The 55,479-nt window shown below is 72.3% G+C and carries 53 protein-coding genes and 2 tRNA genes (2 of these 55 only partly in view); 23 read left to right on the top strand and 32 right to left on the bottom strand.

The annotated features are described in order from the left end of the window. The 3 genes from dnaE to J5Y09_RS03205 form a co-directional block, all read left to right on the top strand. Window positions 1-2,341: the 3' portion of a DNA polymerase III subunit alpha gene (gene dnaE, locus J5Y09_RS03195; RefSeq protein ID WP_209350297.1), read on the top strand. The gene continues 1,118 nt to the left of window position 1, outside the view; 2,341 of the gene's 3,459 nt are visible here — the last part of the coding sequence; its start codon lies off the left edge, out of view; its stop codon occupies window positions 2,339-2,341. Between the two features lie 84 nt (window positions 2,342-2,425). Further along, window positions 2,426-4,015: a ShlB/FhaC/HecB family hemolysin secretion/activation protein gene (locus J5Y09_RS03200; RefSeq protein ID WP_209350298.1), complete on the top strand. Its 1,590-nt coding sequence runs from the start codon at window positions 2,426-2,428 to the stop codon at window positions 4,013-4,015. A gap of 16 nt (window positions 4,016-4,031) precedes the next feature. Continuing rightward, window positions 4,032-5,795: a hypothetical protein gene (locus J5Y09_RS03205; RefSeq protein WP_209350299.1), complete on the top strand. Its 1,764-nt coding sequence runs from the start codon at window positions 4,032-4,034 to the stop codon at window positions 5,793-5,795. Between the two features lie 170 nt (window positions 5,796-5,965). Here J5Y09_RS03205 and J5Y09_RS03210 read toward each other — a convergent pair whose 3' ends face one another. Next, window positions 5,966-7,363 carry an amidase family protein gene (locus J5Y09_RS03210; RefSeq protein WP_209350300.1) on the bottom strand — a complete coding sequence of 466 codons (1,398 nt, stop codon included), beginning with the start codon at window positions 7,361-7,363 and terminating at the stop codon, window positions 5,966-5,968. Beyond that, entirely contained in the window at window positions 7,360-9,393 is a 2,034-nt protein-coding gene (locus J5Y09_RS03215) for a molybdopterin-containing oxidoreductase family protein (protein ID WP_209350301.1), read from the bottom strand. Before J5Y09_RS03215 ends, J5Y09_RS03210 begins: the two co-directional genes overlap by 4 nt. A gap of 117 nt (window positions 9,394-9,510) precedes the next feature. Between J5Y09_RS03215 and mazG the strand changes: the two genes are divergently transcribed. Together mazG and J5Y09_RS03225 are read left to right on the top strand one after the other, a co-directional pair. Continuing rightward, the gene (mazG, locus tag J5Y09_RS03220; RefSeq protein ID WP_209350302.1) at window positions 9,511-10,323 is read left to right on the top strand and encodes a nucleoside triphosphate pyrophosphohydrolase; all 813 of its coding nucleotides are present in this window, start codon (window positions 9,511-9,513) and stop codon (window positions 10,321-10,323) included. Between the two features lie 6 nt (window positions 10,324-10,329). Then, the gene (locus J5Y09_RS03225; RefSeq protein ID WP_209350303.1) at window positions 10,330-11,277 is read left to right on the top strand and encodes a hypothetical protein; all 948 of its coding nucleotides are present in this window, start codon (window positions 10,330-10,332) and stop codon (window positions 11,275-11,277) included. Window positions 11,278-11,284: 7 nt separating this feature from the next. Here the strand turns inward: J5Y09_RS03225 and J5Y09_RS03230 are convergent, their stop codons facing one another. The 13 genes from J5Y09_RS03230 to dusB all read right to left on the bottom strand — a co-directional run bounded on the left by J5Y09_RS03230 (window position 11,285) and on the right by dusB (window position 24,700). After that, window positions 11,285-12,235 (bottom strand): pirin family protein, encoded by a 951-nt coding sequence (locus tag J5Y09_RS03230; protein WP_209350304.1) that lies wholly within the window; start codon window positions 12,233-12,235, stop codon window positions 11,285-11,287. A 75-nt stretch (window positions 12,236-12,310) separates the two neighbouring features. After that, window positions 12,311-12,844, bottom strand: a complete 534-nt coding sequence (gene greB, locus J5Y09_RS03235) for a transcription elongation factor GreB (protein ID WP_342451397.1) — start codon at window positions 12,842-12,844, stop codon at window positions 12,311-12,313. After that, window positions 12,841-13,668, bottom strand: a complete 828-nt coding sequence (locus tag J5Y09_RS03240; RefSeq protein WP_209350305.1) for an inositol monophosphatase family protein — start codon at window positions 13,666-13,668, stop codon at window positions 12,841-12,843. The genes greB and J5Y09_RS03240 overlap by 4 nt, the downstream gene beginning before the upstream one ends. Continuing rightward, window positions 13,665-14,984, bottom strand: a complete 1,320-nt coding sequence (gene hflX / locus J5Y09_RS03245) for a GTPase HflX (protein ID WP_209350521.1) — start codon at window positions 14,982-14,984, stop codon at window positions 13,665-13,667. Before hflX ends, J5Y09_RS03240 begins: the two co-directional genes overlap by 4 nt. After that, the gene (gene hfq / locus J5Y09_RS03250; protein ID WP_209350306.1) at window positions 14,968-15,291 is read right to left on the bottom strand and encodes an RNA chaperone Hfq; all 324 of its coding nucleotides are present in this window, start codon (window positions 15,289-15,291) and stop codon (window positions 14,968-14,970) included. Before hfq ends, hflX begins: the two co-directional genes overlap by 17 nt. Before the next feature lie 91 nt (window positions 15,292-15,382). Then, window positions 15,383-16,033, bottom strand: a complete 651-nt coding sequence (locus J5Y09_RS03255; RefSeq protein WP_209350307.1) for an HAD family hydrolase — start codon at window positions 16,031-16,033, stop codon at window positions 15,383-15,385. Further along, window positions 16,030-16,437, bottom strand: coding sequence for an ester cyclase (locus J5Y09_RS03260; protein ID WP_209350308.1), 408 nt, complete (start codon window positions 16,435-16,437; stop codon window positions 16,030-16,032). Before J5Y09_RS03260 ends, J5Y09_RS03255 begins: the two co-directional genes overlap by 4 nt. Continuing rightward, window positions 16,434-17,306 (bottom strand): D-amino-acid transaminase, encoded by an 873-nt coding sequence (locus tag J5Y09_RS03265; protein WP_209350309.1) that lies wholly within the window; start codon window positions 17,304-17,306, stop codon window positions 16,434-16,436. Before J5Y09_RS03265 ends, J5Y09_RS03260 begins: the two co-directional genes overlap by 4 nt. Before the next feature lie 11 nt (window positions 17,307-17,317). Then, on the bottom strand, window positions 17,318-18,733 hold the full coding sequence (ntrX, locus tag J5Y09_RS03270) for a nitrogen assimilation response regulator NtrX (RefSeq protein WP_209350310.1): 1,416 nt from the start codon (window positions 18,731-18,733) through the stop codon (window positions 17,318-17,320). Further along, the gene (locus J5Y09_RS03275) at window positions 18,723-21,044 is read right to left on the bottom strand and encodes a sensor histidine kinase NtrY-like (RefSeq protein ID WP_209350311.1); all 2,322 of its coding nucleotides are present in this window, start codon (window positions 21,042-21,044) and stop codon (window positions 18,723-18,725) included. Before J5Y09_RS03275 ends, ntrX begins: the two co-directional genes overlap by 11 nt. 19 nt (window positions 21,045-21,063) lie before the next feature. Continuing rightward, on the bottom strand, window positions 21,064-22,509 hold the full coding sequence (gene ntrC / locus J5Y09_RS03280) for a nitrogen regulation protein NR(I) (protein WP_209350312.1): 1,446 nt from the start codon (window positions 22,507-22,509) through the stop codon (window positions 21,064-21,066). Then, window positions 22,506-23,642, bottom strand: a complete 1,137-nt coding sequence (locus tag J5Y09_RS03285) for a two-component system sensor histidine kinase NtrB (protein ID WP_209350313.1) — start codon at window positions 23,640-23,642, stop codon at window positions 22,506-22,508. The genes ntrC and J5Y09_RS03285 overlap by 4 nt, the downstream gene beginning before the upstream one ends. After that, complete coding sequence (dusB, locus tag J5Y09_RS03290; protein ID WP_209350314.1) at window positions 23,639-24,700, bottom strand: tRNA dihydrouridine synthase DusB; 1,062 nt, start codon at window positions 24,698-24,700, stop codon at window positions 23,639-23,641. Before dusB ends, J5Y09_RS03285 begins: the two co-directional genes overlap by 4 nt. Window positions 24,701-24,865: 165 nt before the next feature. Here dusB and J5Y09_RS03295 point away from each other — a divergent pair, with 165 nt between their 5' ends. Both J5Y09_RS03295 and J5Y09_RS03300 read left to right on the top strand, forming a co-directional pair. Next, a complete protein-coding gene (locus tag J5Y09_RS03295) occupies window positions 24,866-26,026 on the top strand; it encodes a bifunctional 2-C-methyl-D-erythritol 4-phosphate cytidylyltransferase/2-C-methyl-D-erythritol 2,4-cyclodiphosphate synthase (RefSeq protein WP_209350315.1) in 1,161 nt (386 codons plus the stop codon). An 87-nt stretch (window positions 26,027-26,113) separates the two neighbouring features. Beyond that, a complete protein-coding gene (locus J5Y09_RS03300; protein WP_209350316.1) occupies window positions 26,114-26,812 on the top strand; it encodes an HD-GYP domain-containing protein in 699 nt (232 codons plus the stop codon). Here the strand turns inward: J5Y09_RS03300 and J5Y09_RS03305 are convergent. The 9 genes from J5Y09_RS03305 to J5Y09_RS03345 form a co-directional block, all read right to left on the bottom strand. After that, window positions 26,801-28,477 carry a putative bifunctional diguanylate cyclase/phosphodiesterase gene (locus tag J5Y09_RS03305; RefSeq protein ID WP_209350317.1) on the bottom strand — a complete coding sequence of 559 codons (1,677 nt, stop codon included), beginning with the start codon at window positions 28,475-28,477 and terminating at the stop codon, window positions 26,801-26,803. The two genes, J5Y09_RS03300 and J5Y09_RS03305, sit on opposite strands and share 12 nt — an antisense overlap. Window positions 28,478-28,969: 492 nt before the next feature. Continuing rightward, window positions 28,970-30,070, bottom strand: a complete 1,101-nt coding sequence (locus tag J5Y09_RS03310) for a Hint domain-containing protein (protein ID WP_209350318.1) — start codon at window positions 30,068-30,070, stop codon at window positions 28,970-28,972. Window positions 30,071-30,197: 127 nt separating this feature from the next. Then, window positions 30,198-31,370 carry an acetyl-CoA acetyltransferase gene (locus J5Y09_RS03315; protein ID WP_209350319.1) on the bottom strand — a complete coding sequence of 391 codons (1,173 nt, stop codon included), beginning with the start codon at window positions 31,368-31,370 and terminating at the stop codon, window positions 30,198-30,200. Window positions 31,371-31,524: 154 nt separating this feature from the next. Continuing rightward, window positions 31,525-32,139 (bottom strand): Hint domain-containing protein, encoded by a 615-nt coding sequence (locus J5Y09_RS03320; RefSeq protein ID WP_209350320.1) that lies wholly within the window; start codon window positions 32,137-32,139, stop codon window positions 31,525-31,527. 69 nt (window positions 32,140-32,208) lie between these two features. Continuing rightward, window positions 32,209-32,285 (bottom strand) — tRNA-Arg (locus J5Y09_RS03325). Window positions 32,286-32,305: 20 nt separating this feature from the next. Next, complete coding sequence (locus J5Y09_RS03330; RefSeq protein ID WP_209350321.1) at window positions 32,306-32,629, bottom strand: ETC complex I subunit; 324 nt, start codon at window positions 32,627-32,629, stop codon at window positions 32,306-32,308. Window positions 32,630-32,652: 23 nt separating this feature from the next. Then, window positions 32,653-32,726 (bottom strand) — tRNA-Pro (locus tag J5Y09_RS03335). A 41-nt stretch (window positions 32,727-32,767) separates the two neighbouring features. After that, window positions 32,768-33,247 (bottom strand): DUF192 domain-containing protein, encoded by a 480-nt coding sequence (locus J5Y09_RS03340; protein WP_342451398.1) that lies wholly within the window; start codon window positions 33,245-33,247, stop codon window positions 32,768-32,770. Between the two features lie 7 nt (window positions 33,248-33,254). Further along, window positions 33,255-34,415: an acetoin utilization protein AcuC gene (locus tag J5Y09_RS03345; RefSeq protein ID WP_432761227.1), complete on the bottom strand. Its 1,161-nt coding sequence runs from the start codon at window positions 34,413-34,415 to the stop codon at window positions 33,255-33,257. A gap of 107 nt (window positions 34,416-34,522) precedes the next feature. Here J5Y09_RS03345 and J5Y09_RS03350 point away from each other — a divergent pair, with 107 nt between their 5' ends. After that, entirely contained in the window at window positions 34,523-35,935 is a 1,413-nt protein-coding gene (locus tag J5Y09_RS03350; protein WP_209350323.1) for a DUF8689 domain-containing protein, read from the top strand. 12 nt (window positions 35,936-35,947) lie between these two features. Here J5Y09_RS03350 and prpB read toward each other — a convergent pair whose 3' ends face one another. From prpB to J5Y09_RS03365, 3 genes are all read right to left on the bottom strand, one after another. Further along, a complete protein-coding gene (gene prpB / locus J5Y09_RS03355; protein ID WP_209350324.1) occupies window positions 35,948-36,868 on the bottom strand; it encodes a methylisocitrate lyase in 921 nt (306 codons plus the stop codon). 74 nt (window positions 36,869-36,942) lie between these two features. After that, entirely contained in the window at window positions 36,943-37,746 is an 804-nt protein-coding gene (locus J5Y09_RS03360) for a hypothetical protein (protein WP_209350325.1), read from the bottom strand. 199 nt (window positions 37,747-37,945) lie between these two features. Next, window positions 37,946-39,358 (bottom strand): sodium:proton antiporter, encoded by a 1,413-nt coding sequence (locus tag J5Y09_RS03365; protein ID WP_209350326.1) that lies wholly within the window; start codon window positions 39,356-39,358, stop codon window positions 37,946-37,948. A 157-nt stretch (window positions 39,359-39,515) separates the two neighbouring features. Here J5Y09_RS03365 and J5Y09_RS03370 point away from each other — a divergent pair, with 157 nt between their 5' ends. From J5Y09_RS03370 to J5Y09_RS03395, 6 genes are all read left to right on the top strand, one after another. Then, the gene (locus tag J5Y09_RS03370) at window positions 39,516-40,151 is read left to right on the top strand and encodes an SRPBCC family protein (protein ID WP_342451399.1); all 636 of its coding nucleotides are present in this window, start codon (window positions 39,516-39,518) and stop codon (window positions 40,149-40,151) included. A gap of 2 nt (window positions 40,152-40,153) precedes the next feature. After that, window positions 40,154-41,032, top strand: a complete 879-nt coding sequence (locus J5Y09_RS03375; protein WP_209350523.1) for an AAA family ATPase — start codon at window positions 40,154-40,156, stop codon at window positions 41,030-41,032. A 79-nt stretch (window positions 41,033-41,111) separates the two neighbouring features. After that, window positions 41,112-42,371 carry a vWA domain-containing protein gene (locus J5Y09_RS03380; RefSeq protein WP_209350328.1) on the top strand — a complete coding sequence of 420 codons (1,260 nt, stop codon included), beginning with the start codon at window positions 41,112-41,114 and terminating at the stop codon, window positions 42,369-42,371. After that, on the top strand, window positions 42,368-42,700 hold the full coding sequence (locus J5Y09_RS03385) for an XdhC family protein (RefSeq protein ID WP_209350329.1): 333 nt from the start codon (window positions 42,368-42,370) through the stop codon (window positions 42,698-42,700). Before J5Y09_RS03380 ends, J5Y09_RS03385 begins: the two co-directional genes overlap by 4 nt. Continuing rightward, the gene (locus J5Y09_RS03390) at window positions 42,697-43,437 is read left to right on the top strand and encodes an XdhC family protein (RefSeq protein ID WP_209350330.1); all 741 of its coding nucleotides are present in this window, start codon (window positions 42,697-42,699) and stop codon (window positions 43,435-43,437) included. Before J5Y09_RS03385 ends, J5Y09_RS03390 begins: the two co-directional genes overlap by 4 nt. After that, entirely contained in the window at window positions 43,434-45,077 is a 1,644-nt protein-coding gene (locus tag J5Y09_RS03395) for an NTP transferase domain-containing protein (RefSeq protein ID WP_209350331.1), read from the top strand. The genes J5Y09_RS03390 and J5Y09_RS03395 overlap by 4 nt, the downstream gene beginning before the upstream one ends. 15 nt (window positions 45,078-45,092) lie before the next feature. Here J5Y09_RS03395 and J5Y09_RS03400 read toward each other — a convergent pair whose 3' ends face one another. From J5Y09_RS03400 to J5Y09_RS03410, 3 genes are read right to left on the bottom strand one after another with little or no spacing between them, the layout of a single operon-like run. After that, the gene (locus tag J5Y09_RS03400; RefSeq protein WP_209350332.1) at window positions 45,093-46,028 is read right to left on the bottom strand and encodes a glycosyltransferase 61 family protein; all 936 of its coding nucleotides are present in this window, start codon (window positions 46,026-46,028) and stop codon (window positions 45,093-45,095) included. Continuing rightward, window positions 46,025-47,182 (bottom strand): glycosyltransferase family 61 protein, encoded by a 1,158-nt coding sequence (locus J5Y09_RS03405; RefSeq protein WP_209350333.1) that lies wholly within the window; start codon window positions 47,180-47,182, stop codon window positions 46,025-46,027. Before J5Y09_RS03405 ends, J5Y09_RS03400 begins: the two co-directional genes overlap by 4 nt. Continuing rightward, entirely contained in the window at window positions 47,175-48,443 is a 1,269-nt protein-coding gene (locus tag J5Y09_RS03410) for an amidase (RefSeq protein ID WP_209350334.1), read from the bottom strand. Before J5Y09_RS03410 ends, J5Y09_RS03405 begins: the two co-directional genes overlap by 8 nt. A gap of 136 nt (window positions 48,444-48,579) precedes the next feature. On the opposite strand from J5Y09_RS03410, the gene J5Y09_RS03415 reads away from it, so the two are divergent. Genes J5Y09_RS03415 through J5Y09_RS03425 form a run of 3 tightly spaced genes read left to right on the top strand, consistent with a single transcriptional unit; the run spans window position 48,580 to window position 50,709 of the window. Continuing rightward, the gene (locus J5Y09_RS03415) at window positions 48,580-49,074 is read left to right on the top strand and encodes a hypothetical protein (protein WP_245216791.1); all 495 of its coding nucleotides are present in this window, start codon (window positions 48,580-48,582) and stop codon (window positions 49,072-49,074) included. Continuing rightward, complete coding sequence (locus J5Y09_RS03420) at window positions 49,071-49,445, top strand: hypothetical protein (protein ID WP_209350335.1); 375 nt, start codon at window positions 49,071-49,073, stop codon at window positions 49,443-49,445. The genes J5Y09_RS03415 and J5Y09_RS03420 overlap by 4 nt, the downstream gene beginning before the upstream one ends. Window positions 49,446-49,464: 19 nt before the next feature. Further along, complete coding sequence (locus tag J5Y09_RS03425; protein WP_209350336.1) at window positions 49,465-50,709, top strand: MFS transporter; 1,245 nt, start codon at window positions 49,465-49,467, stop codon at window positions 50,707-50,709. Window positions 50,710-50,775: 66 nt separating this feature from the next. Here the strand turns inward: J5Y09_RS03425 and J5Y09_RS03430 are convergent, their stop codons facing one another. Beyond that, complete coding sequence (locus J5Y09_RS03430; protein WP_209350337.1) at window positions 50,776-51,384, bottom strand: hypothetical protein; 609 nt, start codon at window positions 51,382-51,384, stop codon at window positions 50,776-50,778. Window positions 51,385-51,485: 101 nt separating this feature from the next. On the opposite strand from J5Y09_RS03430, the gene J5Y09_RS03435 reads away from it, so the two are divergent. The 5 genes from J5Y09_RS03435 (at window position 51,486) to J5Y09_RS03455 (ending at window position 54,544) form a co-directional block, all read left to right on the top strand. Continuing rightward, window positions 51,486-52,463: a Gfo/Idh/MocA family protein gene (locus tag J5Y09_RS03435; RefSeq protein WP_209350338.1), complete on the top strand. Its 978-nt coding sequence runs from the start codon at window positions 51,486-51,488 to the stop codon at window positions 52,461-52,463. 86 nt (window positions 52,464-52,549) lie between these two features. After that, window positions 52,550-52,768 carry a hypothetical protein gene (locus J5Y09_RS03440; RefSeq protein ID WP_209350339.1) on the top strand — a complete coding sequence of 73 codons (219 nt, stop codon included), beginning with the start codon at window positions 52,550-52,552 and terminating at the stop codon, window positions 52,766-52,768. A gap of 44 nt (window positions 52,769-52,812) precedes the next feature. After that, window positions 52,813-53,019 carry a hypothetical protein gene (locus tag J5Y09_RS03445; protein ID WP_209350340.1) on the top strand — a complete coding sequence of 69 codons (207 nt, stop codon included), beginning with the start codon at window positions 52,813-52,815 and terminating at the stop codon, window positions 53,017-53,019. A gap of 79 nt (window positions 53,020-53,098) precedes the next feature. Then, window positions 53,099-53,449 (top strand): RidA family protein, encoded by a 351-nt coding sequence (locus tag J5Y09_RS03450; protein ID WP_198377652.1) that lies wholly within the window; start codon window positions 53,099-53,101, stop codon window positions 53,447-53,449. Window positions 53,450-53,746: 297 nt separating this feature from the next. Next, on the top strand, window positions 53,747-54,544 hold the full coding sequence (locus J5Y09_RS03455) for a CHAP domain-containing protein (protein WP_342451400.1): 798 nt from the start codon (window positions 53,747-53,749) through the stop codon (window positions 54,542-54,544). 58 nt (window positions 54,545-54,602) lie between these two features. On the opposite strand, the gene J5Y09_RS03460 is transcribed toward J5Y09_RS03455, so the two are convergent. Beyond that, on the bottom strand, window positions 54,603-55,193 hold the full coding sequence (locus J5Y09_RS03460) for a cysteine dioxygenase family protein (RefSeq protein WP_209350342.1): 591 nt from the start codon (window positions 55,191-55,193) through the stop codon (window positions 54,603-54,605). Window positions 55,194-55,261: 68 nt separating this feature from the next. Between J5Y09_RS03460 and J5Y09_RS03465 the strand changes: the two genes are divergently transcribed. Continuing rightward, window positions 55,262-55,479 carry the start of a cupin domain-containing protein gene (locus tag J5Y09_RS03465; RefSeq protein WP_209350343.1) on the top strand. 286 nt of this gene lie beyond the right edge of the window, so the window shows 218 of its 504 coding nt (coding positions 1-218); it begins with the start codon at window positions 55,262-55,264; the stop codon falls past the right edge of the window.

A 55,479-nucleotide genomic window follows, 5' to 3' on the forward strand; every position in this document is an offset into this window, starting at 1 on the left:
TTCGGGCGCGGGGTCGGTTGCCGCCTGGGCGCTGCTGATCACCGACCTCGACCCGCTGCGCTTCGGTTTGCTGTTCGAGCGCTTCCTCAACCCCGAGCGCGTGTCGATGCCCGACTTCGACATCGACTTCTGCCAGGACCGCCGGGACGAGGTGATCCGCTACGTCGTCAACGAATACGGCGCCGACCGCGTCGCGCAGATCATCACCTTCGGCAAGCTGCAGGCGAAGGCGGCGGTGCGCGACGTGGGCCGCGTGCTCGGCATGCCCTATGGCCAGGTGGACAAGATCGCCTCCCTGATCCCGTTCAACCCGGCCAAGCCCGTCGGACTCGCCGAGGCGATCGCGGGCGAGCCGCGGCTGCAGGAGATGCGCGATTCCGACGAGCAGGTGGCGCGCCTGCTCGACATCGCCCAGCAGGTCGAAGGGCTGTACCGCAACGCCTCCACCCATGCGGCCGGCGTGGTCATCGGGCGCAAGCCGCTGGTCGAGATCGTGCCGCTCTATCGCGACCCGCGCTCCGAGATGCTCGTGACGCAGTACTCGATGAAGTACGCGGAAGCCGCGTCGCTCGTGAAGTTCGACTTCCTCGGGCTCAAGACCCTGACGGTGATCGAGCGCGCGCTCGCGATCCTGAAGTCCCAGGGGATCGAGGTCGACATCGCGGCGATCCCGCTCGATGACCCCAAGACCTACGCCATGCTCGCCAAGGGCGACGCGGCGGGGGTGTTCCAGTTCGAAGGGCAGGGGATGCGCGACTGCCTCCGGCAGATGCGCGCGAGCCGGTTCGAGGACCTAGTCGCGGCGGTGGCGCTCTATCGCCCCGGCCCGATGGCGAACATTCCGGCCTATTGCCAGCGCAAGCTGGGCGAGCCCTGGGAATCCCCGCATCCGGCGATCCACCACATCCTGGCCGAGACCTACGGCATCATGGTCTACCAGGAACAGGTGATGCAGATCGCGCAGGACCTGGCCGGCTATTCGCTGGGCGCGGCCGACCTGCTGCGCCGCGCGATGGGCAAGAAGATCCGCGCCGAGATGGAGAAGCAGCGCGCCATCTTCTGCGACGGCGCGACCGCCCGCGGCGTCGAGGCCGCCAAGGCCGGCGAGATCTTCGACCTGATGGAGCGCTTCGCCGACTACGGCTTCAACAAGAGCCACGCGGCGGCCTATGCGCTGGTGTCCTACCAGACGGCCTGGCTCAAGGCGAACCATCCGGTCGCCTTCCTCGCGGCGTCGATGACGCTCGACCTGTCGAACACCGACAAGCTCGCGGGCCACATGCAGGAGGCCGCGCGCGTCGGCATCCCCGTGCTGCCGCCGGACATCAACCGCTCCGGTGCCGATTTCCGGGTGGAGGAGACGGCCGAGGGCAAGCCCGCCATCCGCTTCGCGCTGGCCGCGGTGAAGCGGGTGGGGGAGGCGGCGATGAAGGACCTGGTCGCCGCCCGCGGCGGGCAGGCCTTCGCCTCGCTGGCCGAATTCGCCGCCCGCGTGGAGCCGCGGCTGCTCAACAAGATGCAGATCGAGAACCTGGCCCGCGCCGGCGCCTTCGAGTGCCTGGAGAAGAACCGCGCCAAGGTGATGGCCGGGGCCGAGACGATCCTGCGCCGCGCGCAGGCCAGCGCGGAGGAGCGCGGCAGCAACCAGATCGGCCTGTTCGGGGCGGATGCCCAGCGCAACGAGCCGCTGCGCCTGCCCGACGTTCCGGACTGGCCGCTGCTGGAGCGGCTGACGCATGAGGCCGAGGCGGTCGGCTTCCACCTCTCGGCCCATCCGCTGGACACCTACCGGAGGGCGCTTCAGCGCCTGGGCGTCACCCCATCCGCGCAGATCGCGGATCGCGCGCGGTCGGGCTCGGCGCGGCTCAAGCTCGCCGGCACGGTGGTGAACGCGAAGGAACGCACGACCAAGACCGGCAGCCGGATGGCCTGGGTGCGGCTGTCGGACACCCAGGGGTCATACGAGGTGACCTGCTTCTCCGAAGTGCTGAACCGGTCGCGCGACCTGCTGGTGGAAGGCAAGGCCGTGCTGGTGACGGCCGAGGCGCGGATGGAAGGCGAGGCGCTGCGCCTGACCGCGAACGACGTCGAGAGCCTGGAGAAGGCCGCGTCCGGCGTCGCGGGCGGCATCCGGCTCTGGCTCGAGGAGATCGCCGCGATCGACCCGATCCGCGTGCTGCTGGAACGCGAAGGCCGCGGGCGCGGCCGCGTGGTGCTGGTGCCGCGCACCGGGCCGGGGCAGGAGGTCGAACTCGCCCTGCCGGGCGGCTTCAATGTCGGCCCGCGGCTAATGCAGGCGATGAAGGTGGTCCCGGGGGTATCGCAGGTGGAGGAGATCTGACCTCGCGCGGCAGTTGCATCGGCATGGGGAAGCGTTGATCCTCACGTTTCGGTGTTGTGCTGTTCCCGGGAGTTGAGCGCCTCGATGCGCGGTCTTGTCTTCGCCTGTCTCGCCTGCTTTCCCGTTCTTCTCCCCGCCCAGGCGGAGGCGCAGGCGAGGCCGCGCGCCGGCCAGCCCGCCGCTGCTGCCGCCGGCTTCCCGGTGCGGGCGATCGAGGTGCAAGGGAACACGATCTACGGGACGGAGGAGCTGCTCGCCTACGCCACGGGCTTCGTGCAGCAGCAGCAGGGGGATGTGACCCTGCCCGCGATCGCCGCGGCGATCGAACGGCTCTATCGCGAGGACGACTATTTCCTCGCCAGCGTCACGCCGCTGTACGACCCCGCGACCGGCGCCGCCCGTCTGGTCGTCGACGAAGGCGGCGTCCAGTACCTGGAGGTTCTCGGCGTCGAGGAAGCGATCGGCGCGCGCATCGCCGGTTATATCCGCCCCGTGCTGACCGGCGCGCCCCTGCGCATGGCGGAATTCGAGCGGGCGCTGATGCTCGCCGGCGACCTTTCCGGCGTGCAGGTGCGGGCCGAATTCCGGCGCGACCCGGCGACGGGGGCGAACCAGCTGATCATCCACGCCAGCGCCAGGCGCTACCGCATCAGCGCGCTGATCGACAACACGCCGCGGCAATCGGCGGGCAACGCCTTCGTCAGCCTCGAACTCTATTCCGCGCTGACGGCGGGCGACATGGTGCGGCTCGTGGTCGGGGCGAGCGGCCGCACGGACTGGTCGGATGGCGGCGGCAACATCGCGGGCTTCTACCGCGCGCCGATCGGCACCGCGGGCACCTATGTCGAGGTGTTCGCCGCGAACACCGTCTACGGCCGGGATTCCGGCGGGCAGCTGACCGATTGGCGCCAGCAGCGCGGCGCCAACGCGATCGCGCTGGTCGGCCATCCCGTGCTGCGGGATCTCGACGAGTTCCTCTACGTCATGGCCGAGTACGACTATGCCGAGATCGATTTCGGCGGCGGCGGGGCAGGGCGCGACCGTTCGAACACCGGGCGGCTGATGGCCTACTACACGCGCATCGGCAGCGGCGGCGTGACCTTCCGGGCCGGGTTCACCGCCTCGGCCGGCGCGGCGGACAGCACGCGCGACCCGAACGTCGAGCCGAATTTCTGGCACCTGCGCGGCGTGCTCGGCGTGGTGGTGCCGCTGACCGACATCGCCGAGGGCCTCGCGCTGCGCATGGAGGGCTATGCGCAATTCAGCCCCTATACGCTGCCCGAGACGGAGCGCTTCTACCTCGGCGACCGCGACCGCATGCGGGGCTACGAGATCGGCGACCTGACGGGCGACAGCGGGGTGATCGGAACCTTCGAGCTCAGCCGCCACTTCGCGGTCGATGCGCGGTACCTGCAGGCCGTCGCGCCGTCGCTGTTCTTCGACATCGGCATGATCCAGCGGAACAACGACTTCCCGGCGGTGCCGCGGCTGGGGCCGGACGGGGCACGGGTGGGCTATTCGAGCGCGGTGCTGGCCTCGACCGGCATCGCGGCGCGGGCCTTCCTACCGGATGGCTTCGTGCTGTCGGGCTGGGCCGCGCTGCCGTTGTCGGAGGATGGCCGCGGGTCGTATCTGAGCCCGACCTTCTACGCGCGACTGACCAAGACCTGGTGACGAAGGGGATGCGGCGATGAAGAGGCTGCTGTTGGCGACGGTCTCCGCGCTGCTCGCGCTGGGTCCCCAGGCGGCGCAGGCGGCCGGCGGCAGCAACGGCCAGGGCAACCGCTTCGGCTGGTGCCAGGGGGTGGGCAATCCGCATGGCGGCACCTGCGGCGGGTCGCGCCCGGGGATGATTCCGGATGCCGGGCAGACGCACCAGCCGGTCCCGACGACGACGCAGCAGCCTCGGCCGCCACAGGTCCAGCCGCCGCCCCTGCATGTTCAATTGCCGCCGACGAGCGTGCCGGGCGTGGTCAGCGGCGGGGCGCGGCCGCCGATGCAGGTGCCGCCGGTGGTGCAGCAGACCCCGGTGCTGCAGCGCGTGCCTGTGCCGCCCGGCGGCGCGCAGACGCCGCCGCAGCCGATCGTCGCGCCACCCCTTCCGGGGGGCGGCACCGGCCAGCCAACGCCGGGTGTGATCGTGCCGGGGGGAGGGACCCCGCCCATGGTCGGCTCGCAACCCCAGGTGCCGCCCCTGCCGGGGCGGACGCCGCCGCAGCCGCCCGCCCAGTTTCCGCCGCCGCGCCAGCCGCCCAACCAAGTGCCGCCGCTGGCGGTGGTGGTCGCGCCCGTGCCGCAGCAGCCGATCGTCTCGGGCGGTGGCGGCGGCGTGCCGATGCCGCAATCCGTGCCCGTGATCGTTCCCGTTCTCGTGCCGCCGGTGCCAGGCGGTGGAGTCCCGATGCCACAGGGCCAGCCGCCGGGGCGCCAGCCGCCGCAGGTGGCGACGCCGTATCTGGTGCCACCGGTGCCCGGTGGTGGTGGAGTCCCGGTTCCACAGGGGCAGCCGCAGGGGCGGCAGCCGCCGCAGGTTGCGACACCGAATCTCGTGCCGTCGGTACCGGGCGGTGGTGGTCCGGTTCCACAGGGTCAGCCGCCGGGGCGCCAGCCGCCGCAGGTCGCGACGCCGTATCTGGTGCCGTCGGTGCCGGGTGGTGGTGGTGGCCCGGTGCCGCAGGGCCAGCCGCCGGGGCGCCAGCCGCCGCAGGTCGCGACGCCGTATCTGGTGCCGTCGGTGCCGGGTGGTGGTGGAGGCCCGGTTCCGCAGGGTCAGCCCCCTGGGCGCCAGCCGCCGCAGGTCGCGACGCCGTATCTGGTGCCATCGGTGCCGGGTGGTGGTGGTCCGGTGCCGCAGGGCCAGCCGCCGGGGCGCCAGCCGCCGCAGATCGCGACACCTTATCTTGTGCCAACGGTGCCGGGTGGCGGTGATCCGCCGAGGCCGCCCTATGCCATTCCGGTGCCCATGCTTGTCGGGCCGACGATCGTGCGCGGAGAGCCGCTCGATCCGCCGCCGATCCGGTCTGGCGGCCCCGGTCCGGTCCTGCTGCAGACGCCGCCGACGACGGTGAACCAGGCGATCGCGCCGCGGCCGCGGCCCAATCCGCAGGGCGGCGGCGTGCTCGTCCCGGGCGAGCCGACGATTCGCATCGGGCGGGAGCCCGCGGCGGATGGTGCCGTGGCGCCGCGCTTGATCACCCGGGCGCCGGGGCGGCAGCCGTCCCATGACGTGCCGCATTTCGAGGCGGGGCCGGAAGGCGGGGCGTGGAACTGCCTTGCGAGCGGCCACAGCATGCGGCGGCACATCGATGAGCGTGGCTTGGAGTCCGTCAGCGGCACGATGCCTGCGATGGTCGTGGCGACGATGATGTTCCGCGACGTGCCTGCGCTTCACGAGAGCCACACGGAGTGCCTGGTGAGCGTCCATCGCCGGCCAAGGACGGTGGTGAACCGGTAGCCAGGCGCCTCGGCAATGATTTATTTTCCATAATATACCTTATGCGGCAATCATCCATGACCCCGCGCCACCCTTCGCCTTCGGCGCGGTGATGGTGTCCAGAGGCCTTTCGGCCTCTGGCGGGGTGGTTCGGAGGGGCAGCGCCCCTCCGGTCCCAATGCCAGGATCCCTCACGCCGCGAAGTGCGGGATGAACGGCCGTTCCTCGAGGAACGCCGCCGCCGCCCGCAGCACCAGCGCATCCGCGCAGCGCGGCCCGGCGATCTGCAGCCCGATCGGCAACCCCTGCCCGTCCCGCCCGCAAGGGACCGAGACCGCGGCGCCGTGCGACAGGTCGAAGGGATAGGAGAACTCCGCCCAGACCAGCCAATCCCAGGCGTGGTCCGGCCAATGGGCCGGGCGCTGGCGCCCGACCTCGAAGGCGGTGACCGAGGCGGCGGGCGTGACCAGCAGGTCCCAGCCCGAGGCGAACCACTGGCCGATCTCGGCCGCGTAGGCGATGCGCTGGCCCTGGGCGGCGATCGCCTCCCGCAGGGTCATGCCCTCGTATTCGGCGAGGCAGGCCGCCAGGCCCGGGTCCTGCAGGGCCCGGCGCTCGGGATCGGTCTCGAGGAAGGGCAGCATGGCGATGCCCCAGAGCCCCCGTTCCAGCCCCGGCCCCTTCGGGCCCCAGGGCGGCGTCACCTCCTCGACCATGGCGCCGGCGGCCTCGAAGGCCGGCAGGGCGGCGCGCACCGCGGCCGCCACATCCGGATCGACGCGGGCATGGCCGAGGTCCGGGCTGTAGGCGATGCGCAGCCCGCGCAGGTCCGGCGCGCCGACCTCCGCCGCCCGGAACCCGCCCGGCAATGTCGTATGATCAGCGGGATGCAGCCCGGCCATCACTTCGAGCATGAGCGCGGCATCGGCGACGGACCGGGTGATCGGCCCGGCATGGGACAGCGACTGGTTGTTGGTGACCGGCGCATAGGGCACCAGGCCGAAGGTCGGCTTGTGCCCGACCGCGCCGCAGAAATGCGCCGGCAGGCGCACCGAGCCCGCCCCGTCCGTGCCCAGGTGCAGCGCCCCGCACCCCGCGCCGGCCAGCGCGGCCGCGCCGGAGGATGAACCGCCGGCCGTAACCCCATGTTTCCACGGATTATGCGTGTGCCCGGTCAGCGGGCTGCTGCTGACGGCCGTCCAGCCATATTCGGTCGAGGTGGTCTTGCCGAGGATGATCGCCCCGGCCGCCTTCAGCCGCGCGACCAGCGGCGCGTCATGCCCGAGCGGCGCGGGGTCGCTCAGGCGCGACCCGCGCCGCGTCGGCAGGCCCGCGACGGCCGTGATGTCCTTGATGGTGGCCGGCACGCCGTGCAGCGGGCCGAGCGGCAGTCCGGCCATCACCGCCGCCTCCGCCTTCCGCGCGGCGGCCATGGCGCCATCGGCATCGAGCGCGGCGAAGGCGTTCAGCCGCGGTTCCCAGGCCTCGATCCGGGCCAGCACGGCGCGCGTCACCTCGACCGGGGAGGCACGGCGCGTGCGGACCAGCTCGGCCTGGGCGGTGGCGGGCAGGGTCGCGAGGTCGGTCATGCCGCGCGCTCCTCGCCCCAGGCGGCGATGTCGAGGAAGGTGGACTGGTAGCAGGCGCCCTCCCCCATGTCGGTCCTGCGCATGTCGCAGAGCATGTTGACCGTGCCCGACACCGCCTCGGCATCCGGCCGCTGGCCGGGCACCAGGCAGACGCCCGGCTGGACCTCGTCGCTCACCTTCAGCACCAGCCCCACCTCCCCGAGATCGTTGAACAACCGCACCTTCTGCCCGTCGGCCAGGCCGCGCTTCGCGGCCTCGTCAGGGTGGAGGATCGCGCAGGGCGCCCCTTCCCGCTTCCGCAGGAAGGGGGAGGCCGCATAGGCCGTGTGCGCCTGGAAATAGCCCGGCGCCGTCAGCAGCCGCAGCGGCCAGCGGGCGGCGTCCGCGGCCTCGACCGGGTCTTCCTGCCAGACCGGCATGGGCGGGACGCCCTGCTTGGCCAGGGTCTCGGAATAGATCTCGAGCCGCCCGGAGGGGGTGCGGAACTCCTGCGCCGCCGGCGCCTTGAACTTGAAGGGGCCTTCGAAGACGCGGGCGGGATCGACTTCGCCCACCATCCCGGTCGCGCCTTTGAACAGAAGGGGCACGATCTCCTTGGGCTGCAACGAAAAGACCGCGTCGGTCAGCCCCATCCGCCGGCCCAGGTCCTGCGCCAGGTGGAAGTTCGACCGCGCCTGGTGCTGCGGCGGGATGGCGGCTTCCGCGTACTGCATCCGGTAGGTGCCGTAGGAACGGTAAAAGTCCTCGGTCTCGAGGTAGGTGGTGGCGGGCAGCACGATGTCGGCGAAGCGCGCCGTGTCGGTCATGAAGGGGTCGTGGACCACGGTGAACAGGTCCTCCCGCGCCAGGGCCCGGCGCAGACGGGCGACATCCGGGTTGGTCACGGCAGGGTTGTTGGCGGCGATGAACAGGGCGCGGATCGGCGGGTCGCGCATCTCCTCCAGTGCCTCCCCCAGCGCCAGATGGTTCACCATGCGCGCGGCGGCGGGGCCGGAGGGCTTGCCCAGCACCTGGAACTGGAAATCCATCGACGCCGCGGCGAGCAGCAGCGCCCCGCCCCCTTCCCGCCCATAGGCGCCGGTCAGCGCCGGCAGGGTCGCGACGGCCCGCAGCGCCTGGCCGCCCTTGGCGAGGCGGGTCATGCCCTCGCCCAACCGGATCAGGGAGGTCTTCGCCGCGCCGTACATGGCGGCCAGCCGCTCGATATCGGCCTCGGCGAGCCCGGTGATCCGCGCGACCCGGGCGGGCGGGAAGTCCGGCAGGACCTCGGTCGCCCAGCGGTCGAAGCCGAGGGTATGGGCGTCGACATAGGCGCGGTCGATCTTGCCGTCCCGAAGCAGGATATGGGCGATGCCGCAGGCGAGCGCGGCATCCGTGCCGATCCGGATCGGCAGGTGCCAGTCCGCCCGCGCCGCGGTCTGGCTGCGCCGCGGGTCGATGACGATGAGCTTCACCCCCGTCTTGCGCACCTTTTCCAGCAGCGCCCAGACATGGACGTTCACCGCCATCAGGTCGCAGCCCCAGGCGATGACCAGGTCGGAATGCACAATGCTTTCCGGGTCGGTGCCGCCGACCGGGCCGAGCGTCATGTCCCAGGCCGTCTCGCAGCAGGTGTCGCAGACCGTCCCGGCCATGAGGCGGGAGGTGCCGAGCGCATGGAACAGCCCGGAGACCAGCCGCCGGTTCATGTGCCCCTGATGGGCGGAATAGGCGTAGCCGAGGATCGCCTCCGCCCCGTCCGCGGCGATGATGGACTTCCAGCGGGCGGTTATCTCGTCCAGCGCTGCGTCCCAGGTGATCGGGGCGAACTGGCCGCTGCCCTTCGGGCCGGTGCGGCGCAGCGGGGTGCGCAGCCGGTCGGGCGCGTGCACCACCTCCACGTCGCGCGTCACCTTCGCGCAGGCGAAGCCGGCGGTGTAGGGCTCATCCGGGTCGCCCTGGATGCGCAGCACCTGGCCGGCTTCCACCTCGACGACCAGGGAGCACATGTCGGGGCAGTCATGGGCACAGACGGCGCGATGCTTGGTCATGGCGGCGGGCTTCCTTCAGGCCGGGTCAGTGTCGGCAGGGATGGCGCGCGGCGCAACGGGGCTTGCCAGCCGCGGCCCGGCGCGGGACGACAGGCGCGCCACCCGCCAGGACCCGCCATGCCCGACCCGCGCGACGCCATCGCCCAGCTGATCGACATCATGGCCCGGCTGCGGCACCCCGAGACCGGCTGCCCCTGGGACCAGGTCCAGGACTTCGCGTCGATCGCCCCCTACACGATCGAGGAAGCCTACGAGGTCGAGGACGCGATCGCCCGCGGGTCGCCCGCGACCCTGCTGGATGAGTTGGGCGACCTGCTGTTCCAGACCGTCTACCACGCCCGCATGGCCGAGGAGCGCGGCTGGTTCGCCTTCGCCGACGTCGCAGCGGTGATCTCCGACAAGATGATCCGCCGCCACCCCCATGTGTTCGGGGCGGCCGAGGCGCGGACCGAGGCCGCCCAGGTCGCGGCCTGGGAAGCGCAGAAGGCGGCCGAGCGCGCGTCGCGGGCCGAGACCGGGACGCTCGCCGGCATCCCGACCGGCCTGCCCGCGCTGACCCGCGCGGCCAAGCTGACGCGCCGCGCCGCCCGGGTGGGCTTCGACTGGCCGGACGCGGCGGCGGTGCTCGACAAGCTGGAGGAGGAAGCCGCCGAGTTGCGCGCCGAGATGCGAAACGGTTCGGAGCCGGTCGATCGCGAAAGGGTCAAGGATGAGGTGGGCGATCTGCTCTTCGTCCTGGCGAACCTCGCGCGCAAGCTGGACCTCGACCCGGAGGACTGCCTGCGCGGGGCCAACCGGAAGTTCGAGCATCGCTTTCGCTTTATCGAAGAAGCATTGAAGAATGAAGGAAAGGCGCCGGCGGATGTCGACCTGGACCGCATGGAGGCGCTCTGGGGCGAGGCCAAGCGGCAGGCTGCCGGCAAGGGTTGAGGTGCCATGCTTCGTTTGCTTCTGACCGCGCTCATCTTCTGTCTTTTCTCGCTGAACGAGGCGTCGGCGCAGCCCCGGCGCACCCTGCACGATGCCGGGGCGGCCGGACGGCTCGTGGCCGCGCCCGCCGGCATGGGGGAGGCGCTGCGCCTCCAGCGCGCGGGCCAGACCGTATGGCAGGCCCGGGACCAGCGCTTCGAACCCTTCCGCGACGGCGCCCCCATCCCGATCGGCGGCGGCCAGACCGCCATCGGCATCACCGGCTGGACCGGCGGCGCCTATTGCTGCTGGACGCTGCACCTGTTCCGGCCCGGCCCGCAGGGGCTGACGCATGTCGCCTCCCTGCCCCTCGGCAAGCGTGAGCCCGACGTGTTGCGCCTGGCGCCGCCGGGGACGCAGGGGATCGTCCTCGCCGATGCCGAATTCGATTTCTGGGAGGCGCCGGCAAGCCGCGCCGCGAACCTCCACCCCGCCGTGCCGCTGCGCTGGACCGGCCGGGCGCTGGAAGCGGACCAAGCTGCGATGCGCCGGCCGGTCGCCGCGGCGCTGGGGCATGCCTGCCTCGAGACCGCCGCGCCGGAGGGCGTGCCCCCGCCCGAACAGCGGATCACGGCCCATCCGAGCCCCGAGGCCGCCATCGCCGCCCTGCGCGCCATGGATTGGACGGTCCGCGGCGGCCCGGCGGCCCATCCGGGCGTCGAGGCCGCGCGGCTCGCCGCCTGCCTGGTCTATTCCGGCCATGCGGCCGAGGCCCGGCGCCTGCTGCGGGAGGCCTGGCCGGCCGGCGCGCCGGGCCTGCCGGAGACGGAACGGCAACTCGCCGCGCGGCTCGCCTGCAGCCCCTTCGCCGCGGCGGTGCGGGCCATCAACCCGCCCGGCGCGCCCTATCTCGGCGCGCGGTGCAACCGGAACGGCGCGGACCGGACGGCGGTCTTCGGGCTCGACTGGCGGTAGCGCGGCGTCAGCCCGGCCGCGTTTCCGCCCGCACCGTCACGCGGCCTTCCGGCAGGGGGATGAATTCCGCCTCGTCCCCCGGCACCTTGGCGAAGCGGCCAGCGGCCCAATCCGACTTGGCCTGTTCCAGCCGTTCCCGGGACGACGCGACGAAGTTCCAGTACATGTAGCGCGGCCCGTCCATCACGGCCCCGCCCAGCATCAGCAGCCGCGCGCCCGCGGGCCCGGCTTCCAGCGCCAGCGCGTCGCCGGCGCGGAACACCAGCATCCGCCCGGCCTCGAAGACGCTGCCCGCCACGGTCACGCTGCCCTGCACGACATAGGCGCCGCGTTCCTCATGCTGCGCCGGCAGCGGCAGGCGGGCGCCCGGGGCCAGCACGGCATCGGCGTAGAACAGCGGCGAGGCTGTCTCGACCGGGGCGCGCAGGCCCCAGGCTTCCCCCGCCACCAGGCGCAGGGTCACGCCGGCATCGGCGATCAAGGGCAGCGCCTCGGCGCCGTGATGGGCGAAGGCGGGCGCGGTCTCCTCCATTCCCTTGGGCAGCGCGACCCAGGACTGGATGCCGAACATCCTCCGCGGCCGGTCGCGCAGCGCCGCATCCGTGCGTTCGGAATGCACGATGCCCTGCCCGGCCGTCATCCAGTTCAACTCGCCCGGCCGGATCGGCTGGGCCGAGCCGAGGCTGTCACGATGGAAGATCTCGCCCTCGAACAGGTAGGTGACGGTGGACAGGCCGATATGCGGGTGCGGGCGGACATCGAGCCCCTGCCCCGTCAGGAACTCGCCCGGCCCCATCTGGTCGAAGAAGATGAAGGGGCCGACCATCTGGCGTTCGCGCGCCGGCAGGGCGCGGCGGACCTCGAAGCCGCCGATGTCGTGCGCGCGGGGGATGATGACGGTCTCGATCCCCTCCGGGGCGGGCGGGCAGGTCGGGTCGGTCTCGTCGAGGGTGCTCATGGGGTCGCCTCCTGGCTGCCCCTCATGTCGGGGTGACGGGCGCCTGGCGCCATGGGGCGGGGGTGATGGTGGCGATCAGCCGGGCGGATAGGCGATCGCCACCACCTCGATCTCCTCCACCCCTCCGGGCAGGCGGATCTTCCGCACGTCGCCGAGCTTCGCCCCGAGCAGTGCCCGCGCGACCGGCGCGACCCAGGAGACATCGCCGCGATCGGCATCGGCCTCATCCACGCCGACGATGCGGATGGTCACCTCGGCATCGTCCGACAGGCGGGCGTAGGTGACGGTCGCGCCGAAGAAGACCTGGTCGCGCCTGGCCTGCGCCGCCGGGTCGACCACCTGCACGCGGTCCAGCCGCTTGCGCAGGAAGCGCACACGCCCGTCGATCTGGCGCAGGCGGCGCTTGCCGTACTGGTAGTCGGCGTTCTCCGACCGGTCGCCGAGCGAGGCGGCCCAGGAGACGACCTCGACCACCTTCGGCCGTTCATCCTCCCACAGCCGGCGGATCTCCTCGCGCAGCGCGGCGGCGCCGGCGGGGGTCATGTAGAAAGGCGTGCCGGGGGGAAGGCCGGGCGGGCCTTCATCCTCATCCTCGTCCGGATCGCTCACGGGTCGAGCAGGCTCGCGCGGAGCGCCTCCCAACCCTCGCGGTCCGGCGCGCAGATCAGCCCGCCATCCTTGTGCGTCGGCAGGTATTCGCTGCCGTCGAAGCGCGCGGAATAGCCGCCCGCTTCCCGGTGCAGAAGCCAGCCGGGCAGATGGTCCCAGGGCATCAGGCGGTTGTAGAGTTGCGCATGGGCGTGCCCGCCCGCGGTCAGCCGGTATTCATGCGCCGCGCAGCGGAAGCAGACGACGCCGGCAAGCCGCGGCAGCCGGGACGCGACGCGGCTGCGCAGCGGCTCCTTCAGGTAGGTCCAGGAGATGGCGGCGACCATGCGCTCGACCGGCACGGGTGCCGCGACGCGCAGGTCGGCCATGTGCCGCCCTTCTCCATCCGCGATCCAGGCCCCTTCCCCGCGCAGCGCGATCGCCGTGTCGTCGCCGAGCGGGTCGTGGATCCAGCCCGCCACCACCTCCCCGCGCACCACCGCCGCGGCCATGCAGCCGAACAGCGGCGTGCCGGAGGCGAAGTTCGCCGTGCCGTCCACCGGGTCGACCACGAAGGCGAGGTCCGCGCCGGCGAGGCGGTCGATCACGGCGGGGTCGGCCGCGGCCGCTTCCTCCCCCACCACGACGCAGCCGGGGAACATCCGGGCGAGTCCGGCCTCGATGATCCGCTCCGCGGCCTCATCCGCATCGGTGACGAGGTCGAGCGGGCCGGACTTGGCGCGCACCGCGCCCTGGGCGAGTCGGCGGAAGCGCGGCAGGATCTCCGCCCGCGCGGCGTCCCGCAGCAGGGCCGCGACATCGGCCGCGCGCGCCGCGCCGATCACCGCCCGCCGCCCTCGAAGCGGGCACGGTCGGCGGCGGAAATGCGCACGGTCAGGCGGATCGCCTCCTCCCCATCCTGGCGGGAGAGCACTTCGCCATGCTCGTAGAGCCAGGCGAGGCGCGCGCCGTCGCTGGTCGGCACGCTGACCTCCAGCGTCTCGAGCCCGGCCGAGAGGCGGGCGTCGATCGCGCGGCGCAGCGCGTCCAGCCCCTCCCCCGTCAGGGCGGAGACCGGCACGGCATCGGGCATGCGGCGGGCGACGTGCTCGATGCCGCCGAGCAGGTCGGCCTTGTTGAGCACTTCGAGCACGCGCGCTTCCCAGCCTTCCTCGAGCGAGGCGTTGGGGCCCTCGGCCATCTCCTCCATCACGCCGAGCACGTCGGCGCGCTGCGCGGCGCTGTCGGGGTGGGCGATGTCGCGCACATGCAGGATGACGTCGGCCGCGGCCACTTCCTCGAGCGTCGCGCGGAAGGCCTCGACCAGCTGCGTCGGCAGGTCGGAGATGAAGCCCACCGTGTCCGAGAGGATGCAGGTCCGCCCCGAGGGCAGGCGGATGGCGCGCATCGTCGGATCCAGCGTCGCGAAGAGCTGGTCCTGCGCATAGACGCCCGCGCCGGTCAGCGCGTTGAACAGCGTGGACTTGCCGGCATTGGTGTAGCCGACGAGGGCGACGACCGGGTACGGCACGCGCGCCCGCGCGCTGCGGTGCAGGCCGCGGGTGCGCCGCACCTGTTCCAGTTCGCGCTTGAGCCGGACGATCCGGTCGCCGATCAGGCGGCGGTCGATCTCGATCTGGCTTTCGCCGGGCCCGCCGAGGAAGCCGAAGCCGCCGCGCTGGCGTTCGAGGTGCGTCCAGGAGCGGACGAGGCGCGTGCGCTGGTATTCGAGATGCGCGAGTTCGACCTGCAGCGCGCCTTCCTTGGTGCGCGCGCGCTCGCCGAAGATCTCGAGGATCAGGCCCGTGCGGTCGATGACCTTCACGCCCCAGGTCTTTTCCAGGTTGCGCTGCTGCACGGGCGTCAGCGCCGCGTCCACCACCACCAGCGCGACATCCTGGTCCTTCAGCGCGCGGCCGATGATCTCGGCCTGGCCTTCGCCGATCAGCGTCGCTGGGCGGCGTTCGCGCAGCGGATGGACCGCCGAATGCACGATGGCGACGCCGATCGAGGCGGTGAGGCCGACCGCTTCCGCGAGTCGCGCCTCGGCCGCGCGTTGTCCGCCCGCATCGCCGATGGCGACGCGGTTCGGCCGCTCATAGGGCAGGATGACGGCTGCGCGGGTCGGCGCGCCGCCCGGGGCCTCAGGTGCCGCCGCCAGGGGTCACCTCACGCGTCAGCGTCATGCGCGTGTCGGAGGCCGGCGCGGCGCCGGCCGGCTGCGCGCCCGGCTGGGCCGCCGCATCGAACAGCATGATGGGCGCGCCCGGCATCACCGTGCTGATGGCGTGCTTGTAGACCAGCTGGGTATGACCGTCCCGGCGCAGCAGCACCGAGAAATTGTCGAACCAAGTGATGATCCCCTGCAGCTTCACGCCGTTCACGAGGAAGACCGTCACGGGGGTCTTGGATTTGCGAACGTGGTTCAGGAACACGTCCTGCACGTTCTGGGACTTCTCGGCGGCCATCGGACCGGTCCTTCTTCTTGCTGGTCACCGACCAGGGGCGGACCGGCGAAAACCATTTCCGGCCGCCGGCGCGGGGAGTTTCCCCGTTGCGCTAGCGGATGGCAAGCGAAAGCAGATGCGCGGCCAGCGCATGGCCGTCGGCGAAGACGACATCCGGCCCCGCGGCGGCCACCCCGCCGTCATGCGCGGCGTCGCCGAGCAGCACCGCGCGGCAGCCCGCCGCGCGCGCCGCCTGCATGTCGAGCGCGGTGTCCCCCACATACCAGACGGCGTCGGAGGCCGCGATGCCGACCGCTTCGAGCGCCATGAGCAGCGGCGCGGCATCCGGCTTGTCCCGCGCCGCGTCGCCCGCGCCCACCAGCGCGCCGAAGCGGGCATCCCAGCCCAGATGCGCCGCTTCCGCGCGCAGCAGCGGCCCCTGCTTGTTCGACACGACGGCCTGCGGGCCCATGCGCGCCGCCGCGTCCAGCGCGGCATCCGCCCCCGGCATGGGGGTGAGCACCGAGAGGTGCTGCACGCGCACTTCGTCGTAGAAGATGTCCCGCGCGCGTTCCCACTCGGCGCCGAACATGCCCGGAAACGTGTCGCGCAGGCTGCCGCGCACGCGGGCGAGCACCGTCTCGCGGTCCCATTCCGGCATGGCGAAGGCGCGGAAGGTGGCGTTCAGTCCGGCCTCGATCGCCGCCCAGCCATCGACCAGCGTATTGTCCCAGTCCCAGAGGATCGCCGCCGGGCGGCTCATGCGTGCAGCTGCGCCAGCAGCCCGCGCATGTCGCCCATCACCCAGAGATCGGCGATCCGCCCCTCTCGCATCGTGAAGAAGCCGACGCCTTCCCAGGCGAGCGTCCTGCCGCTCGGCGGCACGTCGAGGAACGGCCCGGCATCGTGCCGGCCGGAGAAGCCGATCCTGGTCGCGACCTTGTCGCCTTCGGCCACTAGGTCGCGGATCTCGCAGCGGTATTCCCCGAAGGCGTCGCGCACGCTGCGGACATAGGCGGCATAGGCGTCGTGGCCGCGCATCACCTGGCCGAAGGTGCCGCGGAAGGCGACGTCCTCGGTCATCAGCGCGGGCAGGCGCGACAGGTCGCCCTTCTCCCACAGATCGGCATAGAAGGCGCGGATGGTCGCCGCGTTGGTCGTGCTCACGCGGCGTTCTTCAGCCCGCCCTTCACGTGCCGGGCGAAGATCTCGAACAGCTGGCGCACGACGGGGCCGACCTTGCCGTCGCCCACGGGCTGGCCGTCGATCTTCACGATCGGCTTCACGAAGGAGGTGGCGGAGGTGATGAAGGCCTCCCGCGCGCGGCGCATCTCGTCCAGCGAGAATTCGCGCAGGTCGATCGGGATGCCGGCCTGGCGCAGTTCCTCGATCAGCGCGGCGCGGGTGCAGCCGGGCAGGATCGCGTGGTCGAGGTGGCGGACGCGGATCGTCCCGTGCTCGTCCACGATCCAGAACGACGTCGCGGCCCCTTCGGTGACCATCTTCGTGTCCGGGTCGTAGAGCACGGCCTCGATCGCGCCGACTTCCTTCGCCGCCTGGCGGGCGAGGCAATTGGGCAGCAGGTTCACGGTCTTGATGTCGCAGCGCGCCCAGCGCAAGTCGGGCTGGGTGATCGCGGCCGCGCCCCAGGTGTCGACATTGGTCGGATAGGGCGCGATGCGCTTGATGGTCACGACCAGCGCCGGCGGCACGGGCTTGCCGGGGAAGGCATGGTCGCGCCGCGCCACGCCGCGCGTGACCTGCATGTACAGCAGCCCTTCGGTGACGCGGTTGCGCCGGGCCACTTCCCGCAGCACGAGCCGCAGCGCGGCGCGCGACATCGGCATGGGCAGGCGGATCTCGCGCAGGGACCGCTCCAGCCGGTCGAGGTGCAGGTCCTCGTCGATGTAGCGGCCGTCATACAGGTGGACGACCTCGTAGATGCCGTCGCCGAACTGGTAGCCGCGATCCTCGATGTTCACGGCAGCCTCGGGCTGCGGCAGGTAGCGGCCGTTGACGTAGGCGATGCGGGACATGGCGCGGTCCTTCAGGGGGCGGTGGCGGCGGGCGCGGCGACGCGGTCCTCCGCCTGCACGCCGAGGAATTTCAGCTTCCGGTGCAGCGCGCTGCGCTCCATGCCGACGAAGTTCGCGGTGCGGCTGATGTTGCCGCCGAAGCGCAGCAACTGCGCTTCCAGGTACTGGCGCTCGAACAGCTCCCGCGCCTCGCGCAGCGGCAGCGTCATGATCTCGCTCGACCGGTCGAGCTTGAGCACCGCCGGCGCGGCCGCGCCGACCTGCGGCGGCAGCATGTCCGGCCGGATCGCGTCCCGCGCATCGCCCGGCGCCATGATCAGCAGCCAGTCGATCAGGTTGCGCAGCTCGCGGACATTGCCCGGCCAGTCATAGGCCTGCATGGCGGCGAGCGCGTCCTCGCTCAGCTCGCGCGAGGCCATGCCGGTCGTCTCGGCCGAGCGGCCCATGAAGTGCCGCGCGAGCACGGGCACGTCCTCCCGCCGCTCGCGCAACGCGGGGACGCGCAGCGGCACGACGGCGAGGCGATAGAACAGGTCCTCCCGGAACCGGCCGGCCGCGATCTCGGCCGACAGGTCGCGGTTGGTGGTGGACAGCACGCGCACATCCACCTTCACCCGCGTGCCGCCGCCCAGCCGCTCGAAGCCCTGTTCCTGCAGCGCGCGGACGATCTTGCCCTGGGTCTCGATCGGCATGTCCGCCACTTCGTCGAGCAGCAGCGTCCCGCCATGGGCGCGTTCCAGCACGCCGGCGCGGCGCGGCTGGGCGATCGGGTCCGCCCCGGCATCGACGCCGAACAGTTCTTCCTCGAACCGCGCCGGGTTCAGCGTCGCGCAGTTCAGCACCAGGAAGGGCCCGTCCGCGCGGCGGGACCGGGCGTGGATCATGCGCGCGGCGACTTCCTTGCCCGCGCCGGCGGGGCCCGTGATCAGCACGCGCGAGCCGGTCGGCGCGACGCGCTCGATCGAGGCGCGCAGCTGGCCGAGCGGGCCGGAGGCGCCGACGAGGTCCGTCTCCGGCCCCGCGCGCAGCCGCAGCTCGCTGTTCTCCCGCCGCAGCCGCGCGGCTTCCAGCGCGCGGGAGACTATGAGCAGCAGCCGGTCCGACTTGAAGGGCTTCTCGATGAAGTCGTAGGCGCCCTGCTGGATCGCCTGGACCGCAGTCTCGATCGTGCCGTGGCCCGAGATCATGATGACCGGGACGACCGGTTCCTCGGAATGCAGCGCCTGGAGGATGCCGAGGCCGTCGAGGCGCGAATTCTGCAGCCAGATGTCGAGGATGACGAGCGAGGGACGACGCTGGCGGAAGGCCGCGATCGCCGTATCGGCGTTGTGGGCCTGGCGCGTCTCGTAGCCCTCGTCCGACAGGATCCCCTCGATCAGGGTCCTGATGTCGGGCTCGTCGTCCACGATCAGGATCTCATGCGCCATGCGCGACCTTCGCTCCCTCTCCGGCCCGGGCCGATTCGCCCCCCTCGGTGCTTGTTCCGCCGGCGGCGCGCAGCGGCAGGATCAGGGAAACCCTGGCGCCGGGGCCGTCCTTGCGGTCCTCCAGCGCGAGCCTCCCGCCATGGTCCTCCATGATCTTCTTCACGATGGCAAGGCCAAGACCCGTCCCCTTCGCCTTATGAGTGACATAGGGCTCGGTCAGGCGGTCCCGGTCCTCCTCCCCGGGGAGGCCGACTCCGTCGTCCTCGACGGTGATCGCGACCTCCCCCTCCCGCTCCGTGACCGTGGCGCGGATCTGGCCAGCCCCGTCGGCGGCCCGCATCGCGACCGCGTCGGCGGCGTTCTGGAGAAGGTTGGTCAGCGCCTGGCCGATCAGCCGGCGGTCGCAGGGCACGCGCGGGGGCAGTTCCGCATAGGCGGTCTCGTAGGCGATCTCGGGGTGGGCATCGCGCTGCAGCACCAGCGCTTCCCGCAGGAGCTGGTTCGCGTCCTCCGGCCGGATGACCGGCTGGGGCATCCGCGCGAAGGCGGAGAATTCATCGACCATCCGGCCGATGTCGCCCACCTGGCGGACGATGGTGTCGGTGCACTGTCGGAAGGTGTCGGGGTCGTCCGTGATCTGCTTGAGGTAGCGGCGCTTGAGCCGCTCCGCGCTCAGCTGGATCGGCGTCAGCGGGTTCTTGATCTCGTGCGCGATGCGCCGCGCCACATCCGCCCAGGCCGCCTTGCGCTGGGCGGAGACGAGTTCCGTCACGTCGTCGAAGGTCAGGACATAGCCGTCGACGCGCCCGCCCTGCATCTCGGCGCCCAGGCGCGCGAGCAGCGTGCGCCGCGCCGTCGGCGGGCCCGACCGGATCTCGGCCGTCTGCGGCCTGTCGGGGCTGGCGCGCGCGGCTTCGATCAGCGGGGCGAATTCGGGCGCGACGCCGGCCAGCGGCAGGCCGATCGCGGCGTCGAGGTCGACGCCGAGCAGCGCCGCCGCCGAGCGGTTCGGCAGGTTCACCCGCATCTCGGCATCCAGGCCGATCACGCCCGCCGAGACGCCGGCGAGCACGGTTTCCGTGAAGCGGCGCCGCTCGTCGATCTGGCGATAGGCCTCCATCAGCTCCCCGCGCTGGGCGGAGAGCTGGCTCGTCATGCGGTTGAAGGCACGCGACAGGCTGGCGACCTCGTCATCGGCCTCCCCTTCCTGCACGCGGGTCGAAAGGTCGCCCGCGCGCACGCGCTCCGCCGCGGTGATCAGGCGGGATATCGGCCCGGCGATGCGGTTCGCGATCAGCAGGCCGAGCAGCACGGCGGCCAGCAGCACGAGCAGCGTGGCGATCGCGAAGATCAGCACGAAGGTGATCTGCAGGTCGCCCTGGTTGCGGTCCAGCCGGTCGTATTCCTGGAAGGCCAATTCCGTCGTGCGCATGTGCTCGAGCACGCCGGGGTCGACCGGCCGCGCGATCTGCAGCAGCAGCCCGGGCGGGATGTTGAGCGCGACGACGGCGCGCACCCGCCCTTCCCCGCTTTCGCCCGGCATCACCACCACCTCGCCCGCGCGGACCGATTCGATCGCCCAGGCGGGCATGGCTTCCACCACGCTGCCGGTGGTCAGCCCCGCGCTCGCCACGACCTGGCCGAGCGTGGGTTCGAAGACGATCGATTCCGTCAGGCCGCGGAAGGCGGTGTGGGTGGCGAGCAGCCGTGCGAAGGCGATGCCGTTGTCCGGCAGCAGCACCTGCGCCGCCCGGTTCAGGTCGTTGGCCATCGCCAGGATGTCGGCGCGGATCGTGTTGCGGTGTTCCTCGAGATAGGCGCGGGAGGCGACGAGGGAGGCCTCCAGCGTCCCGCGCACCCGGTCGCTGAACCAGGACTGGATGCCGAGGTTGAAGAACACCGCCGAGAAGCCCGCCACCAGGATGGCCGGCACCACCGCGACCACGCCGAACAGCAGCACCAGCCGCACATGCAGCCGCGACCCGGCCGAGCCCCGCCGCCGTTCCACCCACATGCGCACCACGCGCGCGGCGAAGGAGGCGGCGAGCAGCAGCAGCACCGCGAGGTTGGCGAGGATGATCCCCACCACCTCCCCCGGGCTGGTGGGCCCGAGCGGCGTCCCGCCCGACAGCACGATGAAGGTGGCGATGCCGAGCAGCAGGGCCACGACCGCGAGCGCGATCGTCATGCCGCCGCCCTGCAGCCGTTCGGCGAGGCGCCAGCGCCAGGAGGGCGGTGCCGCGCCCCCATCCTCGCGCGCCGCGGCGCGCGCGGCCGGGCGTCCGGCCCGGCGGCGGAACAGGCCCGTCATGTCAGGGCCCGCGCATGGGTCAGCTCAGCCCACGCACCACCGGCAGGTCGAGCTCCCGGATCTTCTTGCGCAGCGTGTTGCGGTTCAGCCCGAGCATCGCGGCCGCCTTGATCTGGTTGCCCCGCGTCGCGCCCAGGGCGAGGCGCAGCAGCGGGCGTTCCACCTCCGCCAATACGCGATCATAGAGGTCCCGCACCGGCATGCCATCTTTGTGCGCGGCCATGAAGGTCGCAAGGTGGCGCTCGACCGCCTGTTCGAGCGTGGCGGGCTGCGCCTGCCCGTCCGGCCCGGCGGGCAGCACGGCCTCGGCGAGTTCGCTCGCCACCGCGTCCCCGCCGATCACCTCCTGCGCGTACAGGGCGGCGAGGCGGCGCATCAGGTTCTCGAGTTCCCGCGCATTGCCCGGCCAGGCATGGGCCTTGAGCGCGTCCATCGCCTCGGGGCTGAGCTGCTTGGACGGCAGGCCGGAGGCCCTCGCGCGGTCGAGGAAGTGCCGCGCCAGCAGCGGGATGTCCTCGATCCGCTCGCGCAGCGGCGGCAGGCGGATCGGCACGACGTTGAGCCGGTAGAACAGGTCCTCCCGGAACAGTCCCTGGCGGATCAGCTGGCGCAGGTCGCGATGCGTCGCGGCCACGATCCGGACATTGGCCTTGATCGGCTGCCGGCCGCCCACCGTCGTGAACTCGCCTTCCTGCAGCACGCGCAGCAGGCGCGTCTGCGCCTCGGGCGGCATGTCGCCGATCTCGTCGAGGAAGAGCGTCCCGCCGGCCGCCTGCTCGAAGCGGCCGATGCCGCGGTTGAGCGCGCCGGTGAAGGCGCCGCGCTCATGGCCGAACAATTCGGCCTCGATCAGTTCGCGCGGGATCGCGGCCATGTTGATGGCGACGAAGGGCCCGGCGCGGCGCTTGCCGTAGTCGTGCAGGGCGCGCGCGACCAGCTCCTTCCCGGTGCCGCTCTCCCCCGTGATCATGACGGTGAGGTCGGTGGTCGTGAGCCGCGCGACGGTGCGGTAGATCTCCTGCATCGCCGTGCTGCGGCCGACCAGCGGCAGCTTCTCGCCCGTCTCCTCCTCCGCCCCGCCGGGGCTCGCCGTGGCCGGCGCGGCGAGCGCGCGCTCGACCACCGCGAGCAGTTCCTTCAGGTCGAAGGGCTTGGGCAGGTATTCGAAGGCGCCGCGCTGCGTCGCCTTCACCGCGGTCGCGAAGGTCGATTGGGCGCTCATCACCACGACGCGCAGGTCGGGGCGCACGCGGCGGATGCGGGGAACAAGGTCGAGGCCGTTCTCGTCCGGCATGACGACGTCGGTGATGACGAGGTCGCCTTCCCCGTCCTCCACCCAGCGCCAGAGGGTCGCGGCCGAGGAGGTCGCCCGCACCTGGTAGCCGGACCGGCCGAGCGCCTGGCTCAGCACGGTGCGGATGGCGCGGTCGTCGTCGGCGATCAGGATCGTGCGCGGTTCGGTCATTGGGATGTCCCGAGGACTCCGGGCGGCGGCGCTGGCAGGGAAAGGCGGAAGACGGTGCGCCCCGGGCGGCTGTCGCATTCGATCAGCCCGCCCTGGTCGGCCACCAGCTTCGCCACGAGCGCGAGGCCGAGCCCCTGTCCCCCCCGCTTCGTGGACACGAAGGGTTCAAAAAGCGTGCCGCGGACTTCGTCCGCGATTCCAGGCCCGTTGTCGCGCACGCTCACCTGCAGCGGCAGGTGAACACGTTCGGAGGAACCGGGCACGGCGATGCGCACGCCATGATGATAGGCCGTGGCGAGCACGATCTCCCCGCCCAGCGGGTCGACCGCTTCTGCCGCATTCTTCACCAGATTGAGCAGGATCTGCACAAGCAGATCCCTGTTGCCCCAGACCGGCGGGAGCGAGGGGTCGTATTCCTCGGTGATGCGGAGATGCGATGCGAAGCCGTTCGCCGCGATCCGCTTCACGTGGTCCAGCACCTGGTGGATGTTCACCGGCGCCAGTTCGACCGGGCGGTCGGAGAACATGTCCAGCCGCTCCACCAGGCCGCGGATGCGGTCGGCCTCGTCCTGGATCAGCTGGCACAGTTCCCGGTCGCCTTCCTGCGCGTTCTGCTCGAGCAACTGCGCCGCGCCGCGGATGCCGGAGAGCGGGTTCTTCACCTCATGCGCCAGCATCGCCGCCATGGCGGAGGCGCCGCGCGCCGCGCCGCGGAAATTCAGCGTCCGGTCGAGCATCTGCGCCGTCGAGGAATCCTGGAAGGTCAGCACGACGCCGCCGGCGAGTTCCGGCAGCGGCGCCGCGTGAACGCTGACGCCCCGGCGCGACAGGCGCGGGCTTTCGAGCGCGAGGTCGTGGTCCGACACCCGCGCATCCATGCGCCGCACCTGCGCGATGACGGCGAAGATGCGGCTGTCCTCCGGCAGCAGGTCGGTCAGCCGAAGCTGCGCCAGCGAGGCGATCGAGGTCTGGAGGAACTGCTCCGCCGCGGCATTGGCGTTGATGAAGCGATCCTCGGGGTCCAGCACCACGACCGGCACCGGGATGGCGCCAAGGATCGCGGCGGCTTCCGGCACCGGCCGGCCGCGCCAGCCGGAAGGTCGGGCGGCGCGGCGCAGCAACCCGGGCTTCATGCCGCCATGCGCTCCTCGCCCGCCGCGCGGAAGGAGTCGCGCACGACCTCGACGCCCTGCTCGATCAGCGGGTCGTAGAAGCTGTCGATCAGCGCGCGGACCGAGTCCGGCGTGTCGCAGCGGTTCACCTGCGCGCGGAACTCGCCCGAGCCCGGCAGGCCCTTCGAGTACCAGGCGACATGCTTGCGCGCGAGCCGCACGCCGGGCTCCGTGCCGTGGTGCAGCAGCACGTCCTCGTAGTGCTGAAGCAAGATGCGCTTCTGTTCCTCGAGCGCGGGTTCGGACGCATCCTCCCCGCGCAGCCGCGCGGCGACGGTGGCGGGGAACCAGGGGCGGCCGTAGCAGCCGCGGCCGATCATGACGCCATCCGCGCCGGACCGGCGCAGGGCCTCGACCGCATCCTCGACCGTGACGATGTCGCCATTGGCGATGACCGGGATGCGCACCGCCGCCTTCACCCCCGCGATGAAGTCCCAATCCGCCGTGCCGGTGTAGAACATCTGGCGCGTGCGGCCATGGACCGTCACCAGCCGGATGCCGCTTTCCTCGGCGATGCGCGCGAGGCGCGGCGCGTTCAGGCTGTTGTGGTCCCAGCCCATGCGCATCTTGAGCGTGACGGGCACGGACACGGCGCGCGCCGTCGCTTCCAGGATGCGCGCGGCGGCGATCTCGTCGCGCATCAGCGCGCTGCCCGCGCTCTGCCCGACGGCGACCTTCTTCACCGGGCAGCCGAAATTGATGTCGACGATCGCCGCACCCCGGTCGACGGCCAGCCGCGCCGCCTCGGCCATGGTCTGCGGGTCGCACCCGGCGAGCTGGACCGAAGCCGGGCCGCCGAAGCCGTCCACCTCGGCCATCTTCAGCGTCTGCCGGTTCTCCCGCACCATGGCCTGGGAGGCGATCATCTCGCTGACGACCATCGGCGCGCCGAGGCCGCGGGCGAGGCGTCGGAACGGCAGGTCGGTCACGCCCGACATGGGGGCGAGGATGACCGGCGTGTCGATCACCACCCCGCCGAGGTCGATCGGCGGCAGCGGGCGCGCGGGGGTGTTGCTCATGATTTGTGCAGGATAGGGGGTCGGCGGCAGTCGCGCAACGGCAGCGTGGCCGGATTGCCACGCAAATCGCCATATGGGCGCGGCGGCGTCGCGCGGCCGAACGCGACGCCGCGGCATCGGGCGCCCCGGATACACGGGCCGCCGGTTTCTCCCTACAAGACGCGGATGCGCGTCATCGCCCTTCTCATGGCCGCGGGCAGCGGCAGCCGCTTCGGCGGGCCCACCCCGAAGCAATACCTCCCGCTGCTCGGCCGCCCCGTGCTGCGGCACGCGGCGGAAGCGCTGCTCGCCGGCGGGCACGTCGCCGCCCTGCTGCCGGTGGTGCCGGAAGGGGAGCAGGCCCATGTCGCCGCGCTGCTCGACGGCCTGCCCGCCCTGCCGCCCGTGGCCGGCGGCGCGACGCGGGCCGCCAGCGTGCGCGCCGGCCTCGCCGCGCTGGCAGCCGACCCGCCGGACGCGGTGCTGGTGCATGACGCGGCGCGGCCCGTGGTGCCCGACGGCACCATCCCCGCCCTGCTCGCGGCGCTGGCCGGGGCGCCGGGCGCCATCCCGGCCCAGCCGGTGACGGACACGCTCAAGCGCGGCGCGGCCGGGCGCATCGTCGAGACCGTGCCGCGCGAGGGGCTGTTCCGCGCCCAGACGCCGCAGGCCTTCCGCTACGACGCCCTCGTCGCTGCGCATGCATCCGGGGATGCGGGGGCGACCGACGACGCCGCGCTGCTCGAAGCCGCGGGCGCGGCGGTCGCGCTCGTGCCGGGCGCGGAGGCGAACATCAAGATCACCTGGCCGGAGGACCTCGTCCGCGTGGAAGCCCATCTCGCCGCCCGCCTCGTCCCCCGCATGGGCACGGGCTTCGACGTCCATCGCCTGGTCGAGGGCCGTCCGCTGATCCTGTGCGGGGTGACGGTGCCGCATCCGCTCGGCCTCGACGGGCATTCGGATGCCGATGTCGGGATCCACGCGCTGTGCGACGCGATCTACGGCGCGCTCGCCGAAGGCGACATCGGCCGCTGGTTCCCGCCCTCCGAGTCCCAGTGGAAGGACGCCGACAGCGCGCGCTTCCTGCGCCATGCGGCCGGGCGCATCGCCGCGCGCGGGGGCGTGCTGGCGAATGTCGACGTCACGCTGATCTGCGAGCGGCCCAAGATCACCCCGCATGCCCCCGCGATGCGCGCGCGGCTGGCCGAATTGCTGGGCGTCGGCATCGACGCCGTCTCGGTCAAGGCGACGACGACCGAGCGCCTGGGCTTCCCCGGGCGTGGGGAGGGCATCGCGGCGCAGGCGGCGGCGGTGGTCCTGGTGCCGGCCGGACCCGTCTCGAAATAGCGATCCGGGGAATCGCTTCTTTTACGAGACAGCCCGTCCATGTAACCTGCGGTGGAACGCCCGATGGGACATGCCATGACGGCGAGCATGGACAAGCTGGCCTCGCCCCTTGGGGGCACCGGAAAGGGCAGCGGCACGCCGGGCGATGGTCCCGGCGGCCCCTGGATGGTGGTGGCCCGCCTGCCGGGCCTTGCCGCCCTGCATGAGGAAGCGCTCGCCGGCATGCTCGCCCGGCTGACCGCGACCGATCCGGAAGGCCCGGACCATCCGATGCGGGTCGGGCGCGTCGCGGCCATGCTCGCGGCGGAATTCGGCCTGGATGGCGGGCAATGCGACCTGCTGGCGCGCGCCGCCACGCTGCACGACGTGGGCAAGCTTGCCATGCCCGCCGATGTGTTCGGCCATCGGCACGTGCTGGACCCCGCGGCGCGGCGGGAGATGGAGCGCCACACCCTGCTCGGCGCCGCCCTCCTTGCCCATGCGACCGCGCCCTGGATCCGCCTCGGCGCGCTGATCGCGCTGACGCATCACGAAAGGTGGGATGGCAGCGGGTATCCGGACGGGCTGAGCGGGGAGGAGATCCCCCTCGCCGCGCGGCTGGTCGCGGTGGCCGATGTCTACGACGCGCTGCGGTCCGAACGGCCCTACAAGGGCGCGCAGGATCATGACGAGGCGATGCGACGCATCCTCGAGGGCGACGACCGCATCAGGCCGGGCCAGTTCGACCCCGCCGTGCTGGCGGCCCTGCAGCGCAGGGCGCCGGACATCGCCCTTCTACCCCGCTGAGGCGGGCGCGAAGGTCGAGATAACGTCGGGCAGGTCGCCGGCCGGCACGGGACGGCCGAACAGGTAGCCCTGGGCGGCATCGCAGCCTTCGGCGCGCAGCCCGTCGAGCTGGGCCTGCGTCTCGACCCCTTCGGCCGTGACGCAGATGCCGAGGCTGCGCCCCAGCCCCGCCACTGCGCGGACGATCGCCGCGGCATCGCCGCCGGCGCAGAGGTCGCGCACGAAGGACCGGTCGATCTTGAGCCGGTCGAAGGGGAAGATGCGCAGCTGGGTCAGGGAGGAATACCCCGTCCCGAAATCGTCCATCGCGATGTGCACGCCGATCCCACGCAGCGCGCGCAGCTGGTCGAGCGCCGTGTCCTGCGCGGCGAGCAGCACGTTCTCGGTCACCTCGACCTCGAGCCGCTCGGCAGCGAGGCCGGAGGCCGCGAGCGCGGCTTCGACGGCCGGCGGCAGCCCGTCCCGGTCGAACTGGGCGGGGGCGATGTTCACCGCCACGCGCAGCCCGGCGGGCCAGCCCGCGGCGACGCGGCAGGCCTCGCGCAGAACCCAGGTGCCGATGCGGCCCATCAGGCCGAGCCGCTCGGCGATCGGCAGGAACTCGATCGGCGGCACCAGGCCGCGCTCGGGGTGGCGCCAGCGGATCAGCGCCTCGAAGCCGGTCAGGCGGCCTTCGGGCAGCGCTACCTGGGGCTGGAAGTGCAGCTCGAACTGCTCGCTCTCGACGGCGCGGCGCAGTGCGCTTTCCATCGCGCGCAGCTCGCGGAAGCGGGCGTCCATCTCGGGCGCGAAGCGCAGCCAGCCGCCGGCGGGGCTGGCCTCGGTCCGGGCGAGGCCGGCGCGGCGGATGAGCAGCCCGGCCTCGGCCCCGTCGGCCGGGGCGATGGCGAAGCCGATGCGCGGCGTGACGGTCACCGTCTCCCCCGCGATCAGGTAGGGGCGCGCGAGAAGGTCGACGAGGCGGGCGGAGAGCGCCTGCGCCTGGGTCGCGTCGGCGACGTCGGCCTGCAGGATGGCGAATTCCTCCCCGGCGAGGCGGGCGACGAGGTCGGACTCGCGCAGCGCCGCGCGCAGGCGGCGGCCGGCGGCGCGCAGCAGGTCCTCCCCCACAGCGTGGCCGAGCACCTGGTTGACGGCGCGGATGCCGTCGATGTCGCAGATCAGCACGGCGAGGCCGGCGCGGCGCCGCGGCGGACGGTCGAGGGCCGCACCCAGCCGCGCCTCGAACATCGCGCGGTCGGCGAGGCCGGTGACGTGGTCGGCGCCACCGCCGCCGGGCAGGCCGGATTCTTCTTCGATGGCGAGGATCCAGTCGGACGCGCCCGTGCGGGCGAAGGCGAAGCGAAGGCCGGGCGCGCCGGCCAGGCGCAGCGGTTCCGCCGCGCCGTCCGGCGCCTCGGCGACGATGTCCTGTTCCTGGGTCGAGACGCGGGAGACCGCGGCGGCGACGAGGGAGGCGACGGCATCGCGGTCGAGCCTGGGGCTGGCCTCGAGAAGGTCGGACAGCCCCGCATGGGTGCGGCGGACGCGGGCGAGGCCCAGCTGCACCGCGGCACGGGGGCTGACATGGCCGATCCGCAGATCGGCGTCGAAGCTGAGGAGTCCGTCGGGCAGCGGCGAGGAAGGCCCGCCCAGAGGCCGTCGCCCGATGTCGGCGTCCGCCATCCCGTCCATGTCGCCTCGCTTTTGCTCGGGCGCGCCTGGGAAGTCGGGCGCGCCGGGTCCTGTTGCCGATGCGCTACCCTTAGGGCGGGAGGAATGAAGAAAGCATGGACGGGCCGGTCGCAGGCCGGGCGCGTGAGATGCGTCGCGGGGCGCTTCGCATTCTGCGATTCGCGTTTTGCGTGGCCTCATCGCGAGGCATCGCAATATGCTTCGCAAAATGCGAAACTGCTCTGCGATGAGGGGACTGGATGTCTGCGCATCCCGGCACGGCGCCCAGCCGGCCAGGGCACCGGGGTGTCCCGGCCAAGGTTTTCGCTGGCAAGGGCCGTTGTCGCGCAGGCGCGCGGCGCATCCGGCGGCCGATGCCGCCGGGGCAAAAAAATAGGGCCGCCCTATCGGACGGCCCCAAGGCAAGGTTGAGGAAGGCTAAGCTGCCAGGCCCCGGGACCATCCCGTGCCAGACGAGCTGCGTAATGCACGGGGCGTGCCAGATCACGCCGCCCGGTCCCGCCGGGTCATGCCGCCGGCCAGCAGGCGCAACCGGATGCGCTCCAGGATGGGCCCGCCGGTCACGCGATCCGCGCAGGGCGCGGCCGCCGACGGGCCGGCCGGGGCGAAATCCGCGTGCAGCGCCGCATGCAGGGCGCCATTGGCGAATTGGTGGCGGTTGGCGCAGTCGAGGTAGGATTCCGCCGGCGCGCCCTCGGCCAGCAGCACGTCATGCGCGTCCAGCTCGACATGCAGGTACTGGATCGGCCCGCTGGGCGGTTCGCGCAGGATTCCCGGCAGGCCGACGAGCCGTTCCGCCGGCACCAGCGCGCCATCGACCAGCAGGGCGTGGTCGGGGGAGACGCGGAGGTCCCGGCGCGGCACGCCCGGCCCGAGCGCCCCGGCGGCGATGCGGATGGGCAGCACCTTCTCGGGCGCCGGATGCCGCCGCGGATCGAGCCCACGCCGCCCGATCCAGCGGATGGGCGCAAGGCGCGGGCCGTTGAGCGCGAGGGTGACGACGCGGTCGCCGATGCGCAGCGCCTCGACCGTCACCTCCCCCGCCTCGGTCAGGATGCGCGTGCCGGCGAGGTAGCAGGGGGTCCGCATCGGCCCGACCGGATTGCCGTCCAGGTCGGTGTCCTCCTGATAGTCCACCCATTCGATGTCGCCGGCGACGAAATCGGTGCCCTGGGAGGGATCGGCGTAGCTGACGTACCAGCCCTGGTCGGCCACGTTCCAGGTCCAGGTCGCGCCGCCGGGGACGCCGGCGAGTTCGACCGTGTCCTCGCCCTCGCCGCCGTAATGGGTGTCGCTGCCGGGAATGGCGTTCAGCAGGTCGTGGCCGTCGCCGCCGCGCAGCACGTCGTTCTCGGCGCCGCCCTGCAGGATGTCGTTGTCGTTCCCGCCGTCGAGGATATCGTTGCCGCCGCCCCCCGCGAGCAGGTCGTCGCCCCCGAGCCCATCGAGCGTGTCGTTGCCATCGGCGCCGAAGATGTCGGTGTCGGGGCTCGCCGAGCCGGCGTAGCTGTCCTCGCCGACCGTGGCATCGCCGGCGGGGACGAAACCGCCACCGGGGATCGAGGTGTACCAGGACCCGGACATCCGCGCCTCCCGTCGCCGCGACGGGCCGGATCGCCCGTCGCGGCATCACCTAAGACGGGAAGTTTCGGTGCCGCAATTTCAACGTTTGGTTTAACGCGAGATTAACGCGAAAACGGAATGAAATCCCTCAGCGGGCGCGTTCCAGGATGCTCACGTAGTTCGCCACCGCCGCGCCGCCCATGTTGAACACGCCGCCGAGATTGGCCTTCGGCAGTTGCATCGCCCCCGCCGTGCCGGTCAGCTGCATCGCCGCCAGCACATGCATGGAAACCCCCGTCGCGCCGATCGGGTGGCCCTTGGACTTCAGCCCGCCGGAGCGGTTGACCGGCAGGCGCCCATCCGCCGCCGTCCAGCCTTCCAGCGCGGCGCGCCCCCCCTGCCCTTCGGCCGCGAGCCCCATCGCCTCGTATTCGATGAGCTCGGCGACGGTGAAGCAGTCATGCGTCTCGGCGAAGGAGAGGTCGGCGACCGTGATGCCCGCCTGCGCATAGGCCCGCGCCCAGGCTTCGCGCGCGCCCTCGAAGCGCACGATGTCGCGCGCGGCGATGGGCAGGAAGTCGTTGACCTGCACCGCCGCGCGGAAGCGCACGGCCTTGCCCATGCCCTTGGCCGTCTCGGCATCCGCCAGCACCAGCGCCGCCGCGCCGTCGGACACCAGCGAGCAGTCGGTCCGCTTCAGCGGGCGGGCCACATAGGGGTTCTTCTCGCTCTCGTTGCGGCAGAAGGCGTAGCCGAGGTCCTTGCGCATCTGCGCCCAGGGGTTGTCCACGCCGTTGCGGTGGTTCTTGGCCGCGATCGCGGCGAGCGCGTCCGACTGGTCGCCATGGCGCTGGAAATAGGCCTCCGCGATGCGGCCGAAGACGCCGGCGAAGCCGCCTTCGATGTCCTGCTCGGTCTTGCGGTAGGAGGCGGTGAGCAGGATGTCGCCGACCTTCGGGCCCGGCGTCGCGGTCATCTTCTCGGCGCCCACCACCAGGGCGAAGCGCCCCCGCCCGGCCGCGATGAAGTCCCGTGCGGCGTGGATCGCCGCCGAGCCCGTGGCGCAGGCGTTCTCGTAGCGCGTGATCGGCTTGAAGCGCAGTTCCGGCACCGATTGCAGCACGAGGGAGGACGGGAAGCCCTGCGGGGTGAAGCCTTCCCCGAAGACGCCGACGAAGCCGGCATCGATCTCGGCCGGGCCCAGGCCGGCATCCTCGATGGCGGCGCGGGCGACGCCGGCGATCAGCGTCTCGAGGTCGGGCGCGTCCTCGCGCTTGCCGAAGGGGCTGTGCGCCCAGCCGACGATGCAGGCTTCCGTCATGGGCGGTTCCTCCTGTGCGGGGCGCCATCCTAGATCAGGGTCCGGCCGGGTGGAACCGGCGCGCGGTTGCGCCGGGCGGAGATAAGCCGCTCTGGACGCTATGTTTTCCGGGGCAAGGGTTCCGACCGCCTGGCTCCATCCGGCGGGGGTCGCTTCAGCCGGCGTCCTCCCTCACGCCCGGCGGCGCCGTGCGCAGCACTGGCGTCAGCGGCAGCGCCGAAAGGCGCAGGCGTCGCGTGCCGACCTCGGGCGGGCCGGGCGCTGGCGCCGCGGCAGCGCGCCAGCCGAACTGTTCCGCGCGCCAGGCGAGCATCGCGAGCAGCGGTCCGTCGGGCGCGCGGCGCGGGGCGAAGGCGTCCGCCGCATCCGGCACGCCGCTTTCCACCGCGAGGCCCGCGACGAGCAGCGCGTCATGCGCGGGCAGCAGGATCTCGATGAAGTCGTGCTCAGCCGCCGCGGCATCCCGCGTGATGCCGGCCCCGTCCACCAGGTCCATCGCGCGGACCAGCGCCCCGTCGATCAGCAGCCCGACGTCAGGTGGCAGGATGAGCGTCTCGGTCGGCCCGGCATCGGCGATGGCGCCGGCGGCGATGTGGACAAGGGCGCAGCGCGCGCGGTGACGGCGCAGGCCCATCACGGGCTGGAAGGGGGCGCCGGCGCCGCCGGTGGCGAAGACCAGGTCGCCTGGCGCGATCTGCCCCGCCGGCACGGGCCCGCGTGGGGTCAGGACGGGGGCATCGGCGGGCAATCCGGTCGCGTGCGCGTCCAAGCGGCGGTCTCCGATCGGGACCGCTTGATTCCATCACGGAACGAAAGACGTCAATCGCGCAGGTGGCGGTGGCGCGCCCTGGAGGATTCGAACCTCCGACCCACGACTTAGAAGGTCGTTGCTCTGTCCAACTGAGCTAAGGGCGCCCGCGCCCCTGGTAGCACAATCAGTGCGACCAGTTCTCGTGCCGGCCGAAGCGGAAATTGTCGGCGTAGACCTTGGGCTTCATCGCGGGCTTCGCCGTCTCGGGCTCGGCCTCGTAGGCCAGGCCCTGCGCCTCGGCATAGGCGATGGCCTGGGCGCGCGTCCCGAAGGACAGGCGGACCTGGCCGCGCATGTCCCCCGACCCGTACCAGCCCATCAGCGGGTCGAGCCGCTTCGCCTCGGCCGGGGTGAATTCCAGCATCCAGCCCTCGCTCTTCGCGCGGCCGGACTGCATGGCCGATTTCGGCGGCTGGAAGATGCGGGCGAAGCCCTTGCTGTGCGCCATGCGTGACGTCCTCGAATGCGGCATCGGGGCGACTGGATTCGAACCAGCGACCCCTTGGTCCCAAACCAAGTGCGCTACCAGACTGCGCTACGCCCCGTCGCGGCGCACCCTATGGAAGGGGGCCGCCGGGGGCAAGCATCAGGGTACGGTCCCGAAGATCCGGTGAAGCACGCGGTCCCCGGCGCGGATGTCGAGCCGTTCAGTCACCCCGGCCGCGAGTTCCAGCGTCGCGCGCACCGGCCCGTTGCTGGACACGGTCGCGAGGGAGAGCGGCACGGTGCGTTCGGCGATGCGGTGGATGCGCCCGTCCGCGGCGATGAACACCATGTCTAGCGAGGCCAGGGTGTTGCGCATCCACATGCTGGATTCGCGCGGGGCGCCCCAGTCGAACAGCATGCCCTCGTCGGGCTTCACCTCCGGGCGGAACATCAGGCCGATCATCTGCTGTTCGGAGGACAGCGCCATCTCGACCGTGAAGGGAAGGCGCCGCCCGTCGCGCGTGACGATGACGAGCGGTTCGGTCGGCAGACGGGGCTGCGGCCGGTCCACGCCCGGCTGGGCGCGGGCGGCGGCGGGCAACAGGGCGGCGGCGGCGATCAGGGCGCGGCGGAGGATCATGGCCATCTCATGCCACGGCGGCGGGCGGGGCGGGAAGGTCGGCCAGCGCCGCGGCCGCGGCCCGGCGCACCACGGCGCGCACGACGCCGGGGCGCGGCGGGTCGACCAGCGTCGTGAACCAGTGTTCCGGCGGGTTGCGCCCGGCGGCGCGGTGGAAGGTCAGGCCGCGCAGCACGGCCTCGGCCGCCGGCGGCAGGCGGTCGGGCAGCGCATGCCCGTTCAGCACGCCCCAGACCCCGGCCCAGCAGCGGGCGACCGACCACGGGTTGTAGCCCCCGCCGCCGAGCACGATCAGCCGCGGCGCCGCGCCCATCAGCGCCGAGACCACCGCGCGGTGGGCGTTGTTCGACAGCGCCAGGCGCGAGAGCGGGTCCTCCTCGATCGCATCGGCCCCGCATTGCAGCATGATCGCCTGCGGGCGCAGGCGGCGGGCCAGCGGCAGGATCGCCTCGTGCAGCACCCACAGCATCTCGGAATCGTTGAAGCCGGCGGGGACGGGGATGTTGCGCGCATGGCCCCCTGCCCGGTCCTCGACCCCGCCGGTGAAGGGCCAGCGGCCGTCCTCATGGACCGAGAGGGTGAAGACGCGCGGATCGTCGTGGAAGGCGTCCTGCACCCCGTCGCCGTGATGGGCGTCGATGTCGACGTAGAGGAGGTTCGCGAGCCCCTGGTCCAGCCAGGCCATCAGCCCGAGCACGGCGTCGTTGAGGTAGCAGAAGCCGCTCGCCCGGTCGGGACGGCCGTGATGGGTGCCGCCCCCGGGCACGTGCACCACTCCGCCCCCGACGGTCAGCCGCGCGGCGAGCATGGTGCCGCCCGCCCCGGTCGCCGGGCGGCGGAACACCTCCCGGTAGACGGGATTGCCGTCGGCGCCGATGCGGAAGCGGGCGCGATCCTCCGGGCTGACGGCCTGGGCCGCCTCGGCGCGCTGCAGGGCCGCGACGTAGTCGGGGTGGTGGAAGCGCAGCAGTTCCTCGGGCCGGGCGGTCGGGCTGTCGATGTACTGCCCCTCCCCCACCCAGCCGAGGGCGCGGACCAGGTCGAGCGTGGTGGAGACGCGGGGGATGGCGAGCGGATGCTTCGGCCCGTAGGTGGACCGGCGGTAGATCTCGGAGCCGACCAGGATGGGCGTCATCGGTGGCGGGGAGGTGATGGCGGCTTCCGGCACTGCAAGATGTCGCGGTAATGGACCATTAACCGTTGCCCGATTAGCGTTCTTTTAACGTTTGCGGATCCGCGCGGCACGTCCCGCCGACCCGCCCCCGGAGGTGTGCCTTGCGTTTCAGCGATCTTCTCGTCGCGCTCGAACTCGTGCCGCGCCAGCAGGTGGACGACGCGCTCGCGCGCCAGGCGCAGACCGGCCGGCCGCTCGGCGACCTGATCGTCGAGGCGGGGCTGCTCTCCGCCCGCCAGGTCCAGACCCTGCAGGAAGGGCTGCCGCCGCCGCCCGACACGCTGCCGCAGCTCGGCATCGATTCCCGCATCGTCTTCGACATCCTGGTGAAGTACCTCAGCACCGCGGGCCAGGGCACGACGGCCTCGATCGCCGAGACGCTGGCGATCTCCCGCCGCCTCTCGGCCGCGCTGATCGAAAGCGCCCGTGCCCAGGGCATCGTCGAGCTCAAGCCGGGCATCGTCGCCGGCGAATTGCGCGTCGAACTCACGCCGCGCGGGCGGTCCATGGCGGTCGAGGCCTTCGCCAACAACGCCTATATCGGCCCGCTGCCGATCTCGCTCGCCGAATACTCCCAGCGCGTGCTGCGCCAGACCATCCGGGGGGAGACGGTGACGGCGCAGGCCGTCGCATCGGCCATGCAGCCGCTCGTGGTGGGGGAGGAACTGCTCGCCAAGGTCGGCATCGCCGCCAATGCCGGCCGCTCGATCCTGCTCTATGGCGCGCCGGGCAACGGCAAGACGTCCATCGCCGAGCGCATGGTGAAGGTGTTCGGCGCCATGGTGCTGGTGCCGCATTGCTTCGAGGTCGGCGGCCAGATCGTGAAGGTGTTCGATCCGTCGGTGCATCGCCGGCTTGGCGCGCGCAACGACCGGCCGCTCGCGGCGAGCCTGCTGGCGGATGAATTCGACCCGCGCTGGGTGCCGTGCCGGCGGCCATTCGTCGCGGCGGGCGGCGAACTCAGCCTCGACATGCTCGACCTCAAGTTCGAGGAGACGGCCCGCTTCTACGAGGCCCCGCTGCACGTCAAGGCGATGAACGGCGTGCTGCTGATCGACGATTTCGGCCGCCAGCTGGTGCGGCCCGAGGCGCTGCTGAACCGCTGGGTCGTGCCGATGGACCGGCGGATCGACTTCCTGAAGCTCCACACCGGGCAGTCCTTCCAGATCCCCTTCGACCAGCTGCTGGTCTTCTCGACCAACCTCTCGCCGCGCGACCTGATGGACCCGGCCTTCCTGCGCCGCCTGCCCTACAAGATCCACGTCGCGGGGCCGAGCGTGGAGGATTTCGCCGGGCTGCTGCACGCCAATGCCGCGGAGCACGGCGTCGAGTACCCCGAGCCCGCGATCATCTGGACGATCGAGGCGATCCAGCGGCACGGGACGATGCTGGCCTACTACCAGGCGACCGAGATCCCGCAGCAGGTCGCCGATTTCTGCCGCTTCCTCGGCCGCCCGCCGGTCGCTGACGAAAGCACGATCGGCTTCGCGCTCGGCAACCTGCTGGTGCGCTGAGGGCCCCTGCCCTCAGCCCTGCGGCATGCCTTCCGGGACGATGGTGCGCACGAGGCTCGCATCCAGCGCCTCGTAGTCGTGGTAGCCGATGGTCTCGTACAACTGCGCGCGCGTCTGCATGCGCCCGACCATGTTCTGCGTGCCGCCATCGGCGCGGATCGCGACGTACAGGTCCTCCATCGCCCGCGCCGCGATGCGCAGGTGGCTGACCGGCCAGATCACCATCGCGTAGCCCATTTCCTGGAACTCGGCCGCGGTGAAGAAGGGCGTGCGGCCGAATTCCGTCATGTTCGCGAGCAGCTTCACGCCCGGCATGCGGCGGGCGAATTCGACGAACATCTCCCGCGTCGTCAGCGCCTCGGGGAAGATCGCGTCCGCGCCGGCTTCCAGGTAGCGGTTGGCGCGGGCGACGGCGGCGTCCATGCCCTCGCTCGCCACCGCATCCGTGCGCGCGATGACGACGAGGTGCCGCCGCGCCTTGCGCGCCGCCGCCACCTTGGCCGCCATCTCATCCACCCCGGCGAGCTTCTTGTCATTCAGGTGCCCGCACTTCTTGGGCAGCAACTGGTCCTCGAGATGCACGGCGCCCGCGCCGGCTTCCTCGAAGGTGCGGACCATGTGCATCACGTTCAGCGCTTCCCCGTAGCCGGTGTCGCCATCCACCAGCACCGGCAGGGCGGAAGCGCGGACCACCTGGCGGATGTGCCAGGCGACGTCGTCGACCGTGATCATGCCGAGGTCGGGCAGGCCCATCGTCGCCGACATGGCCGCGCCCGACATGTACAGCGCCGGGAAGCCCTGCTTCTTCGCCAGCAGCGCGGCGATGCCCAGATGCGCGCCCGGCATCTGCAGGATCTCCGGCCGGTCGAGCAGGCGGCGGAAGCGCAGGCCCGCGGGTTCCTCGGGCAGGTCGTCGGCGATGATGTAGGGCATGGGCGCTGGCTCCTGCGCGGTGGGCGGCGCGTCCTCCAAAGCCTGTCGCGCGCCCGAAGGCAAGTCCCGTGGCGTCAGGGCCAGAACTGTTCCGAGTTGATCACGGCATAGGTGTTGCCGCCGCTGTCCGCGCGCCAGGTCTGATACCAGAAGCGCCAGGATCCGCTGCGCAGGAAACCCACCACGGTCGTGCCGTAGATTGTCGTATCACCCTGCCCGACGAAGCGCTGGACATTCTCGTGCCGCGCGGCGTTGCCCATGTAGCGGCTCTTGAACAGCGAAGCCTGGGGGGTAGCTGTCCCGTAGGTCGCGCGCTGGGCGTTGTCGTGCTGGGCGTGCTTCACGGCGACGGCGACCTGGCGCTCAAAGCTCGCGTCCATGCGCTGCTGCGCGGTCCCGGTGTAGGACATGCCCTGGCGGTTCGCATGGTAGACAACAAGGTCACCGCCCGGCATCGCGTCGATGAACACGGAGCAGCCGGACAGGTTGTCCGTGAAGAAGGTGTCGGCAGCCGTCCCGATGCGCAGCGACGTGATGTTGTTCTGCTTGAAGGGCAGATAGTAGCAGTTGTTGGTGCCGCCCGGCGGACCGAACTTCACGATTTTCGCGCCCGGCTTGTAGGCGTTCAACGTGTAGCTGTAGGTCGCCGTGTTGACGCTGAAGTGATCGTTCTCCTCGGTTCCGTCGAAGTTCGCGACGGCGCCGGTGCCCGGGACGCGCAGCGCCGGCCCGGCGACGCCGCTCCCCGCCGCGTCATAGGCCCCGACAATGAATGCCGTATTGGCAAGGCTCGCCCTGTGGATGGCCATGCGCCGCGTCTCCCGATCGATCCCGAGCAATCGTCGGCAAGGTTGCGTGATGTCCGGGGCGATGTCCATTCGCCGCGGGCGCCCAAGAAACGGGCATGTAGCGGTGTCCTGCGAGCCTCGGCGCCGCATCCGCGCGGTGTCGGCGGGGCCGCGACAGGCGCGAGCCGTGCGGAGCCCCGGCGCCATTCGGGCGTGCACGCCATTGCCGCAGGCCGCCGCCGGCATGGGAGACAACCGCAAGGCCGCGGCCTTCCGACGGTGCGCGTCATCAGAAGAAGATCAGCGTCACCAGGATAAACAGCGGGATGAGGAACACCACCGCCCAGCCGCAATAGCCGAAGAAGGAGGGCATGCGTTCCCCGTTCTCCTCGACGATCGCCTTGACCATGAAGTTCGGCGCGTTGCCGATGTAGGAATTGGCCCCCATGAACACCGCGCCGCAGGAAATCGCCGCCAGCGTCAGCGCGCCCTGCGTCATCAGGTAGGCCGGGTCGCCGCCCGCGAGGTTGAAGAACACCAGGTAGGTCGGCGCGTTGTCGAGGAAGGAGGACAGCGCGCCGGTCAGCCAGAAGTAGACCCAGGGCACGGGCTGGCCCGCCGGGTCGGAGGTGAGCGCCACCAGCGGCGCCGCCGCCCCGTCCATCCCCGCGCGCAGGATCGCGAGCACGGGTGCCATGGTGACGAAGATGGCCGCGAACAGCTTCGCCACCTCCAGGATCGCGCCCCAGGCGAAGCCGTTCGCCTCCCGCAGCGCGGGGGAGGTGACGCGCATCGACACGAAGGCGATCGCGACGAAGACGGCGATGCCGACCAGCCGCTCGATGCCGATGGAATCGCCGAACAGCGCGACCTCGCCCGGCCGCCAGTAGCCCTGCGCCAGCACCATCAGCACCACGGCGCCGATCAGGGCGAGGTTCACGGTGCCTTCCAGTCTCAGCGGCTCCTTCGCGCCGGTATCGGGGATGACCGGCTGCTCCTTCGCCCAGGCCCTGCTGTCGAGCACGTAGTAGACCGCGAGCAGGATGACCGCGCAGACGAGGAATTCCCCGAACATGTGCGTCGTCGTCCAGAAGAAGGACACGCCCTTGAGGAAGCCGAGATAGAGCGGCGGATCCCCCAGCGGCGTCAGCGAGCCGCCGATGTTGCTGACCAGGAAGATGAAGAAGACGAAGGTGTGCGTCTTGCGCTTGCGGAAGGCGTTGGCGCGCAGCACCGGGCGGATCAGCAGCATCGATGCGCCGGTCGTGCCCATGATGCTCGCGATCACCGTGCCGAAGGCGAGCAGCGCCGTGTTCGTCGCCGGCGTGCCCACCAGCGTGCCCTTCAGAAGCACGCCCCCGCCCGTGACGTACAGCGCCAGCAGCAGCGCGATGAACGGGATGTATTCCTGCAGGAGGATGTGCCAGACCTCGGCCGCGGCGACATCCGGGCCGAACACCACCGCGAAGGGCAGCACCAGCAGCGCGCCCCAGCCCGCGGCGATCTTGCCGTAGTGATGGTGCCAGACATGCCCGGCGACCAGCGGCATCAGCGCGATCGACAGCAGCAGCCCGGCGAAGGGGATGCCCCAGGCGAGCGACATGCCAGCGCCCGAGACGCCCGCCGCCGCCGCCTGCCCCGGGAAGGTGGCCAGCAGCCCCGCCACGAGAAGGCAGGCACCAACGGCTCGGCTCCGGCGCATCGTCTTTCGGTCCCCCTGCATGCAAGGGGCACCGGCCCCAAGCCCCGTTCCTGGCGTCCTTGCCGGATGGCTTGCCCGGCCACAAGGGGCCGCCCCCCTTTTCCACCCCCCTCCCCGAGCCTAGTTTGCGGGCCGGACAGGAGACCCACCGATGGACATGAGCGGCGAGCGCCGCATTCCCGCCCCGCGCCAGCGGGTGTGGGAAGCGCTGAACGATCCCGAGATGCTGCGCGCCGCGATCCCCGGCTGCGATTCCGTCACGCGCACGGCCGAAGACGCCTTCGAGGCGAAGGTCTCGGTCAAGATCGGGCCGATGGCCGCGAAGTTCGGCGGCAAGGTGAAGCTCGAGAACGTCAACCCGCCCGCCTCCTACACCATCAGCGGCGAAGGCAATGGCGGCGCCATGGGCTTCGCCAAGGGCGGCGCGGACGTGGCGCTCGAGGAAGTCGGCCCGTCCGAGACGGTGCTGAAGTACACGGTCAAGGCGCAGGTCGGCGGCAAGATGGCGCAGCTCGGCGCGCGGCTGATCGACAGCACGGCCAAGCAGATGTCCGACCAGTTCTTCGACCGCTTCGCCGCGGCCGTCGCACCGCCCCCGCCGGCCGAGATCCCTGCCGTGGCCGAGGGCGCGCCCGCCGCCGCCCCCGCCGCGGCGGCCCCGCGCGTCATCCCGGCCGGGCCCGCCGGCATCTCGATCTTCGACCTGCTGCCGGAAGCGCCCTTCGGCATCCCGCTGCTCGCCTGGGCGGGCGGGGCGATCTGGATCGTCATCCTGGCACTGATGTTCCTGTGAGCATGCCCGCGAGCGTCGCGGAGACGCAGGCGCTGCTCGCCGCGGGCGGCTATGTCGCCGACCGCGCGCTCGCGACCACCGTCCACCTGTCGCTGCGCATGGGCCGCCCCCTGTTCCTCGAGGGCGAGCCCGGCACCGGCAAGACGGAGATCGCCAAGGTGCTGGCCAAGATGCTCCCGCGGCATCTGGTGCGGCTGCAATGCTATGACGGGCTCGACCTGTCCGCCGCGGCCTATGAGTGGAACCACGCCCGGCAGCTGATGGCGATCCGCCTCGCGGAAGCCTCGGGGGAGACGGACCGGGAGGCGCTGGAGCGCGGCATCTACGACCGCCGGTTCCTGCAATCCCGCCCGCTGCTCCAGGCGCTGGAGGGCGAGCCCTCCGTGCTGCTGATCGACGAGCTCGACCGCGCCGACGAGCCCTTCGAGGCCTTCCTGCTGGAGATCCTGGCCGACTTCCAGATCAGCATCCCGGAACTCGGCACGGTGCGCGCGACGACGCCGCCGGTCGTCATCATCACGTCGAACCGGACGCGGGAAGTGCATGACGCGGTGCGGCGGCGTTGCCTCTATCACTGGGTCGACTATCCCGACGCGGCGCGGGAACGCGCCATCCTGCGGCTGCGCGCGCCGGGCCTGCCGGAGAAGCTCTCCGCGCAGATCGTCGCCTTCGTGCAGAAGGTCCGCGACGGGGACTACTTCAAGCTGCCCGGCGTGGCCGAGACGATCGACTGGGCGCAGGCGCTCGCCGCGCTCGACGCGAAGGAACTGGAACCCTGCGCGGTCGATGAGACGCTCGGCGTGCTGCTCAAGTACCAGGACGACATCGCCAAGCTGAAGGGCGCCGAGGCAGCCCGGCTTATCTCGGAGAGCGCCGCGTGACCCGCGGGGGCGCCGCCCCCCAACAGGCAAAGAAGGGAGGGGGCCCGGGGGAGGTTCCCCTCCCCCGGCCTTTCCTGCCATGGCGCTGACCCCCGACCGCGACGCCTCCCGCATCATCGGCGCCGCCCAGGCCCGCGCGGCGGGTGCCGCGACCGCTCCCGGCGGCCACCTGGCCGACAACCTTCTCGCCTTCACCCGTCTTCTCCGCCGCACCGGCCTGCCGCTCGGCCCGGGGGAAGCGATCGCGGGGCTCGAGGCGCTGACCGAGGTCGACCTCGCCGAGCGCCGCCAGGTCCATGCCGCGCTGCGCGCCGTGATGGTGCATCGGCGGGAGCATTTCGAGCTGTTCGACCAGGCCTTCCAGCTGTTCTGGCGGGACCCCGAGGCCGCCGCGCATGCCGCCGCCATGGCGCTGATGGACGGCAACAAGCCGAAGGACGAGAAGGCGCCCCCGGCGTCCCGCCGCCTCGCCGAGGCGATGCAGGGGGAAAAGCCCAAGCCGAAGCCGCCCGAGGAACCGCCCCCGCGCCACGACATGACCTTCACGGTCAGCGAGCGCGAGCGCCTGCAGCAGATGGATTTCGAGGCCATGTCGGCCGAGGAGGTGGCGGCCGCGAAGCAGGAGATCCGCCGCCTGTCGCTGCCGCTCGATGAACGCCGCACGCGCCGTTTCCGCCCCGACCCGTTCGGGCCCGTGGCGGATTTGCGCGCCACGGTGCGCGAAAGCCTGCGCACCGGCGGCGAGATCCTGGACCTCGCGCGGCGCCGGCGCGTGACGCGACCGCCGCCGCTGGTCGCGCTGTGCGACATCAGCGGCAGCATGTCCCGCTACGCGCAGGTGCTGCTGCACTTCCTGCATGCGGTCGCGAATGACCGCGACCGCGTGCACGCCTTCCTGTTCGGCACGCGGCTGACCAACGTCACGCGCCAGTTGAAGCATCGCGATCCGGAAATCGCCTTCGAGACGATCGCGCATATCGTGCCCGACTGGTCCGGCGGGACGCGCATCGGCGAATCGCTCGCGCTGTTCAACCGGCAGTGGGGACGTCGCGTGCTGGGCCAGGGCGCGGTGGTGCTGCTCATCACCGATGGGCTGGACCGGGAAGGCGCCGCTGGCCTCGCCGAGGCGACCGAAAGGCTGCGCGGATCCTGCCGGCGGCTGATCTGGTTGAACCCCCTGTTGAGATTCCAGGGCTTCCAGCCCAAATCCCAAGGCATCCGGGCAATGCTGCCCCATGTGGACGATTTCCGCCCGGTGCATAACCTGAACAGCCTGCGGGACCTGGTCGCGACCCTGTCCGACCCGCACGCCGCGCAGCGCGGAAGGAAGGCGGCATGAGCACCGACACGATCCAATCCGAGGACATCCTGGCGATCGCCGCCCGCTGGAAGGCGGAAGGCGAGCAGGTGGCGATCGCGACGGTGGTCGAGACCTGGGGATCCTCCCCCCGCCCCGCCGGGTCGCGCCTCGCGGTCACCGCCTCCGGCCGGCTGATGGGCTCGGTCTCCGGCGGCTGCATCGAGGGCGCGGTCGCCGACGCGGCGAAGAAGGCGATGTCCTCGGGCGAGCCCGCCTTGCTCGACTTCGGCATCTCGGATGAGCGCGCCTGGGAGGTCGGCCTGTCCTGCGGCGGCAAGATGAAGGTCTTCGTGGAGCCGCTGACGTGAAGGCCGAGACGCTCGCCCGGCTGCAGGCCGAACGCGCCGCGCAGCGCCCCGTCGTGCTGCTGACGCGCCTGTCGGACGGGGAGCAGCATCTCTGGCCGCAGGAAGCACTGCCCGCGATGCTGGCCGAGGCGGCGCGCGTCGCGCTGGGCGCCGAGAAAGCCGCGACCGTGATGCTGGATGGGGAGGCCTGGTTCGTCCATCCGCACAACCCGCCGCTGCGCATCATCGTCGTCGGCGCCGTCCACATCGCCCAGGCCATGGCGCCGATGGCCGCACCGCTCGGCTTCTCGATGGCCGTGGTCGATCCGCGCCGTGCCTTCGCGACCGAGGAAAGGCTGCCCGGCGTGACCCTTTCGACCGACTGGCCGGACGAGGCGATGGCCGCGCTGAAGCCCGACATCCGCACCGCGGTGGTCACGCTGACGCACGACCCGAAGCTCGACGATCCCGCGCTCGACGCCGCGCTGCGGAGCGAGGCCTTCTACATCGGCGCGCTCGGTAGCCGCCGCACCCATGCCAAGCGCGTCGCGCGGCTGAAGGACCTCGGCCACGACGACGCGGCGATCGCGCGCATCCACGCCCCCGTCGGGCTCGACATCGGCGCCGTGACGGCGGCCGAGATCGCGCTGTCGGTGATGGCGGAGATCGTCGCCGCGCGGCGTGGCGCCGCACTCGGCCAGCCGCGGCCGCTTCCCGCCCCCGAACAGGGCCGCGTCAGCATCGGGATCGGCGCATGATCTTCGGCCCCACGCCGCTCGAGGAAGCCAAGGGCGCCATCCTCGCGCATTCGCTGCGCCTGACGGGCAAGGTCCTGAAGAAGGGCACGGTGCTCGACGACGCCGCGGTCGCCGCGCTGAAGGATGCCGGCAAGCGGGAGGTGATCACCGCGCGCCTCGAGGCCGGCGACGTGCCGGAGGACGAGGCGGCGGAACGGCTCGCCGTCGCGCTGACCGCGCCGCACATCGCCCGGTCCCGCGCCGCGACCGGGCGCGTGAACCTGTTCGCCGAGACGGCCGGCCTGCTCGTGATCGACGCGAAGCGGATCGATGCCGTCAACGCGGTCGACGAAAGCCTGACGGTCGCGACCCTGCCGAACCACACCGTGGTCTCGGCCAAGGAGATGCTGGCGACCATCAAGGTCATTCCCTTCGCCGTGCCGGGCCGCGTGCTGTCGGTTGTCGAGGCCGTGGCCCGCAGCGCGGCTGCGCCGCCGTTGACCATCCATCCCTTCCGCCCGCTGAAGGTGGGCCTGGTGCTGACCGAACTGCCCGGCATCAAGGAGAGCGTGATGGAGGGCGCGGTGGAGGCGACCTCCGCGCGCGTCGAGGCGCTGCACGGCACCATGCTGCCCGTCGAGCGCGTCCGCCACGAGGAAGGCTCGGTCGCCGAGGCGCTGTCGCGCCTGAAGCGCGCGGGGGCGGAGATCCTGCTGATCGCCGGCGCCTCGGCCGTGGTGGACCGGCGGGATGTCGGGCCGGCGGCGATCATCCGCGCCGGCGGCGCGATCACGCATTTCGGCATGCCGGTCGACCCGGGCAACCTGCTCTGCCTGGGCGAGATCGCGGGCATCCCCGCCCTGGTCCTGCCCGGCTGCGCGCGCAGCCCGAAGCTCAACGGCTTCGACTGGGTGCTGGAACGCCTCTTCGCCGGGCTCAAGGTCAAGCGCGCGGACATCACGGCGATGGGCGTGGGCGGGCTGCTGAAGGAGATCGAGGTGCGCCCCCTGCCGCGCGAACAGGCGCCGCGCACGCCGGCGCCGCTGCTCGCCCCGCGCCGGGCGCGCACCGTCGCGGCGATCGTTCTCGCCGCCGGGCGGTCGCGCCGCATGGCGCCGCTGAACAAGCTGCTCGTCGCCGACCAGCAGGGCGTGCCGATGGTCGCCCGCGTCGTCGACAACGCGCTGGCTTCCCACGCCAGGCCGATCATCGTCGTGACGGGCCATGAGCGCGACCGGGTGGAGGAAGCGCTGTCGGGGCGCCCCGTCCTCTTCGCCCATGCCGAGCATTATGCCGAGGGGCTGTCGGCCTCGCTGAAGGCCGGACTCGCGGCCCTGCCCGAGGAAGCGGAGGGCTTCCTCGTCTGCCTGGGCGACATGCCGCTGGTGGCGGGACCGATGCTCGACCGGCTGATCGCCGCCTTCGACCCGGAGGAAGGCCGCGCGATCGTCATGCCGACCTTCCGCGGCAAGCAGGGCAACCCGATGCTCTGGAGCCGCGAGTTCCTGCCCGAGATGGCCTCGATCACCGGCGATGTCGGCGCCCGCCACTTGGTCGGCAAGCATGCCGACCGGATGGTCGAGGTCGAGATGGCCGACGACGCCGTGCTGCGGGACTTCGACACGACGGACGCGCTGAAGGGGTTGCCGCGGAGCGGCTGAGGCCCGCCGCGGCGATCAGCCTGCCAGGATCGCGGCCGCGACCGCCGCCGGGTCGGCAAGGCGCACCGACTGGCGCGGCCCGACCACGGCGGGCGCGCCGTCGAGGGCGACGGGCAGGAGCTCCTGCGCGAAGCCCTTCGCCGCCGCGATGGTCTCGTAGGTCCGCACCAGGTCGCGGTGCAGCCCGCGGCTGAGGATGGACACGCGCGCCGGCACGGCATCGAACAGCAGCAGCAGGTGCAGCGCCGATCCCATGAAGCCCGCGATCCGCTCCGCCCCGGCGATCGCGGCGAGCTGCCCGGGCAGCGACAGCGTCTCCGGGTGCAGGATCGTCCAGCCCGCATCGACCAGGCGCGCCTCCACCGCCGCCTCGCCCTCGACCCGCGCGACCCTCTCCGGCAGGGCGCTGCGCGATAGCCAGACGCGCTTGCCCCACTGAACCAAGCCATAGGGCGCGATGCCGAGGGACGCGGCCTGGGCCGGGTGGAACCAGCCGCCGAAGACGCAGCCCTGCCGCGGCACGACCAGCTCCTCCACCGTCACCGGCTCGTCGAGGACGCTGCCATCGGGCGCGGCGAGGCCCGCGAAGCCGAGCAGCGTCGCCATGTCGCGGGAGACGCCCGGCCCCTGACGGTGCCACAGCACCGGCGTGTCCGGCGCGGTGCGCAGGTGCCAGGCGCGCGCCAGCCCCTCGATCAGCCCATGCCCGAAATGCGGCACCAGCACCCCGCCATAGACGTGCCGCCCGGCGATGCGGCGGACGGGCGGGCGCGGCGGCGCGGTCGCGAGGTCGAGCGCCCGGTGCCGCCAGGCCGCTTCCGGCACCGGCCGCCCCGCCGCGTCGAAGACGCCGAGCACGAAGGGATAGACCGGCGTCGGCCCCGGTTCCGGCGGGACGAGCAGCGCATCGCGCACCACCGCGAGGCCGAGGCGGTCCGGCGCGTCGTTCATCCCCCCAGCAGGTCCCATGTCCGCAACTGCGCCAGCAGCGCGGGGATGTCGACGCGGCAGCGCGCCTCATGCCCCTGCCCCGCCACCGGGTCCATCAGCCAGCCATGCCAGGCGAGGCCGCGCAGCATGGCCAGCCGCGCATGGGTCGGCACGCCGTAGCCGGCGGGGTGGAGTTCGACCAGCGCCGCGCCGGGCGCGGCGAAGCCGGCATTGGTCAGCCCCGCCCCATGCGCCCCGAGGATCAGCCGTGCCGCGGCGAAGCGCGCCACCTGCGCGGCGTAGGGCAGCGCGCCGGGCGTCACGACCTCGAACCCCTCCGCGGCCAGCGCCTCGGCCAGCGCTTCCTCGTTCTCGATGGCCCGGCGGCCGGGCGCGTCGAAGCGGGCGACATAGACCCGCGGCCCCGCCGGCGCGGCGGCGACGCCGGCGCGGATGGCGGCGAAGGCACGGCCCGCATGGGCGCCTGGCGTGACCGAGACGGCGAGCGGCGACGGCCAGGCGAGCGCCGCGCAGCGCACCAGCCCGCCCGAGCGCAGAACCGGCCCGGTCCAGGGCGTCAGCCGCAGCGCTCCGTCCTGGAAGGCGGGCAGGCCGACATGCAGGAGGATCGGCACCTCCCGCCCCAGCGCTTCCCGCCCGAGCGCCAGGGCGGCGAGGCAGTCCGCGTGCCAATGCCAGTAGTTCCGCCCGCCCGGCGTCTGCATGCACAGGACGGGGCCATCGACCCGCGTCGCGATCCCTTCCGCCCAGCCCTGGGCGAAGCGTGGCTCGGCCAGGAACTCCGCCACCCGGCCGCGATGCCAGGGGGGAATGCTCTCGAGCAGCGGGCGGCCGCCCAGGAAGACGGTCCAGGACCCGGTATGGACCAGCGCATCGGCCAGCACATGGATCATCGCCGGCGGGGCGACGGGCGCGGGGTCCAGCAGGGCGCCGAGGCGCGGCACGGCGGCGAGGCCCGCCGGCGCCGCCTTCAGGCCGCCGGTGGCCGAAAGCCGTTCGGCCGGTGCGATGGCGAAGGTCCCGGCTTCTCCCCGCAGCAGGGCGCCCCGCGCGCCCTCGGCACCGCCCTCCCGCGCCGGGCAGGCCTCGGCCAGCCGGATCGGCGGCGCGGCGGCCAGCGCGGCGAGGTCGAGCGCCGTGCCTCCGTCAGCCAAGCGCCGACTGCACCCAGCCCGCCCAGGCGAGCGTGGCCGCATCCTCGCCGATCCGCCCGGCGACCTGCACGCCGAGCGGCAGGCCGCGCGGTCCGGTCCCGGCGGGCACCGTCGCGCAGGGCACGTGCAGCAGCGTCCAGAGCGTGTTGAAGGCGGGATCGCCCGTCCAGGCGAGGCCTTCGGGCGCCTCGCCCGGCGCGGAGGGCGTCAGTACCGCGTCGAAGCCCGCGAGCGCGTCGGCATAGGCGGCGCGGGCGGCGGCGAAGGCGATGCGGCCCTCGACGAGCTTCGCCACCGGCTGGGTGCGGGCCCAGCCCATCCGCTCGGCCAGCACGGGGGACAGCTGCGCCCCGGCATGGTCGACCTCCCAGCCGATCGCCTCGGCCGATTCCATGTTCATCACATGCGGGTGGGCATCGACCGCGGCGGCGCAGGCGGCCGGAAGGTCGAGCGGCACGACCTCGGCCCCCGCGCGGCGGCAGGCCTCGGCCACGCGCTCCATCAGGGCGAGCGTCTCGGGCGCGGCCTGGTCGGCGGTCGGGCCCATCACCAGCGCGAGGCGCGGCGCGCGGGGCGCCTTGGCGGCCGGGTTGCCATGGTCGATGCCCGTCATGGCGGACATGGCCAGCGCGCAATCGGCGACGCTGCGCGCCATGACGCCGATGGTGTCGAGGCTCTCGCTCATCACCTTCATGCCGGCGCGGTGCAGCGTGCCGTAGGACGGCTTGAAGCCGACCACGCCGCAATAGGCCGCCGGGCGGACGATGCTGCCCGCCGTCTGGGTGCCGAAGGCGAGCGGGAAGAAGCCCGCCGCGACGCCGGCGGCGGACCCCGAGGAGGACCCGCCGGGCGTATGCTTCAAATTCCGCGGGTTGGCGGTCGGTCCCGGATGGCGGGTGGCGAATTCCGTCGTCACCGTCTTGCCGATGATCACCGCGCCCGCGCGGCGCGCCGCGGCGACGCAGGCGGCGTCCGAGCGCGGCCGGTGCCCCGCCCAGATCGGCGAGCCGTATTGCGAGGGCTGGTCGGCCGTGTCGATCACGTCCTTGACCGCGAAGGGAATCCCGCCGAGCGGGCCGTCCTTCGCCGCCGCCGCGGCACGGCGGGCCAGCGCCGGGTCGAGCCAGGCGAAGGCCCGCACCTCGGGCTCCCGCGCCGCGACGCGGTCGAGGCAGGCCTCCATCAGGGCGGCGGGGGAAAGGCGGCCGGCGGCGATCGCGGCGCGGGCCTCGGTGGCGGTCAGGTCGGGGATGTCGGTCATGCCGTCATGACGCTGCGGACCTCGCCCGCGGTCAAGCGGACGCGAATTGTTGCGGTGCCATGTCATGCCGTATCCGGATGGAAAACGCCATGCCGATGTGCTGGCGCGCGGCGCCGTCAGGTGCCATCTCTCGCCCATGGCCAGTCCCATCCGGGTCGCGCGCGCCCCGGACGGGGTCCTCGCCTATGCGATCCCCCTCCCGCCCGAGAGCCTGCCGCCGGTCGTGCCGCGCGAGCTCGAATCCGCCTGGGAGCACGCGCGCGCCGCGGCCGCGGCCGAGCGCTGGGGCGCGCCCCGGCGCCTGCTGTTCCGCCGGGCGGATGGCAGCGCCATGGAAATGCTGCTGGCCGACGCCGACGCCGCCTGCTGGGCGGAGGCGGTGGACGCGGTCCATGACCTCGGCACGGTGGCGGGACTGTCGGTCTGCCTGCGGCTGCTCGCGCTGATCGAGCTGATGACGCGGGCGCAGTGGATGCGCGGTCTTTTCACCCTGGGATCGGAAGGCGCGGAACTGCACCCGGCGCTGCTGCGCGCGGCCGCGACCCTGCCGCTGGACGCGGCCGCGCGGTTCGACGAAACGGGCCTCAGGCGCCTATTGTCGCGTCCGATTCCTTCCGGAGTGTCCGCATGATCCGCCTGGCGCCCCTGCTGCTGCTTCTCGCCGCCTGTGCCGAGACCGCCGCGCCGCCGCCGCCGCCCGCGCCGCGCCCCGCCGCTGCCGCCGCGCAGGGCAACGACTCCGCGCTGCGCAACGCCTGCGAGGCAGAGGCCGAGCGCGCCGTCGCCTTCCGCGAGCGCGGGCAGGATTCGCGGCTCGACCGCGACATCGGCGCGACGGACGCGACCAACACCATCCCTTCCCTGCGCGTGCAGTCGGACGCCTATGGCCGCCGCGTGCTGCGGGAAGAACTGATCCGCGACTGCATCCGCGCCAACACGGCCGGGCCGCGGCCGCAGGACCGCGCGCAACCCGCCGCGGCGCAGCGCGGGCGGAGGAACTGAGGGCGCGGCCCGCCGCGCCGTGGCTTCCCTCGGCACGCTCCGGCGCGCGCTCTCGCACCGCAACGCGCGCATCTTCTTCGGCGCGTCGCTGACCGCCTGGACGGGCCTTTGGATGCACCGCATCGCGGTGTCCTGGCTCGCCTGGGAACTGACGGAAAGCGCCTTCTGGGTCGGCGTCGTCGCCTTCTGCGACCTGGCACCCGCGGTCATCTTCAGCCCGCTGGCCGGTGCCGTGGCGGATCGCGCGGACCGGCTGCGCATGACCATGCTGAGCCAGGCGGCGATCGGCCTGAACGCCGCGGTGATCGCACTGCTGGTCGCGAGCGGCTCGATGACCATCGGCGTGCTGCTGGTGCTGGAAGTGGCCGGCGGCATCGCCGCGTCCTTCGCCCAGCCGGCGCGGCAATCCCTGATGCCGGGCCTGGTGCCGCGCGCCGACCTGCCGGCCGCCGTGGCGCTCAATTCGCTGACCTTCAACGTGGCGCGCTTCATCGGCCCGGCGCTGGCCGCGCCGCTGATCGCCGTGGCCGGCGTCTGGCCGGCGGTCGCGGTCAATGCGCTGGCCTATGCGGTCGCCACCGCGACGACGCCGATGCTGCGTGTCGAGGAATCCCAGCGCCGCGGCCATGCCGCGACGGCCTCCCTGTTCGGGGAGATGGTCGACGGCGTGCGCTACGCGGCGCGCCATCCGGGCCTGGGGCCGATCCTCGCCTTCTCGGCGGTGGGCGCCGTGCTGCTGCGCGGGGTGCAGGAGATCCTGCCGCCCTATGTGGAGCGCATCTTCGGCCTGGGCCCCGGCGCGCTCGCGGGGCTGACGGCCGCGTTCGGCGTCGGCGCGCTCTGCGCGGGGCTGGTGGTCGCGGCGCGGGGCAAGCTCGCGGGCACGACGCGGCTGGCGGTGCTCGGCGTCGGCGCGCTCGGCGTCGCGACGGCGGGCTTCGCGGCGACGGGGTCCTTCGCCATCGGCCTGGTCTGCGCCGTGCTGATGGGCGCGGCCGGATCCGTCCATGGCATCAGCGTGCAGACGCTGGCGCAGAGCGCCTCCGACCCGTCCATGCGCGGTCGGGTGCTGAGCCTGTGGGGCCTGATCACCCGCGCCTGCCCTGCCCTCGGCGCGCTGCTGCTCGGCGGCGCGGGGGAGGTGTTCGGGTTGCGCTGGCCGACCCTGGTCGCCGTCGCCCTGTCGCTGCTGGTCGTCGCCTGGGGCCTCGCGCGGCTGCCGCGGATGGCCGCGGCGCTGGAGGCCCCGCCGGCGGGACGCTGATTGGCCCGGCAGATCCGCGCGGGCCCGCGCCGCAGGGCCGCGGGCGGGACCGGCGCGCCGCCGCGATCAGATCACGCCCGGGGCGCCCATGTTCATCGGGCGGGGGCGGAACTCGGTCCCACGCGTGTCGCCCGGACGGAAGCGATAGACCGGGCCTTCCCACCCGCCGAAGTCGATCGGCGAGGTCTGCGCAAAGCCGATCCGCGTCCAGAAGGTCTCGGCACCCCGCGTGTAGCGCTGGACATCCCGCCCGGCGATGACCTCCGCGCCCGTCCAGGCGGCGAGCTCGGCGCAGAAGCGCTGCCCGTCCCCGCGCGTCATGCGGTTTCCCGGGCCAACGGCCGCCGTGGCGCAGGCGAAGATGACGATCTGCCCCACCAGGCCACGCCAGCGATGGGTCAGCGACACGTTGCGCAGATCGAGGTTTTCCCCGCAGAGCACGAGGCCGAAGCCGCCATGCGGGACGTTGGTCGAGAGGCCCCGCGCCATGTCCGCCGGGATCTCGATGCCGTGGCAGAACACGTGCAGCACGTCGAGCCTGCGCATCGTCGCATTCGCGTGCACCATCCCGATGGCCTCGCGCAGCGGCGTCCCGCCGTCCACGACGAAGGTGTAGTCGTAGCCGCGCGGGGTCCGGCCTTCGAGGCGGCTGTCGTGCAGGATCATGGATGTCATGCGAGGATGGTCCATCGATGGCGTCGGCGTGCATTCAAGACGGCGCCGGCGCCGCGGACAATGAAACGGTTCCGTCACTGGAACATCGAAGGGCTTGATTGATGCTTGAAGCTGCCATCGTGGGCATGGGCCGCTGGGGCCAGACGCTTGTGGACAGCGTGCAGGGCAGCAACGAGGCGGGCATCCGCTTCGTCGCCGGCTGCACCGGGCGGCCGGAGCGTGCCGCCGAATGGGCCGCGCGGCAGGGCGTGCGGATCCTGCCCGATTTCGAGGCGGTGCTGGCCGACCCGGCGGTGAAGGCGGTCGCCATCGCCTCCCCGCACGGGATGCACGCCGCGCAGGTCGTCGCCGCCGCGCGCGCGGGCAAGCACGTGTTCGTGGAGAAGCCCTTCACACTGACCAAGGCATCGGCGGAACAGGCGGTCGCCGCCTGCCGCGCCGCGGGCGTGGTCATGGCGCTCGGCCACAACCGCCGCTTCCTGCCCGCCGTGGCCGAGATGAAGGCGATGCTCGCCGATGGCCGGCTGGGGTCGCTGCTGCATGTGGAAGGGCAGTTCAGCGGCCCCGGCGCGCTGTCCTACAAGCCCGGGATGTGGCGCGCGGACCGCGGCGAGAGCCCGCTCGGCGGCATGGGCGGCATGGGCATCCACATGGTGGACATGTTCATCAACCTGGCCGGGCCGATCGCCGAGGTGACCGTGCAGTCGCACGCCAAGGTCATCGACAACGGCCTGGACGACACCACCGCGGCGCTGATGCGCTTCGAGAACGGCGCGACCGCGACCTTCGCGACGCTCGCCTATGCCCCGCGCTACTGGCGCGTCGCGCTGTTCGGCACCGATGGCGTGGCCGAGCTGCACGGCCATGAGCGGCTCTCCTACACCCCGCGCGAAGGCGAAGGCTGGGTGCGGGATTTTCCCAAGACCGACATCGAACGCGCTGAACTTGCGGCATTCGCGGCCGCGGTCGCCGGCGGGCCCGCCTATCCGCTCCCGGTCGAGCAGGCGATCCATGGCGTCGCGGTCTATGAGGCGATGATCGGCGCGGCGGCCTCGGGCAGCACCTATCGCGTGGCGTGACGCGGCGCACGCCGTAGCCCAAGGCGGTTGTTCCGGCGGCGTCGGGACATGGCTATGCTGGGGGCCTTCGCATGCCGGAGGCCGCCATGCTGCCGCGCCGCGTTGCCTTGCTTGTTCTGCCGGCCTTCGCCGCCGCGCCCCGGCCCGGCGGCGCGACCCAGGTCGACCTGCCGCCCGCGCCGCGCCATTGCGGCGATCCCGGCGGGCGCTTCATCGCCTGCGAGGCGCTGCAATCCGCCCTGCCCCCGGCGCCGCCCCGCTGCCCGCTCTGTGGCGGCCGGCACCGGGCGGGCGACGCGCCGTGAAGCCTTTCGTCGTTCCCCAGCCGGATTCCAAGCAGGATGACGCCATGAACACGACCCGCCGCCTCGCCGCCACCGCCCTGCCCATGCTGCTGATCGCCGGCGCGACGCGCGCGGCCTTCGCCAAGCGGGCCGAACCGCTGGCCGCCGAGGCCTGCGGCCCCGACGCGGACGTGAAGGGCTGCGCCACCGGCAAGGGTGCCGAGGGCGGCTGCCCGCATTGCGCGGCGCTCGCCGGCAAGGACAAGAGCTGAGCGGGACATTCCCGCGCGGGGAATCCTGTTCTAGAAGCGGGCGGCGCCGCGTGGCGCACATCGCGAAGGAGCGGCCGGCATGAGCAAGATCACCCGCCAGGGCACCAACCAGATCCTCTCGACCTCGGTCGAGTACCACAATTTCGTCTACCTCGCGGGCATCACCGCCGACGATCTTTCCAAGGACATCAAGGGCCAGACGGCCGAGGTTCTCGCCAAGATCGACGCGGCGCTCGAGTCCAACGGCACCGACAAGACGCGCATGCTCTCGGCCCAGATCTGGCTGAAGGACATCCGCGACCGCGGCGCGATGAACGAGCTCTGGACCGCCTGGGTCCCGGCCGGCATGGCCCCCGCCCGCGCCTGCGTCGAGGCGAACATGGCCGACCCCCGCCACCTGGTGGAGATCATGATCACCGCCTGCCGCTGAGGGAATCATTTCCTCATCAGCGTTTCAGCGCCCGGGCCCAGAGCCCGGGCGTTGTTGTTTTTAGGCCACCACACTGTGGCCCTGTCCAAAACCTGCCCGATTCCTGGGAAAGCAATCCGCTTCCTCACGGCGCGAGCGCCGGCATTCAGGGAAATCACATCGGATTTCGCCCGGTAACAGGAGTGCGGGTTGTCACATCTCCGGTCCCGTTGATACCCGGTGCTCACTGACGAGGGGTGAACCCGCTCGGCAAGAATCACCAAGGGGGCTTGGGGGCATATGAAGGCAAGAGGCGCGGTGATCGCATTCGCGATCCTGTTCGGCGGCGTTGGCTTCCTGTCCGAGGGCGCGGAAGCCCGTACCTCGGATGCCCGGCAGGCCAACAAACCGCCCCGCGCCGCCGCGGCACCTGCCGCCGCCCGCCCCGCCGCAGCCCCCACCCGCACCGCAGCCCGCGCCACGACGGCCCCGGCCGGCCGGCAGGCGGATGCGACGCGGCGCGGATCCGTCCAGCGCGGCCGCAACGGCGCCGTCGAGACCGTCTCCGTCGGGCGCTCCGGCCGCGCGACCGCCTTCCGGGGCGGCGGCGGTGGCGGCGGCATCTCCTGCGTTCCCTACGCCCGCCAGGCGACCGGCATGGCCATCAGCGGCAATGGCCGCGACTGGTGGTACAACGCCGCCGGCCTCTATGCCCGTGGCAACCGCCCCGAAGTCGGCTCGGTCATGGCCTTCCCGGGTTCAGGCGGCATGCGCGCCGGCCACGTGGCCGTGGTCGAGCAGGTCGTGTCCAACCGCGAGGTCCTGATCCACCACGCCAATTGGGGCGGCCCCGGCATCCGCCGCGGCACGATCATGCGCGGCGTCTCGGTGGTCGATGTCTCGCCGGCCAATGACTGGACCCAGGTCCGCGTCCAGGTCGGCCACAGCAGCGAGAATTACGGCCGGCCCTACCCGGTCTATGGCTTCATCCACAACCGCCCGGACCCGACCGGCGGCACCATGCTCGCCGGCGGCGCGCCGCTGCGCGTCAACGCCGCGCAGGCCGCGAGCCTCGGCCTCGAGGAAGTGGCGCAGGCCTCCGCGCGCCGCCGCTGATCGCCGCGCCAGCACTTGGAAGGGCCGTCCCGGATCGCCGGGGCGGCCCTTTCGCGTTTCAGGCCGCCGCCATCTCCCGGCTGCGATCCCACAGGTTCGGCACCGAGGTGTTGTCGTAGCCGGACACGAAGCGCTTCGTCGCGCCCGTCTCCGGGTCGAAGACGCTGCGCGCGATGGCGCCGATGTTGCCGCCATAGACGTGGATCGAGATGCTCGCCCGGTCGGGCAGCGCATTCTCGACCACATGGATGTCGTAGGTGTTCGCGCTGACGGCGACGACCTCGCCCTCCCGCAGCCGGTCCACCTGGCCGGGCGTCATGGGCGCGCCGGGGCGCATCTCGGTCGAGACCTCCTCCCCCCGCAGCATCCCCACCAGGCCCCAGACCGTGTGGTTGTGCACCGGCGTCTTCTGCCCCGGGCCCCAGACGAAGGAGACGACGCAGAAGCGTTCGAGCGGGTCGCAATGCAGCAGGTACTGCCGGTAGCGCGGGCCGGGGATGGTGCAGTCCTCAGGCAGCCAGTCGTCCTTCGCCACCAGGCGGCGCAGCAGCGCCGCCCCCTCGGTCAGCCAGCGCTGTTCCGTGGCGCCCTCGTCGGCCAGCCGCGTCATGTCCCCGATGAAGTCGCGCAACGGCTTGATGTCGGTCATGGTGGCGATCCCCCGTCCTTCGCCACCATCATGGGCAAGGGCTTTCCACGCGGCAAGGAAACCAGGCGATGCACGAGCACAGGACGGACGGCGCGGAGTTGCTTTTCCTCCCCGAAGGGTCGTCGGTGCCGAACAATCCGCGCCTGCCGGTGCTGCTGCATCGCGGCGCCCTGCCCCCCGGCCAGCCCGAGGCCGCCGAGGCGCTGTTCCGCGGCCATGGCTGGCGCCCGGCCTGGCGCGGCGGCATCCACGCCTGGCACCACTACCATTCCAACGCGCATGAGGC

Origin of the sequence: Roseomonas nitratireducens, assembly GCF_017813355.1 — a bacterium.
GTDB classification, from domain to species: domain Bacteria; phylum Pseudomonadota; class Alphaproteobacteria; order Acetobacterales; family Acetobacteraceae; genus Neoroseomonas; species Neoroseomonas nitratireducens.

Coding starts and splice junctions, on each gene's coding strand:
- J5Y09_RS03200 (WP_209350298.1), top strand. CDS start 2,426: ATGCGCGGTCTTGTCTTCGCCTGTCTCGCCTGCTTTCCCGTTCTTCTC.
- J5Y09_RS03205 (WP_209350299.1), top strand. CDS start 4,032: ATGAAGAGGCTGCTGTTGGCGACGGTCTCCGCGCTGCTCGCGCTGGGT.
- J5Y09_RS03210 (WP_209350300.1), bottom strand. CDS start 7,363: ATGACCGACCTCGCGACCCTGCCCGCCACCGCCCAGGCCGAGCTGGTC.
- J5Y09_RS03215 (WP_209350301.1), bottom strand. CDS start 9,393: ATGACCAAGCATCGCGCCGTCTGTGCCCATGACTGCCCCGACATGTGC.
- mazG (WP_209350302.1), top strand. CDS start 9,511: ATGCCCGACCCGCGCGACGCCATCGCCCAGCTGATCGACATCATGGCC.
- J5Y09_RS03225 (WP_209350303.1), top strand. CDS start 10,330: ATGCTTCGTTTGCTTCTGACCGCGCTCATCTTCTGTCTTTTCTCGCTG.
- J5Y09_RS03230 (WP_209350304.1), bottom strand. CDS start 12,235: ATGAGCACCCTCGACGAGACCGACCCGACCTGCCCGCCCGCCCCGGAG.
- hfq (WP_209350306.1), bottom strand. CDS start 15,291: ATGGCCGCCGAGAAGTCCCAGAACGTGCAGGACGTGTTCCTGAACCAC.
- J5Y09_RS03255 (WP_209350307.1), bottom strand. CDS start 16,033: ATGAGCCGCCCGGCGGCGATCCTCTGGGACTGGGACAATACGCTGGTC.
- J5Y09_RS03265 (WP_209350309.1), bottom strand. CDS start 17,306: ATGTCCCGCATCGCCTACGTCAACGGCCGCTACCTGCCGCAGCCCGAG.
- ntrX (WP_209350310.1), bottom strand. CDS start 18,733: ATGGCGCATGAGATCCTGATCGTGGACGACGAGCCCGACATCAGGACC.
- J5Y09_RS03275 (WP_209350311.1), bottom strand. CDS start 21,044: ATGACGGGCCTGTTCCGCCGCCGGGCCGGACGCCCGGCCGCGCGCGCC.
- ntrC (WP_209350312.1), bottom strand. CDS start 22,509: ATGACCGAACCGCGCACGATCCTGATCGCCGACGACGACCGCGCCATC.
- J5Y09_RS03285 (WP_209350313.1), bottom strand. CDS start 23,642: ATGAAGCCCGGGTTGCTGCGCCGCGCCGCCCGACCTTCCGGCTGGCGC.
- dusB (WP_209350314.1), bottom strand. CDS start 24,700: ATGAGCAACACCCCCGCGCGCCCGCTGCCGCCGATCGACCTCGGCGGG.
- J5Y09_RS03295 (WP_209350315.1), top strand. CDS start 24,866: ATGCGCGTCATCGCCCTTCTCATGGCCGCGGGCAGCGGCAGCCGCTTC.
- J5Y09_RS03300 (WP_209350316.1), top strand. CDS start 26,114: ATGGACAAGCTGGCCTCGCCCCTTGGGGGCACCGGAAAGGGCAGCGGC.
- J5Y09_RS03305 (WP_209350317.1), bottom strand. CDS start 28,477: ATGGCGGACGCCGACATCGGGCGACGGCCTCTGGGCGGGCCTTCCTCG.
- J5Y09_RS03310 (WP_209350318.1), bottom strand. CDS start 30,070: ATGTCCGGGTCCTGGTACACCTCGATCCCCGGTGGCGGTTTCGTCCCC.
- J5Y09_RS03315 (WP_209350319.1), bottom strand. CDS start 31,370: ATGACGGAAGCCTGCATCGTCGGCTGGGCGCACAGCCCCTTCGGCAAG.
- J5Y09_RS03330 (WP_209350321.1), bottom strand. CDS start 32,629: ATGGCGCACAGCAAGGGCTTCGCCCGCATCTTCCAGCCGCCGAAATCG.
- J5Y09_RS03340 (WP_342451398.1), bottom strand. CDS start 33,247: ATGATCCTCCGCCGCGCCCTGATCGCCGCCGCCGCCCTGTTGCCCGCC.
- prpB (WP_209350324.1), bottom strand. CDS start 36,868: ATGCCCTACATCATCGCCGACGACCTGCCCGAGGAACCCGCGGGCCTG.
- J5Y09_RS03360 (WP_209350325.1), bottom strand. CDS start 37,746: ATGGACATCGCCCCGGACATCACGCAACCTTGCCGACGATTGCTCGGG.
- J5Y09_RS03365 (WP_209350326.1), bottom strand. CDS start 39,358: ATGCGCCGGAGCCGAGCCGTTGGTGCCTGCCTTCTCGTGGCGGGGCTG.
- J5Y09_RS03370 (WP_342451399.1), top strand. CDS start 39,516: ATGAGCGGCGAGCGCCGCATTCCCGCCCCGCGCCAGCGGGTGTGGGAA.
- J5Y09_RS03375 (WP_209350523.1), top strand. CDS start 40,154: ATGCCCGCGAGCGTCGCGGAGACGCAGGCGCTGCTCGCCGCGGGCGGC.
- J5Y09_RS03380 (WP_209350328.1), top strand. CDS start 41,112: ATGGCGCTGACCCCCGACCGCGACGCCTCCCGCATCATCGGCGCCGCC.
- J5Y09_RS03385 (WP_209350329.1), top strand. CDS start 42,368: ATGAGCACCGACACGATCCAATCCGAGGACATCCTGGCGATCGCCGCC.
- J5Y09_RS03395 (WP_209350331.1), top strand. CDS start 43,434: ATGATCTTCGGCCCCACGCCGCTCGAGGAAGCCAAGGGCGCCATCCTC.
- J5Y09_RS03400 (WP_209350332.1), bottom strand. CDS start 46,028: ATGAACGACGCGCCGGACCGCCTCGGCCTCGCGGTGGTGCGCGATGCG.
- J5Y09_RS03410 (WP_209350334.1), bottom strand. CDS start 48,443: ATGACCGACATCCCCGACCTGACCGCCACCGAGGCCCGCGCCGCGATC.
- J5Y09_RS03415 (WP_245216791.1), top strand. CDS start 48,580: ATGGCCAGTCCCATCCGGGTCGCGCGCGCCCCGGACGGGGTCCTCGCC.
- J5Y09_RS03420 (WP_209350335.1), top strand. CDS start 49,071: ATGATCCGCCTGGCGCCCCTGCTGCTGCTTCTCGCCGCCTGTGCCGAG.
- J5Y09_RS03430 (WP_209350337.1), bottom strand. CDS start 51,384: ATGACATCCATGATCCTGCACGACAGCCGCCTCGAAGGCCGGACCCCG.
- J5Y09_RS03435 (WP_209350338.1), top strand. CDS start 51,486: ATGCTTGAAGCTGCCATCGTGGGCATGGGCCGCTGGGGCCAGACGCTT.
- J5Y09_RS03440 (WP_209350339.1), top strand. CDS start 52,550: ATGCTGCCGCGCCGCGTTGCCTTGCTTGTTCTGCCGGCCTTCGCCGCC.
- J5Y09_RS03445 (WP_209350340.1), top strand. CDS start 52,813: ATGAACACGACCCGCCGCCTCGCCGCCACCGCCCTGCCCATGCTGCTG.
- J5Y09_RS03450 (WP_198377652.1), top strand. CDS start 53,099: ATGAGCAAGATCACCCGCCAGGGCACCAACCAGATCCTCTCGACCTCG.
- J5Y09_RS03460 (WP_209350342.1), bottom strand. CDS start 55,193: ATGACCGACATCAAGCCGTTGCGCGACTTCATCGGGGACATGACGCGG.